The organism is Blautia sp. 1033sp1_1033st1_G9_1033SCRN_220408 (assembly GCF_040929965.1).
GTDB lineage: Bacteria > Bacillota > Clostridia > Lachnospirales > Lachnospiraceae > Blautia_A > Blautia_A ammoniilytica.
Genome location: NZ_JBFKZO010000024.1, coordinates 1 through 54,956 on the forward strand (window position 1 = coordinate 1; position 54,956 = coordinate 54,956).

Consider the following 54,956-nt stretch of genomic DNA (forward strand, 5'->3'; position numbering starts at 1 on the left):
TACAGCGAAAGAACAGCATGGATTTCGATATACACAGTATGTAGGAAAAGCACGGATGGAAATGAAAGCCGGGCTTACTTTTGCATGCATGAATTTGAAAAAATGGCAAAGATTCTGGAAAAACGAGGTTGGAACACAGCCAGATTTTTGTTGATTTTGAAGAAAATAAAAAGAAAAGAAGTTTTAAAAGAAAAATGGTGCTGGGCATAACACCCAACACCAAGTTTGTCTACAGTCTGTAAGCCCGTAAGGGCTTAGTAAGTAAATGATGTTGCGATTGGCGAACCTATTCGATGAGTCTTTAGACTCCAGTGCCGGTAACAGACCCTTATAGGGTCAAAGCAAACCACCGGCTAAGCCCAACATCATAAACTTAAGGAAAAAATGGAAAGGAATCTGTTCGCAGGTTCCTTTCATTGTGTTAAAATATAGGCAGGGGTGTATATGATTAAATCTTATAAAACAAGATTTTAAAAGTTTTCTGCATTATTATATGATCCGGAAATTGCAAAATATGCGAGACAGAATGGAAACCATGCTTTTTCGAGAAAGCGAAAAATGCCCCTAAAAGACATGTTGCTATGCTGTCTTTCAAAAAAGGAGACTTGTCTATGCAGTTATCTGTCCAGGGATATCTACAACAGAGAAAACGTCTAAATCCGGAAATTTTTCCCTATCTGAACTGTAAATATCTTATGGATTTTTATCGTTCTGACGAACCCAGACTGTGGAAAGGATATTTGCTAATCGCGATTGACGGGAGCAAGGCGAAAGTTCCAAACTCAAAGGATAACAGGGAAGCATTTGGAAACAGCGGCAACCAGCATTCCGGGAAAGGGCAGGTACGGGCACTGGTAAGCGGAATGTATGATGTTTTGAATCATTTTTACCTGGATATTGAAATTGAACATATTTGCATCAGTGAAAACGAACTGGCAAAAAGAAACTTAAAACAATTAAAAAAAATTGGAATCAGGAAGCCGGTTGTCGCAGTTTTTGACCGCGGTTATCCTTCCTTAGAGTTTATTGACTTTCTGGAAACAAGACATAAAAATCACCCTTTTTATCATCCACCGTTGGATCTCAATTTTGGAAAGAAGATGACTATCTTAAATCCCTTTCCCCACTGGGATGTTGCTTCCAGGTAAAGGTTTAAATCATCAGCCATCTTCTTAACCAGATAAAGCCCCATACCAGTAGCCTTCTTTCTGCTGTCAGTAGAATCCCCGGTAAAGCCCTTTTGAAAAATATACGGCAGATCATATTTTTTTACACCGATGCCGTTATCCTCAACTGAAAGGACATCTGCGGTCTCTGAATGTATCATAGAGATCGTTAGCATGGGACTATCGCTGCTATATTTTATGGCGTTGCTCACGATCTGTCCCAACATAAACTGAAGCCCTCTACGGTCTGTATAGACTGTTTCAGATTGCAGTTTATTGAGAATTACAAACTGTTTTTCTTCCAGAAGTGGAGCATAGTCCTCCAGAACTTCCCCCAAGCAGTCATTCAAATTGATATCCTCAAACTGATAATCCTTTGTACTGCTCTTTAACCGGGCATAGTATAACATTCGAGTGACATCCTCCTGAAGCTGACTGCGGACATAATCCAGCTTTGCTTGCAGGGGAGGAGATATTTCGTCGCTCCGATTATCCAGGAGCATGGTCAACAACGATAGGGGCGTTTTCGCTTCATGTGCCCAGCTCTCCACATATTCTTCATAGTCCTGTAGGGCATCTGCCATACTGTTACTCTCAGTTTTGTGTTCCTGTAAAACTGATGCCAGAAGCCGGATAGATTCTCCTTCTTCCCGGCTGATGGCACTGAGCAGCCGTTCCTCGTTGTAGATGGTAGGATCGCTGAGAAAATCCCGGAACAGCTCCCGGCGGGTGGTCTCCCGCTTATTTAGTACAAACAGAATCGCTGAAAACAAAAGGAGGCTTGTCAGAACTACTAACTCAATCAAGGTTTGAAATGCCCGAATGTCAGAAATCCAAAGAATGATAGCACAAAAGCAATCCACGCCCAGCAGCAACAGCAGCCAGGGGTAGTACCGTTCTATCATGCGCCAAAATCGTTTCATGGAGATACCTCCGCTTCCAAACGATAGCCCATCCCACGAACAGCAACGATTTGTTGCTTCATCTCAAGAGCGGACATTGTTTTTTTCAGCCGGGTCAGGTTAACCTGCAAGGCATTTTCTTCTATATATTCCGTGGTTCCCCATAGTGCCATGCAAAGCTGCTCCGTCGTGACCAGAGCATCACCGCCGGACAGAAGAGCAACCAACAGTTTTCCCTGATTTTTGGGAAGCACTACAGAGGTATTATGAATATAAAGCGTGTAGGTCTGCTGGTCTAACAGAAAATCTGGCCCCTCTATGAGATTGGTACGGCCTTCATACCTTTTGAGAATATTGGATACCCTGGCAAGTAGTCGGTCTTTTCTGCACGGCTTCGTCAAATATTCATCGGCACCCAACTGGAACGCTTGCAGTTCATCCTTTACCTGATCTCTGGAAGTCAGTACCAGGACGGGGATAGCGGTTTTATTCTTTAGTTCCTGGCAGATTTGAAAGCCACTGATCTCCGGCAAGTTCAAGTCTAAGATCACAAGGTCAGGGCGGAGGACTGCCAAGAGCCGAGCGGCATCTTCAAACTCGGTAATTGCCTCCACAAGATAGCCGTTCTTTTGGAGCATATCGCAGAGTTCTTCCTGCATATAGACTTCATCTTCCACAACAGCAATTCTTTTCACGACAGCACTCCCTTCCAAATTATTCTTCTCTCTGCGGCTGCATCAGTGTCAGCAAATATCGATCACTGGAGCGCTTGACCACTCTCATATAAATATATTCTATCATGCAAAGCAATAAAATCATAGCAGCAGATACAAGCAGCATTTCAGACACTGTTCCACGGGTTCGGGACGAGAGTATCCCTGTAAATAACGCCCTGACTCCAAACAGACTGCTGACAGCCGCAACCAATACAGGAAGTCCCATAAACCAGGTAATTTGCTTTCCAGCAGACTGGCAAAGGGTTTCGTAAGTAGCTCCCAGGCGGATCAGGGTCTGGTATCTGCGCCCGGTTTTCTGCTGACTCATCAGGAACTGAACACCCACGATGGTGTTGGCAACTACCAGGAAAACAATCGCAAGATAGAGGGTAATATAACTGGATGCTATGGTGTAGAAAAGCTGACGACCCACATTCTGAAGATAGCTTTCATATTCAATGCCAGTTTTGTACAGCGTCTCATTCAAATCCAAATATGTATTCATAAGGTTATTTCCATCCAGAGCCTGCTCACTGAGCACCGCATTGACATAGGTATCATACATTCCCTGGCTATAATATAGGAATGCCTCATCCGGAAGAATCAATGCAAAGGACAAGGTTATAGAACGGTCTGTGACCAAATTCACAGACTGAACCTCTCCTGTAAGATGAATCGGACTACCATCCAGTTCCACCTTGGGATGCCCGGCCAATACTTGGTTCAGCATTGCGGTACGGCTTACCGTAGTAAACTCTGTATCAATATAGACAGCGGCCTCCTTTTCACCTAATTGGAGAGCCGGATTGCCGGACAATTCCAACAAACGATTATAGTCCGATAAACAAATCAAATATGGGTATGTGGCATAACCAAGATTGTTCAAAAGGACATCCCGGTCTTCCGACTGGGACAGGCTCCTAAGAGAGTCCATAACAGCGTCCATACTGTAGGCATTATCATAATCTTCTGTGGTGCGAATACTCCCAACCTTCATTTCAAAAAGCTCTGAAAATTGATTTTCCAAACCGTTTTCTTTCAGGGCTGCCTTTATATTCGGAAGAACCTGCGATGAATCTTCTGCAGTATGATCTTCAAAAGTATAATCAATTACATGGCCAGAAGACAGGCTATTCGTTCCTACAATTCCTACGCCCGCACCAAAACAACACAGCGCCGCCAGAATCAGCAGGGAGCTGATGGCCATGGAGTTTGACTGATGAATGACATTCTCCTGAATCTGCCGGAAGGTAAATACATGAAGCTGCTTATTTCCTTTTCCTTTCTTAACAATCAAAGCAATCAGCGCACGCATCCCATAGAAAAGCAGCATCGTACCAACTATGCCCAACAGCATAGTCAGTCCCATCATACTTACCTTTGTCCATGCAATTCCCTGAATTGCCATGTAGTAAGCCGCTGCCAACATCACACTTCCACATATAGCAGCCAGTCCATAGATAACAGATGGCATTTGCTTCTTGGTGCGGTTCGTTGGCTGGGATAGCAAAGTACCGATGTCTTGGCGGCTGATTCGTCCACTCAAAATCAGAAGTGCCGTCAGCTTAATTGCCAGAAATCCTGCCAGCGTCCATTCAATCGCAGACCAGGATAAAGAAAACTGATGACCGATGATCCCCATGCCTACCAGCTTGGCAGTGACAAGACTGACAATTTCTGAAAGCACCACAGCCACAGGTAAGCCTATGAGCATGGCAAGAATACTGGTCAGGCAATCTTCCGCCAGAAGCATACCAAACAGTTTACTTCTACGCATCCCCAACATTAGATAAACACCAAACTCATGCCGTCTGCGCTCGAACTGATACTTGCAGGCGAAATAGATTAAAAAGAACAGAATACCGAGGGTCATTCCATAAAACGCAGGAATCAGAAGCAGGAGTTTGTCAACTGCGTCACTCTCCATTTTCTGCAAAAAGAGCATCACATCTTGAGTGGAGATGGATAGGATCATGTAAAAGGCAACAATAGAAATCACCAGGGAGCTGAAAAACAGACCGTTTTCCTTTCGGCTGCGGCGGCTGTTCCGAAGAATGAGATTAGAGAACATTTGCACTGCCCCCTCCCAGTTGCGCCATCACCTTCAGGATGCGCCTGTAGAACTCCTGCTGGCTTTCGTCTCCACGTCGCAGCTCATGAAAGATCACGCCATCCTGGATGAACAAGATGCGCTTACAGAAGCTGGCGGCATTGGAATCATGGGTTACCATCAGGATCGTAGCTTGTTCGTCACGATTCAGGCCGGACAGCTTCTCCATAAGACTTCTTGCGTTCTTAGAATCTAGAGCACCCGTCGGTTCATCGGCAAGGATCATTTGGGGATGCAAGATCAGAGCCCTTGCTGCCGCAACACGCTGCCGCTGGCCGCCGGACATCTTGGACGGAAACTTATCCAGAACATCAGTGATTTCCAGATAGTCAGCCAACTGCTTCAGCCGTTGGCTGCTTTCTGCTTCGGATACCCCATGCAAGGAAGTCGGAAGCAGGATGTTTTCCCTGCCAGTCAGGTTGTCCAGCAATTCAAAGTTCTGGAATAGATAACCAACTTTTTTGCCACGGTACTCTGCAAGAGCCTTTCCCTTGAGCGATTGCAGAGTATCGCCCTCCACCTGAATGCTTCCGCCTGTGGGCTGAATCACAGTTGCAATACAGTTGAGAAGCGTGGATTTACCGGAACCACTGCTTCCCATAATACCGAGAAATTCTCCCGACATGACCTGAAAAGTGATTCCGTTCAGGGCTCTCGTCTGGTTTGGCAAAGTCCCATAGACTTTGGTAAGATTTTCAATATTCAAAATTGGTTTCATGTGAATACCTCCCATCCATTTCTGGGTAAATGATAGCACAGAAACACAATAAATAACACTTACAGTCGCTGTAAGGATTCTGTTTCTGTTTTCAGAACAAGAATGACGCATCAAGCGGAATAAGTATATGTTTTGTATGAGCGTCGGGTGGCAATGAAAAAAATATGCCGGACTGCATGGATAGCACCCTCGGCAAGATCATAGTCCATCAGCTTTTGGAGGATTTTCTCCCGGCAGGACTGTTTTATATCTATAAATCGGTCGTGTCGTACAGATTGCCGCCATCCACGCTGAGAAAGTCTTTGATGCGCTTATTAAGCTGCGGCTCGTAGTGGTGCATTGAATCCTCGGCTATTGGTGGAAAAACGGAAAAGGGGATGTGAATGGATTTCTGCAAGCCGTCGGCGTGATCTGGTTACATGAAGATGGATGCTTTTGCAGAAAAATGCCGGAAATATAGATTCTTGATCAGAAGGAGTGCGTGGGATCCTGATGAACTGTGATCATCGGATTGTACTTTATTAAGAGCATGCATAGAATGGATTGACAGAAACGGAATATTCATATATCCTGAGTGTGTTAAATGAATAACAATCATTAAAGTATGTACGCGGAAAACAGAGGGATAGAATAAGAAAGAAAGAGGTACAAAAATGAAAGATTTTGCACAATGGGATGGGTTCAGCGGAAGCCGCTGGAAAGAAAAGATCAATGTTCGTGATTTTATCCGTCACAATTATACCCCGTATGATGGAGATGATTCCTTTCTGGAAGGTCCTACAGAAGCTACTGATAAATTATGGGAGAAACTGCAGGAACTTCAGAAAGCAGAGCGTGCCAATAATGGTGTGCTTGACATGGAAACAAAGGTTGTTACAGGACTTACTGCATATGGACCTGGGTACATTGATGAAAGCCTGAAAGATCTTGAAAAGGTAGTAGGACTTCAGACAGACAAGCCTCTGAAGCGTGCATTTATGCCTTATGGCGGAATCAAGATGGCTGAAAAGGCCTGTGAGATGTATGGATATAAGGTTGATCCGCAGATCCATGATATGTTTACAAAATATGAGTTTAAGACACATAATCAGGGTGTGTTTGATATTTACACTCCTGAAATGAAAATGGCCCGCCATAATAAGATCCTTACCGGACTTCCGGATACTTATGGACGCGGACGTATTGTAGGCGATTACAGACGTGTAGCTCTGTACGGAATTGATGCCCTGATTGCAGGGAAAGAGAAAGATTTTGCAGACAGCAACCGTCAGGGAATGCGCCGTTATGATTTCCAGCTGCGTGAGGAGATCGCAGACCAGATTCGCGCCCTGAAGGGAATGAAGGAGATGGCGAAGATCTATGGCTATGATATTTCACAGCCGGCAGCGAATGCACATGAGGCATTCCAGTGGCTGTACTTCGGATATCTGGCAGCCATCAAGACACAGAACGGTGCTGCAATGAGTGTTGGACGTATTTCCACATTCCTTGATATTTATATTGAAAGAGATCTTAAGAAAGGCATCCTGACTGAGAAAGAAGCACAGGAACTGGTTGACCATATGGTTATGAAATTCCGTATGGTGAAATTTGCAAGAATCGAGTCTTACAATCAGCTGTTTTCAGGAGATCCTGTTTGGGCAACTCTGGAAGTAGCAGGTATGGGAGTAGACGGACGCCATATGGTAACTAAGAACGATTACCGTTTCCTGCATACACTTGAGGATATGGGACCGGCTCCGGAGCCTAACCTGACAGTGCTTTATTCTTCCAAGCTGCCTGAGAACTTTAAGAAATATGCTGCAAATATTTCTGTTACAACAAGTTCTATCCAGTACGAGAATGATGACGTAATGCGTCCGGTATGGGGTGATGATTATTCAATCTGCTGCTGTGTATCTGCAACAGAAACTGGTAAGGAAATGCAGTTCTTCGGAGCTCGTGCAAACCTGGCAAAATGTTTGCTGTATGCCATCAACGGTGGTGTGGATGAGAAGACAAAGATGCAGGTAGGACCAGAATATAAGCCCATCACATCCGAGTACCTGGATTATGATGAGGTCATTGCAAAGTATGACCAGATGATGGACTGGCTGGCACATCTGTATGTAGGAACTCTGAATATGATCCACTACATGCATGATAAATATTACTATGAAGCCGCTGAGATGGCGCTGATCGATACAAAGGTGGACCGTTCTTTTGCAACCGGTATTGCAGGATTCTCCCATGTGGTTGATTCTTTGTCAGCCATTAAATATGCAAAGGTAAAAGCGATTCGTGATGAAGACGGTATCACTACAGATTTCCTGGTTGAGGGAGAGTTCCCACGTTATGGAAATGATGACGATCGTGCGGATGAGATTGCAAGAAACCTGCTTTCCACATTTATGGACAAGCTGAAACATATCCATACCTATCGTGATTCCAAGCCAACCACTTCCATTCTTACCATCACTTCCAATGTGGTTTATGGTAAGGCTACCGGTTCCCTTCCGGATGGAAGAAAAGCAGGCGAGCCACTGGCACCTGGTGCAAACCCGTCTTATGGCGCAGAGCAGAACGGACTTCTTGCTTCTTTGAACTCCGTTGCAAAACTGGAGTATGAGGATGCATTGGATGGAATTTCTAATACACAGACGATTAATCCAGATGCACTTGGACATACTGACAGTGAGCGTACAGATAACCTGGTTCATGTATTGGACGGTTACTTTGATCAGGGTGCACATCATCTGAACGTAAATGTATTTGGAAAAGAAAAACTGATCGATGCTATGGAGCATCCGGAAAAAGAAGAGTATGCAAACTTTACGATCCGTGTTTCCGGTTATGCTGTGAAGTTCATTGATCTGACAAGAGAGCAGCAGCTGGATGTGATTGCCAGAACCTGCCATGAGGTTATGTAATTACAAAGTGCTGTAATTGAAAAAACACGTAATATAAGTCCCGGGCAATGTTTGGTTGCCCGGGATACTGTTAAGTAAAGGAAAAATAATATGTTAAAAGGCTATGTTCATTCTTTGGAAAGTTTTGGATCCGTAGATGGCCCGGGAGTAAGGTATGTGATCTTTCTTTCAGGATGTGCCATGCGCTGTCAGTTCTGTCACAATCCGGATACCTGGAATATGAAGGATGGAAAAGAATATACAGCGGATCAGCTTTTGAAAATTGCATTGCGTTATAAATCTTACTGGGGCGAAAAAGGCGGTATCACGGTAAGTGGAGGGGAACCTCTTTTACAGATGGAGTTCCTTACGGAACTTTTCAAAAAAGCGAAGGAAGCAGGCATTCATACGACTCTGGATACCAGCGGCAATCCATATACTGCAAAAGAACCCTGGCATGCACAGTGGCTGGAACTGATGAAGTATACCGATCTTGTACTTCTGGATATTAAGCAGATTGATGAACAGGAGCACAGGAAGCTTACCGGACAGACAGGAGAGAATATTCTGGCAATGGCCAGGGAGCTTTCCGATATGGAAAAGCCTGTATGGATCCGCCATGTGCTGGTACCTGGCGGAAGTGATAAGGATGAGTATCTTTACCGGCTTGCAGATTTTATCCACACACTGAAAAATGTGCAGCGTGTGGAGGTCCTTCCATATCATACATTAGGCACTTTTAAATGGGAAAAGCTGGGCATCCCCTATCCTTTAGAGGGAGTAAAGCCTCCTACACAGGAAAGGATCGACAATGCCAGAAAGATCCTGGGTGCTATATAAAAGGTCAAATAAAGAAAAAACGGAAACAACAGGCATGAGCCTTTAAGGGCTGACAGTTTGACCATGCTGCTGTTCATGGGAAATAGATGCTTCTCAAAAAACAATAGACATTTATGCTAAAATAAAGTATAATGTTGCAAGATTGTTTTAGCATTAATGAACAAAAAGTGAGGTGTATCCATGAACGATCAAGTTAAAATGACGCATGACCGCCAGAGAGGAAGTTTTTCCGGAAGGATAGGTTATGTGCTTGCAGTAGCTGGGTCTGCGGTAGGATTGGGCAATATCTGGCGTTTTCCATATCTGGCGGCAAAATATGGCGGAGGGATCTTTCTGCTGATCTATATTCTTCTTACGGCTACCTTTGGTTATGTACTGATCATGTCAGAGACTTCTATTGGAAGGATGACCAGGAAAAGCCCGGTTGGTGCTTTTGAAGCCTTTGGGAAAGGGAAAGCAAATAAAGTAGGCGGCTGGCTGAATGCAGTGATTCCTATGCTGATCGTGCCTTATTACAGCACCATTGGCGGATGGGTAATGAAGTATCTTGTGGAGTACATCCGCGGAGATGTACAGGTACTTGCACAAGATGGGTATTTTGGTGATTTCATTTCTGATTCATGGCAGGCAGAGTTCTGGTTTATTATTTTTGCAATTCTGATTTTTGCCATTATTCTCGGTGGTGTTGAGAATGGCGTGGAACGTATGTCCAAGATCATGATGCCGGTTCTGGTTGTACTGGCAGTAGTCGTTACTGTTTATTCTGTGACCAGACCTGGAGCATTGGAAGGAGTGAAGTATTTCCTTATTCCTGATTTTAGCCATTTTTCATGGATGACTGTTGTGGCTGCTATGGGACAGATGTTTTATTCCCTGTCTATTGCAATGGGTATCCTGTACACATATGGTTCCTATACACGTAAAGAAATGGATCTTGAAAAATCCACCACCCAGGTGGAAATTTTTGATACTGCCATTGCTATCCTGGCAGGACTTATGATCATTCCGGCAGTATTTGCATTTTCCGGCGGAGATGCAAGTAATCTACAGGCAGGACCGTCCCTGATGTTTATCACATTGCCAAAGGTTTTTGCCAGCATGGGTATTGGCACAGTTGCAGGTATCCTGTTTTTTGTATTGGTGCTTCTGGCTGCGCTTACCAGTGCCGTTTCCCTGATGGAGACAAGCGTTTCCACATTTATGGATGAACTTCACTGGAGCCGCAGGAAAAGCTGTTTTTTGATGGCTGTGATCATGCTGGTACTTGGTACTGCTTCCTCTATGGGATACGGACTTTTGGATTTCATAAAGATTTTTGGAATGAGCTTCCTTGATTTCTTTGACTTTATGACCAATTCTGTAATGATGCCTCTGGCAGCACTGGCTACATGTATTCTTGTAACAAAGGTGATCGGTTTTGATAAGATCATTAAGGAGATTGAAAGCTCTTCCGCATTTAAAAGAAAGAAGCTTTATGTTTTCTGCATTAAATACCTTGCACCGGTATGCCTGATCATCATTTTGTTAAGCTCCATTGCAAATGTATTAGGAATTATTTCCATGTAATGATACAGGTAAGGATTGTGAGCATGTAAAGCATGAATCCATTGATTATTTCAGGAAGAAATGAATCAGTTTATTATTCAGTTTTTTATATGGCTGGTATCTCATTGGCAGATCCAGCCATGTTTTTTTATCTACAATGCTTTTGAAATGGGAGAAGGTACAAAAGCCTTCTTTGCCGTGATAACCACCCATACCGCTTTCCCCAAAGCCTCCGAAAGACATTTCGCTGGTTGCCAAATGGATGATGGTATCGTTAATACATCCGCCGCCAAAGCCGCAGCTGGCAGTGATCTTTTTTGCGGCTGCTTTGTTCTTTGTGAAAAAGTAAAGTGCAAGAGGATGAGGCATGGAATTTACTTTCTGGATCACATCATCCAGGTTTTGATAGGTAAGTACCGGCATAACAGGTCCGAAGATTTCTTCTTGCATTATCTTATCCTGGAATGTTACACCATCCATTACTGTAGGCGAAATCTGTAAGGTCTTAGGATCAGATGTACCGCCAAACACTACTTTACTTTCTTCTATCAGACTCAGGATACGGTTAAAATGCTTTTCGTTTATAATCTTTCCATAATCCGGGTTTGACAGAGGCCTTTCTCCAAACTGTGCAGTGATCTGTTTTTTTACTTCCTGAATAAATCTGTCTTTTACAGATTCTTGGCAGTAAATATAATCAGGAGCTACGCAGGTCTGTCCACAGTTCAGGTATTTTCCAAACACGATACGTTTTGCTGCAAGCTTCAGATCTGCAGTCTCATCTACAATGCAGGGGCTTTTGCCGCCTAGCTCCAGAGTCACTGGGGTAAGGTGTGCAGAGGCCTGGCGCATCACTTCACGTCCTACCGCCTGGCTTCCTGTAAAAAAGATATAGTCAAAGTGCTGCTGAAGAAGTGCTGTATTTTCTGCCCGGCCTCCATTAACAACTGCTACGTACTCCTCAGGGAAACATTGGGAAAGCAGTTTTTTAATCAGGGAACTGGTGGCAGGAGAGTAGGCACTTGGCTTTAAGATAACCGTATTTCCCGCTGCAATTGCATCTGCTAAAGGATCTATAGAAAGCAGGAATGGATAATTCCAGGGGCTCATCACTAATACCACACCGTAAGGGGAGGGCTTGGTATAGCTTCTGGAATGGAACTGGGCAAGAGGTGTATGTACCCGCTTTTCCCGGGAAAGGGAGCGGATGTGTTTTAGCATATAGGAAATTTCACTTAATACCAGCCCGGTCTCACACATATAGCTTTCAAAGCTGCTTTTTCCAAGGTCAGAAATGATTGCCTGAGAAATAGCTTTTTCATTTTGCAAAATACAGGCTTTTAATTTTTGAAGAGCCTGGATCCGGTAAGAAATATCTAAAGTTTTTCCTGTATAAAAAAAATCACGTTGTTTATTTACCAGTGTCTGGATCTGAGTCTGATTCACAGGGTGTCCTCCTTTTTTTTATCAGGTTTTTCCATAAGGTCATAATAGAATGTCTCAAGCTCATTTGCGTTCATAAGTACAGGAACCGGGTACAGAGGGTTTGCTTCCTTGTCAGCATAATGTGCCAGCTTTGGAATATCCTCCTCACGGATCTCTGGAATAGTGTCCCCGATGTCAAACCGCTTTTTCATGTCCTTGATGGCCTGTATGAAGGCAGTAGCAGCTTCTGCTTCCGGGGTGCTTTTGTCAGCGATACCGACAGCGATTGCCAGTCTTGCCAGTTTTTTGTTGATCACGCTGCCGTATGCTTCCAGGACAAATGGAAGCAGGATGGCGTTGGCAAGACCGTGAGGTACATTGTATTCACCGCCCAGGGAATGTGCAACTGCGTGCACATAGCCAACATAGGATTTTGTGAAAGCACAGCCTGCATAATAGGAGGCACGGAGCATATTTTTGCGGGCTTCCTTGTCAGAACCGTTTTCATAGGCCTGATCCAGATTCTCAAAGATCAGCTTTACTGCATCCAGCGCATTTTTCCTTGTGCCAGGAGTAGTGGAATTGCCGATGTACGCTTCCACAGCATGGGTAAGAGCATCCATTCCAGTTGTTGCGGTGATAAACGGAGGAAGGCTTAATGTAACCTTGGGATCCAGCACTGCGTATCTGGGGATCAGCGGAAAGTCATTGATGGCATATTTATGCCTTGTCTGTGCATCTGTGATTACGGCTGCCAATGTGGTTTCGCTTCCGGTTCCTGCTGTAGTAGGAATTGCAACCAGAAGCGGCAGCTTTTTGTGTATTTTCAGAATTCCCTTCATTTGGGCAAGGGATTGGTGAGGCTTGGCGATTCGTGCGCCTACTGCTTTGGCACAGTCCATACTGGAGCCACCGCCAAATCCGATAATGGCCTGGCATCCGGCTGCGTACCACAGGTTTTCTGCTTCTTCCACATTGTCAGTGGTAGGATTGGCTACGGTTTTGTCATAAATGGAATAAGCAATCCCATTTTGTTTCAGTGCTGTTTCAAGACGTACAGTAAGGCCGAGTTTCCTGATCCCCAGGTCTGTAATGATCAACACGTTGTCAATTCCTTTTTTCTGAAAAAGCTCAGGCAGAGCTTTTACACTTCCGATGATCTCCGGATTACGGTAAGGAAGGAATGGAAGGGCAAATTTAAATGCATTTTGAAAAATGCGGCAGTAGATTTTTCTTGCTTTATTCATGGATAGGTTAACCTTTCAATGTTAGTTTTGTGTTTAAAACATCTATATTATAGCATTGGATTTTATGTTGTAAAGAAAAATATTTGAAAATCAAACAATTTGACGCCGGGAGTAAGATCTGATTCCGCATGAGTTTGTTCATAAGACATGGAAAAAAGTATCTATTATGTGGTATGATAAAAAAAGCTGCCAGGGTATGGGACAATATCTGGCAAGGTATGGAATAAAGTCTGTCAGAGTATGGAATAAAAACTGGCAGGGTATGAAACAAAAACTGACAGCTTAAGGAATATAAAAGAGAGAAAGGGGCACATTCCTATGGGAGAGACCTCAGAAAATAATAAAAAGAAACATATTTGTATTGCCATGCTGGCTCATGTGGATGCAGGGAAAACCACGCTGTCTGAAAGCCTTTTATATCTGTGCGGGAAAATACGGAAAATGGGGCGGGTAGATCATGGAGATGCATACCTGGATACTTTTGATCTGGAAAGGGAGAGGGGCATTACCATTTTTTCCAAACAGGCTGTTTTTCCAATGGGCGATTTGGAAGTAACGCTTCTTGATACACCGGGACATGTGGATTTTTCGGCAGAGATGGAAAGAACTTTACAGGTACTGGATTATGCAGTTCTTGTGATCAGTGGCGCAGATGGAGTGCAGGGTCATACCCAGACATTGTGGCGGCTTCTGGAGCGTTATCAAATCCCTGTGTTTATATTTATCAATAAAATGGATCAGGAAGGAACAGACAAAGAAGCTCTCCTGGCTGATGTACGCAAAAGATTAAGCGAAAATTGCATTGATTTTACAAATGGGCAGGAAAACACGGATTTTATGGAAAATCTGGCAGTATGCGAGGAAAGCCTGTTGGAAAAATATCTGGAAGAAGGCAGCCTTTCCAGAGAAGAGATCTCAGGCCTGATCAGAAAAAGAAAGGTATTTCCCTGCTATTTTGGATCTGCGCTGAAGATGACCGGACTGGAGGATTTTGTATATGGATTACAGACCTATATGCAGCCGGAGGAATATGGTGATACTTTTGGGGCGAAGGTTTACAAGATCTCCAGGGATGATCAGGGAAACCGGCTTACTTACATGAAGATCACAGGAGGGAGCCTGAAAGTAAAAGAAAATCTTACCAATCAAAGAGCAGGCTTTAGACAGCCGGAAGATCAGATCTGGGAAGAAAAGGCTGATCAGATCCGGATCTATTCCGGAGCAAAGTATGAACTTGTAAAAGAAGCAGAGGCAGGTACAGTGTGCGCTGTGACAGGGCTGACAAGAACCTATCCGGGAGAAGGATTAGGATGTGAGACAGAGTCACAAATGCCGGTCCTTGAGCCTGTATTGAATTATCAGATCCGGCTTCCGGAGGGGACAGATGTTCATCTGATGCTGAAAAAGCTGAAAGAACTGGAAGAAGAAGAACCACAGCTTCATATTGTGTGGAATGAGCAGTTAGGTGAGATCCATGCCATGCTGATGGGAGAGGTACAGACAGAGATCCTGAAGAAGCTGATCTGGGATCGTTTTCATGTTGCTGTGGAATTCGGAACAGGGAATATTGTATATAAAGAAACCATCGCACAGCCTGTGGAAGGGGTGGGGCATTTTGAGCCTTTACGTCATTATGCAGAGGTGCATCTTCTGCTGGAACCTGGAGAGCGAGGCAGCGGCTTGCAGTTTTTCACTGCCTGCAGCGAGGATGTACTGGATAAGAACTGGCAGAGGCTGATCCTTACCCATCTTGAGGAACGGGAGCATCCTGGGGTACTTACCGGCGCACCTATTACAGATATGCAGATCACTTTGCTGACCGGCCGTGCACATCAGAAGCATACAGAAGGAGGAGATTTCCGCCAGGCAACTTACCGGGCTGTGCGTCAGGGACTTAAAAAGGCAAAAAGTATTTTGCTGGAGCCATATTATGAGGTACGCCTGGAGGTACCGGCAGAGAATATCGGCCGGGCCATGGCTGATTTCCAGAAAATGCAAGGTACTTTCGGAGCACCGGAAACAGAAGGTGACATGGCAGTACTGAAAGGCTATGCCCCTGTAAAGGCCATGCGGGATTATCAGAGAGAGGTGCTTTCTTATACAAGGGGGCGGGGCCGTCTGTTCTGTGCCTTAAAGGGCTATGAACCTTGCCAGGATCAGGAAAAGATCGTGGCAGAGACAGGATATGATTCTGAAAGGGATCTGGATAATCCTACAGGCTCTGTTTTCTGTGCACATGGTGCCGGTTTTCTGGTTCCCTGGTATCAGGTGGAAGAATACATGCATGTGGAAAGCCAGCTGTCAAAAGAAGCAGAAGAAAATGAGGAAAACATTTCTATTTCATCTTATCCGTCCGGGCATTCTTCAAAAAGTTATGTGGGAAGCTATGAGGATGAAAAGGAACTGCAGGCTATTTTTGAAAGAACCTTTGGTCCGGTAAAAAGGAACAAAGGTGCAGGCTTTCACTCGGTAGTCCGGGCAGATACGGATGGCACCGGTTATGTGCCAAAGAAGAAAAAAACACATCAGGAAGAGTATCTGCTGGTTGACGGTTATAACATTATTTTTGCCTGGGAAGACCTGAAGGAGCTGGCAGCAGTGAATATCCATGCAGCCCAGACCAGGTTAATGGATGTGCTCAGTAATTATCAGGGAATCAAGAACTGTAATCTGATCCTTGTGTTTGATGCTTACAAGGTGGAAGGCCATCGGGAAGAAACCCTGAAATATCACAATATTTATGTAGTTTATACAAAGGAAGCAGAAACAGCAGATCAGTATATTGAGAAGACGGTGCATAAGATCGGGCGACAGCATAAAGTAACAGTGGCTACTTCTGATGGTCTGGAGCAGATCATTATCCTGGGGCAGGGAGCCCAAAGGATGTCAGCAAAGGGCTTGCAAAAGGAAATTCAGGATTCAGAAGAACTTCTCCGGCAGGAGTGGCATCAGCACAGGCAGAGCAGCCGCAGTTATCTTTTTGATAATGTATCTCAGGAACTGGCAGATTATGTGGAGCAGGTACGCCTGGGAAATGATAAAGAAAAATAAAATCGGGAGGCAGTAACATGAGGGAAAAACTTACAAAGCAGGATGTGGAGAAGATACAGCAGGAGATTGAGCACAGGAAGCTGGTGATCCGTAAGGAAGCTATTGAGGCAGTAAAGGAAGCACGGGCCCAGGGCGATTTAAGTGAGAATTTTGAGTACTATGCGGCAAAGAAGCATAAGAATCAGAATGAAAGCCGTATCCGTTATCTGGAGAATATGCTGAAAACAGCTACCATTGTATCTGAAAGCTCCAAAGCTGATGAAGTTGGGATGGATGACATTGTGGAAGTATATTTTGAAGAAGAGGATGAAACAGAGAAATATAAACTGGTCACTTCTATTCGCGGCAATTCTATGGAGAACCGTATCAGTATTGAGTCGCCCATCGGTAAGGCATTAAAAGGGCATAAGGTAGGTGACCGGGTAGAAGTGAAGGTGAATGACAGCTACAGCTATTTTCTGGAGATCCGTTCCATAGATAAGACTCATACAGAGGATGAAGAAATACGGGGATTCTGATGTTTGGAATCCTTTGATGCGCTTTAAAATCCATTTTGACCCTGGCTATGATACTTACGGATTGTTTCGTGCTATGCACTCCCACAATCCTACTTTGGTATCATCTTATAAATAATTTTACAAAGATTTTACATATCCCTGAGGAGAAATTTACACGCTTTTCTTACAATCAATGACAGTGCCAGGGTACAAAAGGCACAAGGTTACATATATTTTACGACTATGGGGATAGGAGAAAAAAATGGACTTTTTCAGCGTATTAACTCTTTTAGGCGGTCTTGCCATGTTCCTTTATGGAATGAACGTAATGGGCGATGGACTTGAAAAGGTATCCGGAGGTAAGCTTGAGAAGATTCTGGAGAACCTTACATCAAGTCCTGTTAAAGCAGTGCTGCTTGGCGCAGCTGTTACAGGTGTGATACAGTCATCATCGGCAACAACGGTTATGGTTGTAGGATTTGTCAATTCCGGTATTATGCAGCTTTCTCAGGCTGTAGGCGTGATCATGGGAGCCAATATTGGTACCACTGTTACGTCCTGGATCTTAAGCCTTGCAGGCATTCAAAGCAGTAATTTCTTTATTCAGCTTTTGAAACCTACGTCTTTTGCACCGGTGCTTGCCCTTATAGGTGTGGTTTTCCTGATGTTTTTAAAGGATGCCAAGAAGAAGGATATCGGTACTATCCTGATTGGATTTTCCGTGCTGATGTTTGGAATGGAAACCATGAGCGGGGCTGTTAAGCCTCTGGCGGAAGTTCCTGAATTTACAGGGATCCTTCTGAAGTTTTCCATACCTGTTTTAGGTGTGCTGGCAGGTACAGTGCTTACTGCTGTTATCCAGTCATCTTCTGCATCAGTAGGTATTTTACAGGCTTTATGTATTACAGGAGCCGTACCTTACAGTGCAGCGATCCCGATCATTATGGGACAGAATATCGGTACCTGTATCACAGCTCTTTTATCTGCGATTGGTGCAAATAAGAATGCAAAACGTGCAGCTATGGTGCATCTGTATTTTAATATAATCGGTACCATTGTTTTTATGGTTGTATTCTATACCGTAAATACGGCTGTTCATTTTCCGTTTTTAACAGAAGCAGCAACCCCTGCAGGAATTGCTGTGATCCACAGTGCATTTAATATTTCAGTTACCATTCTTTTGCTTCCATTCTCCAAGCTTCTGGTGAAGCTTGCCTGTCTTACAGTACGGGACAAGGGAACAGAAGAAGTGATTTCTCCGGAGGATAAGGAGTTTAAGATCCTGGATACCCGTTTCCTGGAAACACCTGCCCTTGCTATTGAGCAGAGCCGTAATGCAGCCAGAAACATGGCCCAGGAGGCAAAACAGGCTCTGAGGATCGCATTAACATTGATTGATGATTACAGTGAAGAAAAGGCTTTACAGGTCCAGAAGATCGAGTCCAAGGTAGACCGGTATGAGGATGAACTTGGTACATACCTGGTAAATCTGAACCATAAAAATCTTACCTTGGAAGACAGCCAGAGTCTTTCTATCATGCTTCACTGCATCGGCGATTTTGAAAGAATTTCAGACCATGCAGTGGAGATCAAGGATGCGGCAGAGGAAATGCATCAGAAAAAATTGCATTTTTCACAGAAAGCCCTGGCAGAGCTGCATGTACTGGAAAAAGCTGTAAATGATATTGTGGAAATGGCTTATCAGGCTTTTGCACAGAGAAATATGGGGCTTGCAGCTGCTGTGGAACCTTTGGAAGAGGTGGTTGATGAGCTGTGCCGCGAACTGAAGAACCGGCATGTGGACAGGCTGCGTGCAGGGGAATGTACCATCGAGATGGGATTTATCCTGTCTGATATAAATACAGGACTGGAGCGTGTAGCAGATCATTGTTCCAATATTGGCGTGTGTGTGACCCAGGTAAGGGAGAATCTTTTTGATACCCACAGCCATCTTGATATGATCAAAAACAGTCCGGATGAGAAATTTTACAGGGAAGTTGAAACTGACAGGTCAAAGTATGTACTTCCGTAAAGAAGTGGAGCAAAATATATGGATAAGTGGATCTATTGCGTTGAAGATGAAAGTAATATCCGGGAGCTTCTTGTATATACGCTGGAAGCAACCGGCTTTAAGGCAAAAGGCTTTGCTGACGGGAAAGGTCTGTGGGCAGCATTAAAAGAACAGATACCGGACATGATCCTTTTGGATCTGATGCTTCCCGGAGAGGACGGGTATTCTATTCTTGAAAAGTTGAAAAAGGATGAAAACACCAGGGACATTCCCATCATCATGGTAACCGCTAAGGATGCTGAATATGATAAGGTAAAGGGGCTGGAAGCCGGCGCTGATGATTATATTACCAAGCCTTTTGGAATGATGGAGTTTGTAGCCAGGATCAAGGCTGTGCTTCGTCGTACCAACAGAAACAGCAATACAGACAAAGAACTGAAATGTGGAGATCTGCGTATTCTTGTGGGACGACATGAAGTATTCTGTAAGGATGAAAAGATCGAGCTTACCAGAAAAGAATTTGAACTGCTGGTATATCTTGTGGAAAACCGGGGACTTGTAATGTCCAGAAATCAGATTCTGTGTCAAGTTTGGGGATATGAATTTGAGGGAGAGACCAGGACTGTGGATGTACATGTGCGAAGCTTGCGGCAGAAACTGGGAGAAGCAGGAAATATGGTGGAAACCGTCAGAGGGGTAGGCTATAGGATCGACAAATAAAGAGCAAGCGAGGGGAAATGGGATGAAACAGAGGATTTTAAGTCATACCAGTTTTATTATAGTGCTCACAGTTCTTCTTACGTTTGGGGCAGCATGTGGTGTGATGTATAATAAAGTCAATTCAAACATGAAGGATGGGGTGCGCAATGAGGCTGAATACATCAAGTCCGGGATCGAAGCTTTTGGCAATGAGGATTTTACCGACAAAATTGAAAATATGACCACAAGCAGGATCACTTTGACAGATAAGGATGGCAATGTACTTCTGGATAATGAAGCAGATCCTGCGGAAATGAAAAATCACAGCAACCGTCCGGAATTTATCCAGGCAATGAAAGAAGGTTCTGGTGAGAGCGTCCGCTATTCAGAAACACTTTCCAAACAGACCTACTATTATGCGGTGCGGCTTTCTGATGGAAAGGTTCTGCGTATAGCAAGAACCACAGACAGTGTTTTCCATACCTTAATGTCCAGCTTTACTTTACTTGGACTTCTGATGGTATGTATTATCCTTGTTGAGTTTATATTAGTTCAGAAACAGACAGATAAGATGATCAAGCCTATCAATAATCTTGATCTGGAGCATCCGCTGAAGAATGTGTGTTATGAAGAACTGCGTCCTCTTCTGGTACGCGTGGATGAACAGAACAGGCAGCTGTCCAAACAGATGGAAGAACTGAAAAGTGCACAGGCTATGCGGCAGGAATTTTCTGCTAATGTATCTCATGAGCTGAAAACACCGCTGATGTCTATTTCCGGATATGCGGAGCTGATGATGAACGGAATGGTTCCGGCAGAGAAAGTAACTGATTTTTCCGGAAGGATTTATCATGAAGCCACCAGGCTAAGCAGTCTTGTGGCAGATATTATCCAGTTGTCCAGGCTGGATGAAGGAGAAAGCAGCATGGCATTTGAAAGGGTAGATCTGTATGAACTGGCCAAGGATGTGCAGTGCAATCTGCGTCAGCAGGCAGAGAAAAAACATATCCAGCTTACCTTTTCAGGAGAATCCTGCTATGTGCAGGGAGTTCGTCAGGTCCTGTATGAGATGTTGTATAATATTGCAGATAATGCAGTAAGATATACGCCAGACGGCGGACAGGTTCACATAAGCGCAGGCAAGAAAAAAGGCAGGACTTTTTACCGAGTAGAAGATAACGGGATAGGGATCCCTAAGGCAGAGCAGGGGCGGATCTTTGAAAGATTTTATCGGGTGGACAAAAGCCACTCCAGGGAAACCGGAGGCACAGGGCTTGGTCTTTCCATCGTAAAACACGGAGCATTGATCCATCATGCCAAGGTTACCGTGGACAGTGATCTGGGAAAAGGAACAACTATGGAAATCTTGTTTTCCCAGGATAAGTGATCAAATATGAGTGAAAGAGCAGCGGCGAAACACAGAATAATGTTTCACCGCTGTTTTGTATTTCACCGGGGATGACAGGCAATGGTGATTAGTGTCTTTAGAAGTTGATATCTGGCAGTTTTTTTTGCAATATGGTATAATCTAAATGTTGCATATCAGAGCAGCTATTTCAAAATGATTTCAAATGCAGGAGGTTGCATAAAATGAAAAAACCGGTATTAGTGGTAATGGCAGCAGGAATGGGAAGCAGATACGGCGGATTGAAGCAGATCGATCCGGTAGATAAGGAAGGACATATTATTATGGACTTTTCTATTTTTGATGCTGTAAAAGCTGGCTTTGAAAAAGTGGTTTTTATTATAAAAAAAGAAAATGAACAGGATTTCAGAGCTGCCATTGGAGACAGACTCAGTGAAAAAATCAAGGTTTCTTATGTTTTTCAGGAACTGACGAATCTGCCGGAGGGGTATGTGGTTCCAGAGGGGAGAGTAAAGCCCTGGGGAACTGGACATGCGATCATGAGCTGTATGGGTGAGATTGATGGCCCCTTTGTAGTGATCAATGCTGATGATTTTTATGGAAGCCATGCGTTCCAGGTGGCATATGACTATCTTACAACACATCAGGATGAAGAGGGTATATACAGGTATATGATGGTTGGCTATAGACTGGAAAATACACTGACGGATAATGGACACGTGGCAAGAGGTGTATGCGAGATGGATGCACAGGGTTATCTGGCAGATATTCATGAGCGTACCCATATTGAAAAAAGAGGGAATGGGGCCGCATATACAGAGGATGAAGGGAAGACCTGGATCCCTATTTTGGGTGATGCCACTGTATCCATGAATATGTGGGGATTTTCGGAGAGCATTCTTGGGGAATTACAAAGCCGATTTTCAGCTTTTCTTGAAGAAAATCTGGAGAAAAATCCTTTGAAGTGCGAATACTTCCTGCCATTTGTGGTAGATGAGCTTTTAAAAGAAGGACGTGCTACTGTTGCAGTAGAAAAGTCTCAGGACAAATGGTTTGGTGTGACTTACAAAGAGGATAAGCCTATGGTAATGGCTGCGATACAGAACTTGAAAGACCAGGGTGTATATCCGGCACATTTGTGGAAATGATCTTTTGGTACGGTTATTATGTAATATTCATGTAAAAAACATTGTAGATACATATAAATAGTGGTATGATGTGTCAGGAATATACAAAAGGACAGTTAATTGGGGCATTTGGTATATTCTGTGTGGCATGTCCACACCAGATACATAATGCAAAAGAGGTAGTATAATAAAGGAGGTAATTATGGCTATTTTAGTTACAGGTGGTGCAGGTTACATTGGAAGTCATACAGTTGTTGAACTGCAGAATGCAGGATATGATGTAGTTGTACTTGATAATTTAAGCAATGCCAGTGAGAAATCTCTGAAACGTGTAGAGAAGATTACCGGTAAGCCGGTGAAATTTTATGAGGCAGATATTCGTGACAGGAATGCTCTGGAGGAGATTTTTAACAAAGAGGATATTGATTCCTGTATCCATTTTGCCGGACTGAAAGCTGTTGGAGAGTCAGTTGCTAAGCCGTGGGAGTATTATGAGAATAATATTTCAGGGACTCTCACACTTCTGGATGTGATGAGAAAGCATGATGCAAAGAATATCATCTTTTCCTCCTCTGCAACTGTTTATGGAGATCCAGCTCAGATCCCCATCACTGAGGAATGCCCAAAAGGACAGTGCACCAATCCATATGGCTGGACAAAGTCAATGCTGGAGCAGATCCTGACAGATATCCAGAAAGCAGATCCACAGTGGAATGTAGTTCTTCTCCGGTACTTTAATCCTATCGGAGCCCATAAGAGCGGCACCATCGGTGAGAATCCGAATGGTATCCCCAACAATCTGATGCCTTACATTACACAGGTTGCTGTTGGAAAATTGAAAGAACTGAGAGTATTCGGAAACGATTATGATACTCCAGATGGAACTGGAGTGAGAGATTATATTCATGTAGTAGATCTTGCAAAGGGTCATGTGAAAGCACTGAAGAAGCTGGAAGACAATTCCGGTCTGAGTATTTATAATCTTGGTACAGGAAAAGGCTACAGCGTTCTTGACATTGTAAAGAACTTTGAGGCTGCTACAGGCGTAAAGATCCCATATGTGATCACTCCAAGACGTCCTGGAGATATTGCAACATGTTATTCAGATGCAACCAAGGCAAAGGAAGAACTTGGCTGGGAAGCTGAAAATGGAATCAGGGAGATGTGTGAAGACTCCTGGAGATGGCAGTCCAATAATCCTAACGGATACGAAGATTAAGATATTGACATAAAAAGCACCGGTCAGAAATTGACCGGTGTTTTTTTGCAAAAACCAGAAAACCGCTTACTGGTATTTCTTTTCTTTCTCAAATTTGGGTTCACAGGTAAGTGCAATGCCCAGCTTGCGGAAAGCTTCAATATCTACAGAAGACAGCATTACAGAAGTATGCGCCTGGCATCCGGAAAGCTTGGGAAGCTGTTCAAGGGCAAGCCTGGCATCCGGATTGGTAGCAGCACTGATGGATAATGCAATCATAGTCTCGTCCATATGCAGACGGGGATTCTTGCTGCCAAGATAATTTGTTTTTAATACCTGAATGGGGCGGATGGCATCTGGGGAGATCACATGCTTTTCGTGATCAATGCCAGCCAGCTCTTTTAGTACATTTAAAAGCAGAGCAGAAGAAGCACCAAGCAGGTCGGAAGTCTTGCCTGTAATGATCCTGCCGTCTTCCAGCTCCATGGCAGCAGCCGGACCACCAGTCTCCTGTTCGCGTTTCAGGCTGGCAGGTACTACCTTGCGGTCTTCAAGGGAAGCGTGCGCCTGTTTCAGGAGAAGTTCAATCTTATAAACTTCATCCTCCTTACCAGTGCCGGAAACTAGGGCCTGCATGCTCTTATAGTAACGACGGATGATTTCTTGTCTGGAGGCCTCTTGGCAGACTTCGTCGTCAATAATACAGTTGCCTGCCATATTTACTCCCATATCCGTAGGGGATTTGTAAGGGCATTTGCCAATGATCTTCTCGAACATAGCCTGAAGAACCGGAAAGATCTCCACATCACGATTATAGTTGACTGTAGTCTGTCCATAAGCTTCCAGGTGGAATGGGTCGATCATATTTACATCATTTAAGTCAGCAGTAGCTGCTTCATAGGCTAAGTTAACCGGATGCTTCAAAGGAATATTCCAGATTGGGAAAGTCTCGAACTTTGCGTAACCGGCAGCAACACCCCGTTTGTATTCATGGTAAAGCTGAGAAAGGCAGGTAGCCATTTTACCGCTTCCGGGTCCGGGAGCAGTGATCACCACCAGTGGTCTGCTTGTCTTGATATAATCGTTCTTGCCATAACCGTCATCGCTGACGATCAATGCTGTATTACTTGGGTAGCCTGGGATTGAATAATGAAGATAAACAGGGATCCCCATTTTCTCCAGACGTTTTTTGAATGCGTTTGCACTCTCCTGTCCTGCGTAGCGGGTAATGCATACACTTCCTACATACAGGCCTCTGCTTGTGAATGCGTCGATTAGACGGAGAACATCCACATCATAAGTGATGCCAAGATCACCACGGACTTTATTCTTGTCAATATCGGCAGCACTGATGACGATAACGATCTCTGCCTGATCAGAGAGCTGCATCAGCATCCTGAGCTTGCTGTCAGGCTCGAATCCTGGAAGAACTCTGGAAGCATGATAATCATCAAAAAGCTTACCACCGAATTCAAGGTATAGTTTGTTTCCGAATTTGCCAATACGTTCCCGGATATGTTCGGACTGCATTGTAAGATATTTTTCATTATCAAAGCCGATTTTCATTTGTCATTTCCTCTCCATCATCTATAAGAATCATTCTATCAGTATACTACAGAATTTCCTGCTTGTGTGAAAGTATTTTTAGTTTTTTGTGAAAAAAGATGAGAGAAAAAATCAGAGTATTTTCATAATCTGGCAGTTGATTTATCCTGGATTTCTCTTTATAATAAAAAGGATACAAGAGGAGGAACAAAATGAATAATAATTTGGACAATAACCCCAATGGCAAGCGTCCTGATAACAGGGATCCCAGGAAGCAGGGACCCAATAAAAATCATCAGTCAATTCTGGCTTTTCTGATCTGTCTTTTAGTTACATTTGTATGCTTAAGTCTTTTTACCAATATGCTTCAGGATCATTCCAGCGAGATCACATATGACAAATTTATTGATATGGTGGAAAAGGATCAGGTTAAGGAAGTTACCCTTCAGTCTGATACATTGACGATTGTGCCGAAGAAGCAGACAAGTCCCTATTCAGAGATCACCTATTATACGAATCAGGTAGAGGATGAGACAGCTCTTACTAAGCGCCTGGAGGGTACAGGTATTATTTTCAAGTCTGAACCGCCGGATGCATTTGGCGAATTTATGTCTATGATGCTTTCTGTGCTTCTTCCTACACTGCTTTTATTTGTGCTTTTGATGTTCTTTATGCGCCGTATGAATAAAGGCGGCGGTATGATGGGAGTGGGCAAAAGCAGAGCCAAGGCTTATGTACAGAAAGAAACAGGGATTACTTTTAAAGATGTTGCTGGACAGGATGAGGCAAAGGAATCCCTTCAGGAAGTAGTTGATTTTCTTCATAATCCCGGGAAATATACAGAGATTGGCGCTAAGCTTCCCAAAGGAGCACTCCTTGTAGGACCTCCCGGAACAGGAAAGACACTTCTGGCAAAAGCTGTTGCAGGAGAGGCGCATGTACCGTTTTTCTCATTGTCAGGATCAGAGTTTGTGGAAATGTTTGTTGGTGTAGGTGCTTCCCGTGTAAGGGATCTTTTCGAAGAAGCGAAGAAGAATGCACCATGTATTGTATTTATCGATGAGATTGATGCCATCGGAAAAAGCAGGGATTCCCATTATGGCGGAGGCAATGATGAGCGTGAGCAGACACTGAATCAGCTGTTGGCTGAGATGGATGGCTTTGATACATCTAAAGGGCTGCTGATCCTGGCGGCTACTAACCGTCCGGAAGTTTTGGATCCTGCACTGCTTCGTCCTGGCAGGTTTGACCGCCGAGTGATTGTAGACCGGCCGGATCTGAAGGGCCGTGTAGATATTCTGAAGGTACATGCAAAGAATGTACTGCTGGATGATACGGTTGATTTTGATGCTATTGCACTGGCTACTTCAGGAGCTGTTGGATCCGACCTTGCCAATATGGTAAATGAAGCTGCGATCCTTGCAGTTAAGAATGGCCGAAAAGCTGTATCCCAGAAGGATCTGCTGGAGTCTGTAGAAGTGGTTCTTGTGGGAAAAGAAAAGAAAGACCGCATTTTGAGCCCGCAGGAGCGCAAGATCGTATCTTATCATGAAGTAGGGCATGCTCTTGTAAGTGCTCTGCAAAAAGACGCAGAGCCTGTGCAGAAGATCACCATTGTGCCGCGTACAATGGGAGCACTTGGATATGTTATGCAGGTGCCTGAAGAAGAGAAATACCTGAATACTAAGAAAGAACTGGAAGCTATGCTGGTAGGCTATCTTGGCGGCCGTGCCGCTGAGGAGATTGTCTTTGATACTGTGACTACAGGAGCATCTAATGATATTGAACAGGCGACTAAGGTTGCAAGAGCAATGATCACCCAGTATGGTATGTCCGAGAAGTTTGGTCTGATGGGACTTGCCACACAGGAGGACAGGTACCTTACCGGTCGTGCTGTGCTGAATTGCGGAGATGACACTGCTACAGAAGTGGACCATGAGGTGATGGCATTGATGCATCGCTCTTATGAAGAGGCAAAGACATTGCTGAGCGGACACAGAAAAGCATTGGACAAGATCGCTGATTATCTGATCCGCAAAGAAACGATTACCGGTAAGGAATTTATGAAGATCTTCCGGGCTGTAGAAAAGGGAATGGATGTGCCGGAGAATCTGGATGAGCTGGATCTTAACCAACTGGAGGACAAAGAGCCTGCTCAGGCAGAGCCAACAGAAGAATAACAGATGTGAAATGGAGCCGGGAATACAGCTTGAAGCAGGTATCCCGGCTCTTATATCAGCTGGGAGTCAATCCCCCAGCTGATATAGCCTCTGGCAGGATTGCAGAGGTGCGCAGGAGAAGTATGTCATGCAATTGCATGACGCGCACCTCGCAGCAAGAATGCCGAGGCATTCTTGATATGACGGCGAAAGGATCCATAATATGTTTTTGATCGAAGAGGAACTGAAAAAATTGCCTGGAAAGCCTGGCGTCTATATTATGCATGGGGAAAAGGATGAGATCATTTATGTTGGAAAGGCGGTCAGCCTGAAAAACAGAGTGCGCCAGTATTTTCAGAGCAGCAGGAATAAAGGGGCAAAGATCGAGCAGATGGTGACACACATTACCAGGTTTGAGTATATTATCACAGACTCAGAGCTGGAAGCCCTTGTACTGGAATGTAATCTGATCAAGGAACACAGACCTAAATATAATACAATGCTGAAGGATGATAAAACATATCCTTTTATTAAAGTAACCGTTCAGGAACCCTATCCGAGAGTTCTGTTTTCCAGAACCATGAAAAAGGATAAGGCAAGATATTTTGGCCCCTATACAAGTGCAGGGGCTGTAAAAGATGTGATCGAGCTTGTAAGAAAGCTGTATAAGGTGCGTTCCTGTAACAGAAACATTCCTAAAGAAAACTATAATGATCGTCCCTGCCTGTATTATCATATGGAGCAATGTATGGCACCCTGTCAGGGCAATGTAAGCCAGCAGGAGTATAAAAAGAATATTGATCAGGTACTGAAGTTTCTGAATGGGGATTTTCAGGAAACAATCCATCAGCTTACCCATAAAATGGAGACGGCATCAGAAGAAATGCGGTTTGAGGATGCGGCAGGATACAGAGATCTGATACAGAGCATACGTAAGATTGGTGAACGCCAGAAGATTACAACTTACGGAGAAGAGGACAAAGATATTATTGCAGTTTCTATGGATGAAAGCCTTGATCTGAGAGAACAGGATGCAGTAGTGCAGGTGTTTTTCATGCGAAGCGGCAAGCTGATCGGAAGGGATCACTTCTTTCTGCGGGTGGCAAGAGGAGATAATGCAGAGCAGGTATTGTCCAGCTTTCTGAAGCAGTTTTATGCAGGAACGCCTTTTATTCCAAAGGAGATCATGCTGCAGAAAGACATTGAGGACAGGCAGGTGATCGAAGAGTGGCTGTCCGGGCGCAGAGGTCAGAAGGTGCATATCCGTGTACCTGTAAAAGGAACGAAAGAAAAGCTGGTGGAATTGGCACTGGAAAATGCAAGAATGGTTCTGGCAAAGGACAGAGAACGAATAAAAAGGGAAGAGGGCAGAACCATTGGAGCTGTAAAGGAAGTAGAGAACTGGCTGAACCTGAAAGATCTTGTGCGTATGGAGGCTTATGATATTTCCAATATCAGTGGCTTTGAGTCGGTTGGTTCCATGGTGGTCTATGAGAAGGGACGACCAAAACGGTCAGATTACCGTAAATTTAAGATTAAATGGGTGCAGGGTCCTAATGACTATGCCAGCATGGAAGAAGTGCTTACAAGGCGTTTTACTCATGAAAGCAAGGGAGAATTTGACAGCTTTTCCAGACTTCCGGATCTGATTCTGATGGACGGCGGAAGAGGACAGGTAAATATCGCTTTGAAGGTGTTGGAAAATCTGGGAATGGATATTCCGGTATGCGGTATGGTAAAAGATGATAACCACAGGACCAGGGGACTGTATTACAATAATGTGGAGATCCCCATCGACACCAGCAGCGAAGGCTTTCATCTGATCACCAGGATCCAGGATGAAGCACACAGATTTGCCATCGAATTTCATCGTTCCCTGCGAAGCAAGGAGCAGGTACATTCTGTGTTGGATGATATTCCGGGGATCGGAGATGCCAGAAGAAAAGCCCTGATGCGTAAATTTAAGTCCCTAGAGAAGATCCAGGAAGCTTCAGTGGAAGAATTGGCATCTACGGAAACCATGAATATGAAAAGTGCCAGCCAGGTTTATGATTTTTTTCACAAAAAAGGAAAAAATATATAAATTATTTTCAACGCGTGTTATAATAAGAACGAATATTTCTAAAAGCGAGGAGATAGACCATGAAAGGTGTGCAGTTGACAAAAATGGCTCAGGAGCTGAATCTGACAAATCTGACGCCAGATATTGATTTTACAGATATTTATATTAAAACAGCTGAGATTAACCGTCCTGCTCTTCAGCTTACAGGATACCTGGAGCATTTTGCAAATGAGCGGGTGCAGATTATCGGATATGTAGAGTATACCTATTTGATGCAGCTGAATGATGAAGAGAGACAGTTCAAGTATGAGCGCTTTATTTCCAGCAAGATTCCCTGTGTTGTATTTAGTACCATGACAAGACCGTCTCAGGATATGATCGACCTGGCATATAAGTATAATGTGCCTACTTTTGTAACAGAGAGAAGTACCTCCAGCTTTATGGCTGAGATCATCCGCTGGCTTGGTGTACAGCTTGCTCCCTGCATTTCTATTCACGGAGTGTTGGTGGATGTATATGGTGAGGGTGTTCTGATCACAGGCGAAAGCGGGATCGGCAAGAGTGAGGCTGCACTGGAATTGATCAAGCGAGGTCATCGTCTTGTAAGTGATGATGTAGTAGAACTGCGTAAGGTCAGCGATGTAACCTTGGTAGGCTCTGCACCGGATATTACCAGGCATTTTATTGAGCTTCGAGGGATCGGTATCATTGATGTAAAGACCCTTTTTGGTGTGGAAAGTGTTAAGAATACACAGTCTGTAGACCTGGTGATCCGTCTGGAAGAGTGGGATAAGGACAAAGAATATGACCGACTGGGACTTCATGAGGAATATACAGAATATTTGGGGAATAAGATTGTATGCCATTCTCTGCCCATACGTCCGGGCCGTAATCTGGCAGTGATCGTTGAAGCAGCTGCAGTCAACCACAGACAGAAGAAGATGGGCTACAATGCTGCGGAAGAGCTGTATAAGCGTGTGCAGGCCAATATAGCGAAGAAAAGGGATGTCTGATAAAAAGTGTTAAATAATAAAAAGGTAATGGAAAGGAAAAGGTTATGGGAGTTTATTGTTTTGGTATTGATGTGGGAGGAACATCTGTCAAATGTGGATTGTTTCTTACTGATGGAACACTGGTAGAAAAATGGGAGATTCCTACCCGTACGGAAAATGAAGGAGCTGCGATCCTTCCAGATATAGCAAAGACTATTGAGGATAAGATCAAAGAACGTGGAATTGAAAAAGGCGATATTGATGGTGTTGGTATCGGAATCCCGGGACCTGTGAATGAGAACGGCGAGGTTCCCCTTGCGGTAAACCTTCACTGGGGATTTAAGGCTGTTGCAGCAGAAATCAGTGCATTGACCGGACTTCCTGCAAAGGCTGCCAATGATGCCAATGTAGCTGCTTTGGGAGAGGCTTGGAAAGGTGCTGCAGAGGGTGCTAAGAGTGTAGTACTCCTTACACTTGGTACAGGCGTTGGCGGTGGTATTATAGTTGATGGTAAGATCGTACCTGGTTTCCACGGCGCCGGCGGTGAAGTGGGACATGCCAATATGAACAGCGAGGAAGCAGAAAGCTGTAACTGTGGTAATCATGGATGTCTGGAGCAGTATGCTTCAGCAACCGGTATTGTCCGTGTTGCAAAGAGGGTACTTGATTCCACTCAGGCTCCGAGCGTTCTCAGAAAGAATATGGACAAGCTGAGCGCAAAGCAGGTTCTGGATGCATACAAGGACGGAGATGTACTGGCTGTACAGATCATGGAAAAAGTAGGAGATATACTGGGCAGGGCGCTTGGTATTTTCTGCTGTGTGATCGATCCACAGACCATCGTGATCGGCGGAGGAGTTTCCAGGGCAGGACAGCCGCTGATAGACTGTATCCAGAAATATTACAGGAAGTATGCGTTCCCAACATGTAAGGATACACCGATCGTACTTGCTACGCTGGGAAATGATGCCGGGATTTACGGAACTGCACGAATGGTGATCAAGGACTAAAAAAGACTTTCAGGAAATTGATATGCTCCCTTCTAGGTGGACAAGTGAAATAATAACAACTTGTCACTTAGGAGGGAGCATATTTTATCTGTGTCCCAGCTCCCAGAAGGCTACCGCACTTGCGGCAGCTACATTCAGGGAATCTACTCCGTGGGACATTGGTATCTTCACGGTATAATCACTGTTTGCAATCGTCTGTGATGTAAGGCCGTCGCCCTCAGTTCCGAGAATGACTGCCAATTTTTTTTCTGATCGGAGTGCTTTGTCATCAATTCCTACAGAATCGTCACGCAGAGCCATTGCGGCTGTTTTGAATCCCAACTTTTGTAGGATCTGCATTCCATCCTGCGGCCATATATTTTTTTTATCAAAGTATGTCCAGGGGATCTGGAATACGGTGCCCATGCTCACTCTGGCTGCACGCCGGTAAAGCGGATCACTGCATCCACCAGTCAAGAGTACTGCATCCATATGGAGTGCTGCTGCTGAGCGAAAAATAGCTCCGATATTTGTAGGATTTACAACATTTTCAAGAACTGCTATGCGGTTGGCGTTTCTGCAGACTTCCTCTACGGATGGCAGTGGATTTCTGTGCATTGCGCAGAGCATTCCGCGCGTAAGAGCAAATCCGGTCAGCCTAACCAATAGTTCATATTTCGCAGTATAGACAGGCACATTTGTATACTGTTCCAGAATTTCCCTCGCCTCTCCTATCAGATCTTTGTGCTCTACCAGAAAAGAAATCGGCTGATATCCTGCATTTAAGGCACGTTCAATCACTTTCGGACTTTCTGCAATAAAAATTCCAGATTCTGGTTCATAGTATCGTAAAAGCTGTACTTCCGATGTTCTGGCATAAACATCCAGTTCCGGCGCAGTGAAATCTTTTATTTCATTCCACATAAAAATCAGACCTCCAAACTGAGTAATCTTATTTTACATCAGTTTGGAGATTTGCACAAGAAATCCTTTTTCAATCAAAGCCTCAATCAAAACAAATGGGTTCCAGAGTCATAAATATTATATTTTATTTTCACATTAATGATGTTAAAATTATCACTGTAAATATCAGAGTGTATTTGAAAAAAATTCTTAATCTTTTTTAACTATGCTCCGGAAAGGAAATTTTATACTAATGAAAACCAAGATCCAGGATATGACCTCCGGTTCGCCGGGACGGTTGCTCATTTTTTTTGCAATTCCCCTGATGCTGGGGAATATCTGTCAGCAGCTTTATACAATGGTGGATACCATGATCGTTGGTCAGGTTGCAGGCGTGGAGGCTCTTGCCGCGTTGGGTGCTGTTGACTTTTTGATGTGGGTTGTCACAGGTGTATCTACCGGACTCACCCAGGGATTTTCCATTCAACTCTCGCAGTATTACGGGGCAAAGGATTATGAAAATCTGCGCAAATCTTTGGCACACAGTTATCGACTGACTGCATTCAGCGCAGTGGGAGTATTCATTTTCAGCCAGTCCTTTGCTTCACTGGTATTAACAGGGCTGCATACACCTTCCAATATTATGGGAATGTCATTATTATATCTGCGCATTATTTTCTGTGGAATTCCGGCTGCTTCAGCCTATAATATGTTTGCCTCTGCTTTAAGGGCTATGGGAAACAGTAAAACACCACTGACTGCAATGATCATTGCATCTGTACTGAATGTCGTACTGGACATCCTGTTTGTGGCAGGCTTTGGATGGGGTGTTGCAGGAGCAGCAATCGCAACTGTGATCGCACAAAGTTTTTCTGCGGTTTATTGTTTTTTGATTTTACGCAAAATTGATATTGTCCATCTGTCCAGAGCAGATTTTATGCCTGCCTCCGGTATGAACGCATGTCTGATGAAGCTTGGTATTCCTGTTGTATTCCAGAATGTTATCATCGGCATAGGCGGTCTGGCAGTCCAGTATGTGATCAATAGTTATGGCTTTCTTTTTGTGGCTGGATTTACAGCTACAAACAAGCTTTATGGCTTGTTGGAAATGGCAGCTATTTCCTATGGATATGCCATTGTTACTTATGTGGGTCAGAATCTGGGAGCCGGAAGGATCGACAGGATCCGGAAAGGTGTCCGCTGCAGTATGCTGCTTTCCCTGCTTACATCACTGATCATTTCCACTGCCATGTTTTTCTTTGGAAAAAGTATTCTTTCACTTTTCATCTCAGGTGAACCACAGCAGACACAGGAAGTATTGGCAATTGCTTTTAAATACCTTTCTATTATGGCTACCATGCTTTGGGTTTTGTACTTCCTGTATGTATACAGATCTGCGCTTCAGGGACTAGGAGATACGTTAATGCCTATGGTAAGTGGTATGACTGAATTTGCAATGCGTATCAGTGCTGCACTGATTCTTCCTCATTTTATTGGAAGGGACGGTGTTTTCTTTGCGGAAGTTACAGCATGGAGCGGAGCCACTGTGATCCTATGCATCAGCTATTATGTACGGATGCATAAATATCATTAAGGCAATACAATTTCTTATAAAAAAAGATCCCATGCAAGGAAAAAGGCTAAAAAGTTTTGTCCTTGCAGGGATCTTTTTATTTATCACTGAGGATGTGGAAAGCTGGTATTCACCCACAGTCCCTCTTATGGTGAAAGTTAGTAGTAAACAATATCATCCGTACCTTCGCCACCGGTATTATCGCCACCGGTGTAATCGCCTCCGGTACCATCACCACCAGTGCCATCGCCGCCGGTATTATCACCACCGGTATTATCGCCGCCGGTACCATCACCACCGGTACCATCACCGCCGGTACCATCGCCACCGGTATTATCCGGATTGTCCGGAATCACAGGCTCTTCCGGAGTGCCAGGATTGTTGGGATCATCCGGAGTCTGTGTAAGATCCGGATCCAGAACCAGTTCTCCCTCTGTTTCTTCATCAGGAACTTCATAGAAGTGCTGGTCGCAATATTCTGTAGGCACAGTGCCAACGTCAAAATACTCTTCAATAACCGGGCATCCTGTACGCGGCAGAAGACCTGTCTCAGAACAAATGCTGATTTTCTCAACGCTTGATGGCTGCTGGAAGTCACGGTACTCCAATCCTTCATGGATCCTGGACATAACCTTTCTCCATAAGTTCTTGTGGAAGTTACGGGCATCATCCGGGATCTTCTGATTATCATCGTAGCCGGACCATACAACACATGTATAATATGGCGTAAATCCTGCAAACCAAAGGTCATTGTACTGGTCGGTAGTACCAGTCTTACCTGCAACTGCCATATTATCCAGCTGACATGCAGTACCTGTACCTTGCTGCACTACATCCTCCATAGCACTTGTAAGAAGGAAAGCGGTGCTTTCTTTGATCACAGACTTCTCAGCAGATGTATTCTCAATCAGTACATTGCCATTGTGATCAAGGATCTTGGTGTAATAAACAGGTTTGATATAATTGCCGCTGTTGGCAATGGTAGCGTATGCTGCACACAGGTCGATGTTGGTAATACCATAGGTAAGTCCTCCAAGTGCCATTGGGAGATTGGCATCTGTGTAAACATTGCCATTGGCATCTGTGTCTGCTTCTGTTCCATGAGCCAGAGTGGAGAATCCAAAGTTGTCCAGGTATTGCAGGCCAAGTTCTGGAGTTACCTGCTCCAGGCATTTGACAGCCACAACATTGATGGAGTTACGGATCGCAGTACGGATAGTAGTTGTACCGCTGTAGGAACCACTTGCATTCTTTACCGGTTGTCCGCTTGGGTAATTGTAAGGCTCATCCTCAAAGGTAGTTGCCAGGGACATGCCAAGCTCATTCAAGGCTGGGGCATAAGTGGAAACAATCTTAAAGGTAGAACCAGGCTGACGGGTAGAATCTGTGGCACGGTTCATGGTCAGGCTGGCTGTCTTCTCACCACGGCCTCCGATCATAGCCTTTACATAGCCGGTATGCTGGTCGATAACGGTCATGGAGGACTGGGGCTGTGGTGCGAAATTCACACGCTCTGCTACTACCTGGCTGCCATCGGAAAGGATGTCTGCCTTATAGCGATCCACATAGGTCTGTCCTTCTTCCTGTGAATCAAACAGCAGGTCAAAGGAAGGATCCTCGTTCTGGAAATAAAGCTTCATCATCTCTTTGCTGTAGTTTACCTGCTCACCGGCAGGAGTCTTCACAGTAAGTGCATAGTCAAGTGCATACTGGACATAATCCGGATAATTACTAGGGCCAGCATATTCTTCATCAAGGATCTTCTGGATGGAAGGACTCTGTGTGGTCATAACCTTCAGACCACCGCTGTACAGCATATTCTGTGCCTGAGTCTTGGTATATCCTTTGATATTCATCAAGTCATTGATGATCTGCTGGTTCAGGGCATCCTCAAAGTAAGAATAAATATTACTGTCTGTCTGGGTCTGCTCAGCTTGTGCAGCCTGGATCCTGGAATACACATCATCATTCAGTGCTTCGTCATACTGTGCCTGGTCGATATATTCCTGATCCAGCATATGCTGAAGGACTTCCTTACGCCTTTTGGCATTTTCCTTGGGGTTGCTGATAGGATTGTATTTGGTAGGAGCCTGGGTAATACCTGCCAAAGTAGCACATTCTGAAAGATTCAGATCCCATACATCTTTGTTAAAATACTGACGGGATGCTGCCTGTACTCCATAAGCACCTGCACCAAGGTTGATGGTGTTCAGATAGTTCTCAAGGATCACATTCTTATCACCGATCTTTTCCTCAATCTGAACTGCCAGGTACTGCTCCTGAAGCTTACGGGTAATACGCTCGATTTGGGTAGACTCATTTGTCCAGTTGGTAAATACGTTATTCTTAAGAAGCTGCTGGGTAATGGTACTGGCACCCTCTGAAAAATGACCGCCGGATGTAAGACCCTTTACGGCTGCACGCAGGATGCCTCGCACATCAATACCATTATGCTCGTAAAAACGCTCATCCTCTATGGCTACAACTGCATGCTGCAGATCCAGGGGAATCTGGTCGATGGAAACAGGAAGTCTGTTGGCATCCGGAGCAGCCAGCTTACGGATCTGATTCCCTTCATCATCATACAGGAATGTGGCATAGCCAAGGGGCATGATATCTACATTCTCTACATCGGGGGCATTTGCGATCACTCCACGGACAGAGCCGATCCCCACACAGGTAACTACTACACAGAGTGTGATCAGACCCATAAACAGAAGCCGGATCAGTGAAACATGTGCTCTTTGTCCCATCATGGAAGAACGGGAGATGAGAGCATTACGTTTCCGTGCAGTGGATTTTTTTCCGTAGTTCATGATATTCCTCCTTTATAATCCGTTCTATTATATCAAATAAGTATAAGTAATTAAAGCATGAAATGAAAAATTCACATTTTTCATAAATTTATAAGAAATAGAAATCATACTCTAACCATAACCGTATTTGACAGAAGGTATTCAGAAGGAAAAGAAAATGTGCTTTTACAGGAATGGCATTTGTTTCCAGGCTTCCAGGCCAGCAGAAACTGTGCGAAGACCGCTGAGAGTAAGGGAATCTTGTCCTGGAATATCTGTATCAAAATAAAAACCATAACTTCCGTAAACGAGAACTTTTCCGGTCTGCATGACAGTTTGTATATTATCCATTACAGTGAACACGGAAGGTCCTCCGTCAGCGGCACAGGCAGCATTTGGAGCATAGGGCCGTGCCAGAATATCACCATCAATATGAAGATACAGGGCATCTACTTTATCGGCCAGGGCAAAGACTGCATGTTTCCATTTTTCAGGATCATTAAATTCATCTGTCTTCAGCCAGCAAAGCTTTGAAGACTGTACAAGAGGAAGGGCCCCGTCGTCATTTACTATGGATTCACGAAAATCGCTTAAAAGAACCAATTCATCATCATAAGGCTTGGACAGACCGGCAGCATTGCACCATTGGGGAAGTGTTTTACCAAGGATAGCTGCAACGTCCATGCCGCCCAAAATGCCGGTAGTAGTTACTTCTGGTGTGGACATGTCACTGTGTGCATCCAAATATATGATCCCCACCTTTTTGTCTGGTCCCAGATATCTCTGAATGCCGCCGCAGACGGCAACTGCGTCTTTACAATATCCGCCTGTAAGAAGCAGAGCAGAATTGTCGGATAGAGACTGGTATACTGCGTCTGACAGCTGACGGGTCAATGTAAGGTATATTTCTTCTTTCTCAACTGGCTGATAAGTGATTCTTTGTGTTTGGACTGGAACATTTGCTTTGTTATAAACGCTACAAAGATGGTAATCATCCAACTCTCTGTATTTATCCCATAACTGAATATCTGAATAGATTCCTTGGCGGATATGTCTTGGGTCAGGTCCCCAGTTCAGATCTCCATAAGGCATTTCAATAACGGAAAGCTGAGTAAGATTTTTGATATGCATGGTATGCGTGCCTCCTTTTTAATCTTTAATATTGATCAGGTCGCAGTCGATAAAAGCCTGGATGGGTACATATTGTTTGCCTTTTTGGATGTTTTCCAGCAAGGCATTTACTGCTAACCGTCCGATTTCTTGTGGACGTTGTGAGACTATATTTGAGATTCTTTGATAGGTTTTTCTGTGGATTCCTTTTGCCTGATCCAGGAAGGAAATATTAAAATCATCGAACACACCAATCTCAAAATCTGTTTGTTTGTAATACTCTGTGGTGAGAATCAAATCGCAGAAGTGCTGCATATCTGATCCTGTATGGATAATAAACGCATTGAATTTCTGGGATGTGTTTAAAAGAGAATATATAGGCTGCTGCGTATAATCCCGGTTGGGATAAATGATCTGGTTAAAACCAGGAAGTCCGTATTTATCCATAGCTGCGTAATAGCCGTTGATACGGCACATGGAAACATTGGTCAAGGTGGATTTGTCCTGTATAATGCTAAGGATCTTCTTATGTCCTCGTTTGATCAGGCTTTCGGTAAGCTTGAACATGCCTTCTTCATTCTTGGTGGAAACAATGGAATAATTAGGCGTTTCTGTGTAGCTGGGATAACAGTCCACGAAAACAAAAGGAATGTCCCATTCTGTAAGCTTGTCAATATATTTGCGGTTGTTTGCACTGGAAAAGGAATCAATGATAATACCGGAAACTTTTACAGAATTGCATATTTCCAGGTATTTCATTTCAAGAGTATTGTTTTCCTGAGTATCAAAAGCAATGACTGTGTATCCGTTTTCATAAGCGACATGGGTAATGGTTTCTGTCAGGTCTGCCATAAATTTGTACTGCATATGAGGCAGCAAAAGAGCAATAGTCTTATTAAGTTTTGGAATGCCGGAGGAATAATTCATGATCTTCCCTGTGGGAATATAATCAGCTTCATTGGCAATGCGGAGGATCTGCTCTCTTTTCTGATCAGAAACACGAACCGGACGGTTGTTGATGACTCGTGAGACAAGGGCTTTGGAAACATGAGCCTGATCAGCAATGTCCTGTAAGGTAATTTTTTTTGATTTCATATGATTGTCTCCATATAGGTTTGGTAAAAGTTTATCATATGATGAAAATATCATAATAAAAATAATAAGTCAATTATAAAAACAAAAAAACAGAAAAGAAAATCTGAATAAATAAGGAAAATACATAAAATAATCTGGAATTGTGAATCTATTACAAATAAACATCTTCTTTTTTGTGAAAAAAGCAAACGAAAAAGTTCTTGTGATAAACAATGTATCAATGATAAACTTTGAGTAAATCAAACAGGAGGGACAACAATGAGTGAGTATATACTGGAAATGAAAAATATCAGTAAGCGCTTTGGCGGGATTCATGCATTGAATGATGTTAGCCTTCATCTCAGGCGAGGAGAGGTCCTTTGCCTGTGTGGTGAAAATGGAGCAGGGAAATCTACCTTGATGAAGATCCTTGCAGGGATTCAGCAGCCGTCTGAAGGTCAGATTTATATTGATGGTCAGCCGGTGCGTATCAGAAAGCCTATAGATTCCATTTATTACGGAGTGAGTATGGTGCAGCAGGAATTGATCCAGATTGAAGAGATGACGGTTGCAGAAAATATCTTTGTTGGACGATACAAAACCAAAGGAGGTTTTGTAGAAGAAGGACGGATCAACCGGGAGGCCAAAGCACTGATGGATGAATTGGGGATCTATTTTGATCCCAAGTCTTTGCTGAAACATTACAGCATTGCACAAAGGCAGCTGATCGAAATCTTGAAAGCACTTTCCTATCATGCATCCATTATTGTTTTTGATGAGCCTACAGCAGCACTTACTATAGAAGAAACAGAGAAGCTGTATAAGATTATCCGCAAATTAAAGGAAGATAAGATGGCTATTATTATGATCTCTCACAGAATGGAAGACATTTATGCAGTAGGAGATCGAATCCAGGTTTTGAAGGATGGCTGTGATTCCGGCGGCGGACTGGTGTCAGAAATGACGGTAGACGATATTGTCCAGCTGATGGTCGGACGAAAAATGACTCAGCAGTTCCCGGAAAAAACAAATCACTCAGGAGAAGTGATACTTAAAGCAGAGAATTTAAGTAATGAGCGGGTACATAAAGTTTCCTTTGAACTTCATAAAGGAGAGATTTTAGGTATTGGAGGTCTGGTAGGCGCAGGCAGGACGGAATTGTTAAGACTTTTGCTCGGCATTGATCCTGGAGAAGGAAGCCTTCAGATGAATGGAAAGCCTGTGGAGATCAATTCGCCAAGAGATGGTGTGCATAAAGGGATTGCTTTTCTCCCTGAGGACAGGAAGGATCAGGGACTGATCCTGGAACAGTCTATTTTGCAGAATACTATTTTAAGTATTCTGGAAAGATTGTCCAAGTGGGGATTTATGAATACCAGGAAAGAAAAAAACGTCTGTAAGGAATACATAGAAAAATTGAGAATCCGATGTGCTGGCAGTCAGATGGCGGTCAAAATGCTAAGTGGTGGCAATCAGCAGAAAGTGGTTCTTGGAAGATGCCTTGCATCACATCCGGATATCCTGCTTCTGGATGAGCCTACAAGAGGTGTGGATGTAGGTGCGAAAGCTGAAATATATAAAATCATCAACGATCTGGCAACAGCAGGGCTGTCCATTATCGTAGTATCCTCTGAAATGACGGAACTTCTGGGAATTTCCGACAGGATACTTGTTATGCATGAAGGATATCTGTCTGGTGAACTTATGAGAGGCGAAGCAACAGAAGAAAACATCATGCATATGGCAATTTCACACGATCAGACTGCAAAAGCGTAATACGCATTGTTATACGGATGGAGAGAAAAAATGGATAAAAAGAACAGTATAAAACACAAAATTATTACTTCAAAATATTTTGAACTGTCAGGACTGATCCTTTTGATCATTCTGTATTCCTGCATCGTGCAGGCAAAAAGTGGGAATTTTCTTACAACAGGAAATATCCATAATGTACTGAAAGAGATCGTTGTTTACGGTATTCTGTCATGTGCTCTGGCATTTCCGCTGATCAATGGAACTTTTGATCTTTCAATTGAGTCCATTGCAGCTCTGGGTGGTACATGCTGTGGACTTTTGGTAAAGGATGGGTTATATGGACTGAAAACAAACCTTCCAGTGGCAATCCTTATTTCTGTGATCATTTGTTGCGTAGTAGGCGCGGTAAACGGACTTTTGGTAGCGTTTACATCTATCGATCCGTTTATTGTCACGCTGGGTTCGCAGGTGGCGGTACGAGGCTTGGTATATATTGTGGGTAACAATACAGCGGTTACAGGTCTTCCGGATTCCTTTAAAGCGTTAAGTAATAAACCGATTCTGGGTGTGTCCATGTCTATTTGGATTATGATCCTTGTATTTGTATTTATGGCAATTGTTCTTGGGAAAACTGCATACGGAAGGAAGGTATATGCTATTGGTGGTAATTATCAGGCTGCTTTCATTTCCGGTATTAATGTAAAAGGCGTTCGCTTCTCCACATATATTATTTCTGGTGGTTTGTCTGCTATTGCAGGTATTCTGTCCACAGCAAGAGTGGCATCTGCAACACCAAATGCAGCAAGCGGATATGCAACCATTGCCATTTCAGCCTGTGCAATGGGTGGCGTTGCTTTAAGTGGAGGAAAAGGTCTGACCATCGGCGTTTTCCTTGGATCACTTCTGATGGGAATGATTACCAATGGAATGAATCTTATGTATATTGGTTCTAACTGGCAGTATGTGGTTCGTGGAGCACTGATGGTAGTTGCAGTATTCTATTCACAGTGGTTTAACAGCTTTTCTTATAAGTTGGCAAATAAAAAATAAGCGAAATCTATAATTTATTATGTAAATATCCTGCTGTCATATTTTTACGGCCGAAAATTATGACAACAGGGAAAATAAAATATTTAAAAGAAAGGTAGAAAATATTATGAAGAAAAAAATGGTATGTACAATGCTGACAGCTACAATGGCAATGGCAACAATCGGTGCACCTTTATCTGCATCAGCAGCAGATGAGGAAAAGATCATTGGTGTAGTTGTATGGGATATGGCACAGTCATTTGAGGCATCTCTGGCAGAAATCGCTGAGAAAGAGATTGAAGCAAGAGGCTGGAAATGTGTACTCATGGACCCGAGCGGGGATTGGGCAAAAATGTACACAGATATCAATGACCTTGTAACTCAGGGAGTTGACGGAATTATTTATACTGCCATTGATACAGAAGGCGCAAATGATGCAGTAGACCTGGCTCATGAAGCAGGAATTCCTATTATCGACTTTGACTGTCTGGCATCCAAAGGAGGTGCTGATGCATCTGTAAGATATGATGATTATGCAGGTGGCCAGATGGCAGCAGAGCAGTGTATGGAAGCGCTTGATGGAAAGGAAGATGCACAGGTTGTTGTGTTTGAAGAGGAGCCGTCCATTGCATCCAGTGGGCTTCGTGTGAATGGTTTTGTGGACTGGATGAATGAGAATTATCCGAATGTGGAGATCATCAAGAATCGATCCACAGATAGAACAACTGATGGATGTTATGCATGGGCAACCGATATGATTACTGCTTATCCGGATGCAGATGCGTTCTTCCTGTACTGGAATGAGTGTACAATGGGAACCTATCATGCTCTTCAGGATGCAGGTAAAACAGATGTTTATGTTATTGGATACGATGCTACAGATGAGCAGAAACAGGTTATGATTGATGGCGGTGAGGACAGCAAGCTGTATGCAAGTCCTGGAATGTCTCCTGTAAAAATGGGTGTAAAATGCGTAGAGTTTATGGAGCAGATTTTTGATGGAAGCTATACAAGAAGCGGCCCGGATGATATCTATGAAATGATACCAGAGCTTCTTACCGTTCATAATGCAGAAACCTTTGATATCAATGCTATGGATGAGGAAACAGAAGATACAGAAGATACAGAGGCTGCAGAAGATACAGAAACGGAAGAAGCAGCAGAGGATGGACAGGAATAATTAATAAAAATCCGGCGGATAGTTATTTATAAAAACTACCGCCGGTGTAAACAAGAAACAGGAGGATGATAATATGTTCATAGATTCTCATATGCACTTAATCAATACAAAATGTTTTGACAGACCAACTTATGATCGGCTTGGTCAGTCAATTCCAAAAGATACGGATATTAATCAGTTGGTAGAATGGATGAAGGCGGCTGGAATCGAACACTGCGTATGCATGGGACAGGACATGCATAAAGTATGGAATTCCGAATTTGGAGAAATTGCGGTGGAGGATGCTTTCGCAAAATATCCAGATTTCTTTGTTCCGTTTTGCAGTGTGGAACCCATTGATGAGGCTGGAAGATTTAACCAGAAGAACTTCGATTACATGGTAGATAAGCTGAATAATAAAGGATACAGGGGCGTACTTTTTACTCCACCTTATGGACAGTTCAGTTCCAATGATCCGGTTATGTTCCCATTCTATGAAGCTATTGACAAGGCTGGGGCAGTATGCCAGTATCACCATTCTGCAGCTGGTGGACCTACTGTTCTTGCGCATACAAAATATGCCAAAATGGAAAATCTGAACGATGTAACCTTCCATTTTCCGCATATGAAAAAAGTGGTAGAACATATCGGATATCCATTTAGCGAATATCTTTTTACAATGATGGTAAATGATGAAAACCTGTGGACTGATCTGGCTATGCTTTATAAGAGACCTTTATGGATGACCTGGAATATGGTACTTGCAAAAGAAATAGGTGTGCTTGATAGAGTGATGTTTGCAACAGACTTTGTAGCAGCAAATAATGATCTGTTCGGACCGGATCCTACAAAGGATATCCTTGGATGGATTGACCTGGTGCAGAACGGAATGAACAAGATCTGCAAGCAGTCTGGCTGGCCTACATTTACAGAAAAAGAGATCATGGGTATTCTCCATGACAATGCAGCCAGACTTTATAACCTGTAAAGGAAGTTAAAAACGTGAAAATATTATTTGGAGTTGATGTTGGCGGAACAGATATTAAGCTGGGTGCATTTGACTGGAAAAGTCAGGAGCTTTTAAAAAAATGGAATATAAAAACGAATCTTTCCGATGAAGGAAAGAGAATCATTCCAGATGTGGCGAAAGAAATACAGGGGTATCTCAGTGTGCATGGGCTGGATGAATCAGATGTATATGGCATAGGAATGGGAATCCCGGGACCTGTAGACAAAGACGGAAATGTGGAAGTGTGTGTGAATCTGTTCTGGAGAAACTTTAATCCTGCAGAAGAAATGAAAAAGTTTTTTCCAAAAGCTTACATCCAAGCTGGAAATGATGCCAATGTGGCAGCACTTGGAGAATTTGTGCAGGGAGCAGGCAGAAAATATAAGACGATGATGCTGATCACTTTGGGAACAGGAGTGGGCGGTGGAATCATACTGAATGGCAACATTGTGCTAGGGTCTTCGGGACTTGCCGGGGAAATCGGACATATTGCTGTGGGACCGAAGGATTCAGGGAACTGCAATTGCGGAAATTGCGGGTGTGTGGATCAATTTGCACCGGCTACCGGGATCGTACGGAGAATGAAGAAAATACTGGCTGAAAATGAAGGCGTATCCCAACTGCGGGAAATGCAGGATTTTACTGCAAAAGATGTGTGTGACCAGGCAAAAAAAGGAGATCCGCTTGCTATTGAGTGTGTGGAGTTTTGTATGGGTGTGCTGGGTCGGGCTATGGCTATGTTTGCCCATGCTTTTGATCCGGAAGTGTTTGTGATCGGTGGAGGTGTGTCTAATGCAGGAAGCTTGATCACGGATGCAATTTACAAAGAATATAAAAAGAACTTTTTCCTGACAGACAAAAAGAACAATATTATTCTGGCAGAGTTGGGAAACGATGCCGGGATAATCGGAGCGTCAGCATTGGTGTCAGAGGAGGGAAAATTTGGATATATTATATGATAAAGTAGAAAAGCCTAGGATTCATCAGGATTACAGGCCTGTGAATCTTACTAGGGAGACTATGGAGGAGCATTACCGGAATGTTCTTGCTGGTATGAAAGAGCAGAATTTAGATGTGCTTATGATTTATGCTGATCGTGAGCATGGGGCTAATTTTGCATATCTGACAGGTTTTGAACCAAGGTTTGAAGAAGCTGTACTGGTTTTACACGCAGATGGAAGAGTGTATTTTCTGCTGGGAAATGAAAATCTGAAAATGAGCCAATATAGTTTTATACAGGGAACGGTTCTTCATACACCTTATTTTTCTCTGCCTTATCAGCCTATGAATCCTCAGAACCGGATCCGTGACATCCTGAATGAAGCAGGTTTGGAAGATGGAATGAAGGTCGGTTGTGTTGGATGGAAGCTGTTTACAAGTGCAGTTGAGGACAACCGGTGTCTGATTGATATTCCGGAATTTATAGCTGCTGCCATTAAAGATATCAATAAGAATGGACAGACAATCAATGCATCCGGTATTTTTTTAGATTCAGAAAAAGGCTTGAGACACATAAAAAATGCCAATGAGATTGCACATTATGAAGCGGCATCAGGGCTTGCATCTGCCTGCGTGTATAAGGCACTGGAAGCATTAAAGCCTGGTAAAACTGAAATGGAACTTGCAGGGGAGATGAATCCTATGGGACAGCCTACATCAGTTACAACCATTGTTGCTACAGGTGATCGTTTTACAGATGCAATTGTATTTCCGAGAAATAAGGAAGTACAAGTGGGGGATCGTTTTTCTGCTACTTTGGGACTTCGTGGAGGTTTAACATCCAGGGCTGCTTATGTGGTAGAGGAGGAATCTCAGCTTCCGGAAGCGGAGAGAGATTATCTGAAAAAAATTGCTGTTCCTTACTATAAAGCAGCTGTGACATGGTATGAAACCGTGGGCGAGGGTGTCAGATGCGAAGATATCTATCAGGCTGTTGATGAAGTTCTTCCAAAGGAGATATTTCACTGGACACTGAACCCGGGTCATTTTACAGATAACGAGGAATGGTCGGCATCACCGATTTATCCAGGAAGTCCGGTAATCCTGAAAAGTGGGATGATGCTTCAGATGGATATTATTCCTGCTGTTCCGGGATATGCAGGCATTGGTGCAGAAGATGGGGTTGTACTGATTGATGAAAAAATGGCAGGACAGCTTCAAAGTGAATATCCTCGTACATGGGAACGGATGCAGGAAAGACGGGATTATATGATCTGTGTATTAGGAATACACCTGAAAGATGGAGTGTATCCTATGAGTGATCTTTGCGGGTATTTGAGGCCTTTCCTTTTGGAAAAAGACAAAGCGTTTACTGTATTAAAAGAAGAAGCATGAATATAGCGAAAAGAAGGGGACTTTGCAGGTCCTCTTCTTTTTTTACAAAATGATTGACGGAGAAACATATTTTCATTATCATTAAGGAAGATTCATATGAAAGACGATTTGTGAAAAAATATATCATAAAAGGGTACCAAAGACCATGGAGGCTGTGTGAAATGCAAAAAGAGTATAAGACCGTATATGCTGGCGGTGAAGGAGAGATTATCGAAAAGAAATCCAGGTTTATTGCGACTGTGCGGCCGGTGGAAAGCGAAGAAGAGGCACTTGCCTTCATAGAGGAAATGCGTAAGAAATACTGGGATGCAAGACATAACTGCTATGTGTATTCTGTTGGGATGAACCGGGAAGCTACCAGATGCAGTGATGATGGGGAACCATCCGGTACAGCCGGAAGACCTATGTTGGATGTGATCCTTGGACAAGATATTTATAATGTGGCAGTGGTTGTTACCAGATACTTTGGAGGTGTGCTTCTTGGAACAGGCGGACTGGTGAGAGCCTACTCTTTGGCAGTGCAGACAGGGCTTGCGGCTAGTACGGTGATCACGAAAAAACTGGGGATTTCCCTGAAAGTAGAAACGGATTATTCTGGGATCGGCAAGATCCAGTATATTGCAGGGGAAAACGGTCTGCCCATCCTGGATTCAGAATATACGGATAAAGTAATTCTCCACCTGCTGGTACCGGAAGAACAGGTACAGCAAGTGAAGAAGCATATTACGGAAGGCACAAGCGGACGTGCTTCCATGGAAAAGATAAAAGATGTTTATTTTGCTGATGTAAATGGAGAAACAAAAATCTGGGAATGCTGATCATCTGATCAGCATTTTTCTGGCTCCGGATATTCCACACCAAAGGTTTCTACAGTTATGGAATGGATCTGCTGTTCATCCAGCGGTCTGTCGCTGTAATCAGTTTCTTCTTCAGCGATACGGTTTACTACTTCCATGCCTTCTATTACTTTGCCGAAAGCTGCATAGCTGCCATCAAGATGTGGGGCGTTCTTATGCATGATGAAGAACTGGCTGCCTGCAGAATCAGGATGCATGGCGCGAGCCATGGAAAGAACACCGGCAGTATGCTTAAGATCATTGGCAAAGCCATTCTGTGCAAATTCTCCTTTGATGCTGTAGCCGGGGCCGCCCATACCGGTTCCATCCGGGCATCCTCCCTGGATCATGAAGCCATAGATCACACGATGGAAGATCAGGCCGTCATAGAAGCCTTTTTTGACAAGGCTGATAAAGTTATTCACTGTATTGGGGGCAATTTCCGGATAAAGCTCTGCTTTTATCACATCTTGGTTTTCCATAGTAATGGTTATGATTGGGTTTGTCATATTGAAATCTCCTTTATAAGTATTGTAAATCCTTAATTGTTTTATTATAATATTCAGAGAATGAATGTGCAAGAAAAAGAAAAGGTGGTTACTAAAAGAAATGATTATAGAGACCAATTCAGCCGAAGAAACCTTTGCATTGGGAAAAGCTCTTGGTGAAAAGGCATCCCCAGGTCAGATTTATACCCTGGATGGTGATCTGGGCACAGGAAAGACCGTGTTTACCCAGGGGGTTGCAGCAGGACTTGGGATCACAGAAGCGATCAGCAGTCCCACATTTACCATTATACAGGAATATGATACAGGCAGGCTTCCGTTATACCATTTTGATGTATATCGTATCGGAGATATTGAAGAAATGGAAGAAATCGGATATGATGATTACTTTTTCGGAGAAGGGATCTGCCTCATCGAGTGGGCAGATTTGATCCGTGAGATCCTTCCGGAACATGTGATACGAATCACCATAGAAAAAGACCTGGAGAAAGGTTTTGATTACCGGAAGATTACGATAGGAGAATAAAAATGAGAATTTTAGCATTAGACAGTTCAGGAATAGTAGCAACTGTAGCAATTGTGGAGGATGATAATCTTCTGGCAGAATATACAGTGAATTATAAAAAAACCCATTCCCAGACTTTACTTCCCATGTTGGATGAGATCGTAAAGATGACAGAGTTTGATCTGAATACGTTAGATGCAGTGGCAGTGGCAGCAGGCCCTGGCTCTTTTACAGGACTTCGTATCGGGTCAGCTACAGCAAAGGGGCTTGGGCTTGCTCTTGACAAGCCGCTGATCCCGGTTCCTACAGTGGAAGCACTGGCATATAATCTTTATGATGTGTCCGGGCTTGTCTGCCCTATTATGGATGCCAGGAGGGGACAGGTGTATACAGGGATTTACAGATTTAAGGACCACAGGCTGGTTCAGGTAGAAGAGCAGATGGCTGTGCCCATCCAGGAGCTGATTGGCATTTTGAACCGGCTGGAAGAACCAGTGACTTTCCTGGGAGATGGAGTGCCAGTGTTTAGGGAAACGATCCAAGCTGAGCTGAAGATGCCATTTTCTTTCGCACCTGCACATGTGAATAAACAAAGAGCGGCTGCGGTAGCTGCTCTGGGAGAGGTTTATTACAAAGATGGCAGGATCCAGACTGCAATGGAGCATATTCCGGAATACCTTAGGCTTTCCCAGGCTGAGAGGGAACGGGCCCAGAGGGAGGGAAAAGCATGATCCTCAGGGAAATGCTGGTAGAAGACCTGGATCAGGTCATGGAGATAGAGAAAGACCTTTTTTCTGTTCCCTGGACAAAGGAAGGTTTCCTTACTTTTGTGCTTAAGGACAATGCTATGTTTCTGGTAGTAGAGGATAAGGGAGAGATTATTGGGTACTGTGGGCTTCTGATGGTTCTTGACGAAGGTGACATTACGAATGTTGCAATCAAAAGAACCCGCCAGAAAGAGGGAGTTGGCGGGTTCCTTATGCAAAGTTTAATCAGACTTGCCGGTGAGAGAGGGATTACCACCATTCATCTTGAAGTCCGCGCGGGAAATTCTGGGGCTATTCGTCTTTATGAACGCTCTGGATTTACCAGAGATGGGATCCGTAAAGGTTACTACTCTGATCCTGTGGAGGATGCGCTTCTTATGACGTATCGCCAGAATTGAATATGCAAGGCTTTCAAAGAGCAGGCCGCAGGATGCGATCAGGCTGATCAGTAAGCCAGCTCTTTTACCGGGTGCATGGAATTTTAATTGGATTTCATGTGCCCCTTTTTTTAACGGAAATCCTGCAAATGCTTTGTTTACAGTCTGTACTGGAATTTCTTTACCATCTATAAATGCCTGATATCCTTTGGCATAGGCAAAGGATGTGACAAAATATCCATCCTGATCCATGGAAATGGTGCCTTTCAATAATTCACTGCCTTTGGTGCCTTGATTGTGGAAAGTGACGATCCCTGGATGATGAAATGTGGATAATGGCAAAGTATAGGCAGTAATATTGGTTATTTTATAATTTCCTTTTGAAAATACCAGATCCAGATTGGAAAGTCCTTTTTCGGAAGAAAGCATATAGGTAAAGGTATTGTTTTGGTTGGGGTAGGGTGCATTGCTTCCGGAAAGACAGTTCTTAATTCCGTTTATGGAAACAGAAATATCTGAAGCTCCATCGTAAACTACATCAAAGGAAACCAACAACAGTTGTGATGCGGAGATATTTTTTGGGAGATTTCGGGTGATGGATATCTGTTTCTTTGTGCTTTTTCTGGCAAAAAAGTTTTCTGGCAGAGCGTAAGGCTTCATCTGGGACTGATAGGCAGAACTATTTGATGCCACTGAATCAGGTACAATCGTACGGTTGACAAGAGTATCCAGGTTCTGGGGATAGGTCAGTCGGTCAAAGGAAGCTTCACTTATAAGCGAAGTACTTCCATAAGCCAAAGGAAGTACCTGATCATTTTCAGCCAGAACATGGCCATTTTTCTCGGCCTTTATCCGGTATCCGGCAGGCAGCTGTTCTTTGGTTGTCTGGATATAACGGACGCCCATCAGATATTCTTGGAAAGGATTGCTGTGCATGGTGACTGCAACCCGGTTGCGGTTACTGATGGAGTTACGGAGAGTATCATAATAAAATTGATTGTAGGTACTGTTAGATACGGAAGAGTAGATGCTGCTTCTGTTCTGGGTACCCCATACCATATAATTGCTGTTGGTGTACGGACGCTCCAGAGTATCCATCCTTGCTTGTGAGTCCTTGCAAAGCTTCAAGATCTGGCTGTCGGAAAAAGTACTTCTGGAGTCATCTGTGGCAGAAACATATTCTTCCCTTCCGGATTTATTCAGATAAATCTTGGCAGGCAGCACCAGGATCAGGAGAAAAGCCAGTCCCTGTGCCAGAAGCTTTCTTTTTTTACAAATTGATCCGGAAGCAGAAAATAAGACCAGACATAACCCATCTAATGCCATCAGAATCTTGAACTGGTTATCATGGGAAACAAAAAGAATCTGTATGATAACCGGAATCAGACAGCATAGTGCAAGGGGAAGGCTGTGACGGATTCGCCTGGCTTTTAATTCTTCCAGTGTAAGTGCTGTCAGGTAAAGGATCAGCGGCATGAATGGGATCAGGCTTTTGGGACGCACATATAAGGTTCCGTTCAGGATCCAGTAAAAAATATTAAAAAATAAAAAACACAGTAAAATGCAGGCAAAGGATCGGGTTGATTTTCGACGGATGCTTAATAAAATTGCGTAAAGGCAGATCAGGGTAAGCCCGCATCCATAAACACTGTAAAGAAGACTGTCCATTGTTGGGTTGACAGTAAGGATCTTGTACAAAGGAGTAGGAGCTACATCTTTTTTATTTTCCAGGATGGCAAGTCCGGTGGGCAGCAGAACTGCCATGGACAGGCAGACTGCAGCAGCAGTACTGAGAATGTAGCCGGACCACAGCTTTATAAAACGTCTGGGAACTTTGCTGTAAACCTTGCACAGGCTTTGGGTAGAGAACCAGTAATACAGAGTACAGGATGCAAAGCAGGCAGGGAAAAAGTAAAAGCTATGGAATAAAATCATCAGGTAAGAAAAAACGATGCCCATATTTGTCCGTGTTTTTTGAGGAAAACTATTAATCATGGATTCCGCCTGCTGATCAATGGCAATCAGCGTCAGGATCACAAAAGGCAGGTAGTTTACAAACATGATCTGTCTGTGAGCCTGAAACAGACAGTTTGCACAAAGGTAAAGGAAGCCTGCACAAAAACAAGATGTGTCTGTAAGCCCCTTTTTGTAAAGCCAGTAATATAGGAGAAAAATCCCGAGGAAAATCTCAAAAACTGCATATCCCTGGATGATGGCAGCAACGGATATATCAGGTAGAAAATACGATAAAAGTACATCCGGCCGGAGCATCCCGTAGTAGGACAAGGCAAAAAAGTTGGTACCTCCTCCAAGACCAGAGAAATCGGGAAGAAGCTGCCCGGTGGCATAAAAGTGCTTACGCATATAATCTGCAAGAGTAACATGCTGGCAATACCAGTCTGTCTGGGAGCCGTACATGCTGCCGGATGGAAGTGTAAGTAGAATCAGCAGTGAAGCTGCACCAAAAAGAAAGAGAATGCACAGCAGACTGCGTCTGGTAAGTTTTGGTTTTTGATTCAAATTCATAATGTTCCTTTCCTGTCTGACGAATCTTATATCGACCGTGCAGATTTTACATCAAAAACAGAAGTAAGGCAATCACTTTTGAAATTTCTTTTTTGACTTGCATTCTATAATAAACATAAGAGATGAAAATATACATTAAAAAAATATAAAAAATTCTTAAGAATATGAAAAGAAAAGCGGAAGGTATTCCAAACAGGTTTTTACTTGTTTTAGAATCTGGATTGTGATACACTTTTTCACAGAAAAAAGTAAAGAGGAATAAGAAATATATGTTAGATATTTGTCTTGTTGGAACTGGCGGCATGATGCCTTTGCCCAGAAGATGGCTTACAGCACTTATGACCCGGTATAATGGCAGCAGCCTTTTGATTGACTGCGGCGAAGGTACACAGGTGGCTATCAAGGAAAAAGGATGGAGCTTTAAGCCTATAGATGTGATTTGTTTTACCCATTACCACGGAGATCATATCAGTGGTCTTCCGGGACTGCTTCTTACCATGGGAAATGCAGACCGTACAGAGCCATTGACCCTGATTGGGCCAAGAGGGCTGGAACGAGTGGTAAATGCCCTGCGTGTGATTGCACCGGAATTGCCTTTTGAAATTCGATTTATGGAGATCACAGGCGCAGAGCAGACTTTTGAAATAAATGGATATCGTATCACTGCATTTAAGGTAAATCACAATGTACTTTGTTATGGATATACCCTGGAAATTTTAAGACAGGGCAGATTTTCGCCGGAAAGAGCCAGAAGCCAGGGGATTCCCCTGAAATTCTGGAATCCATTACAAAAAGGTATGACAATGGAAGAAGACGGAGTAGTATATACTCCAGATATGGTTTTAGGACCGGACAGAAAAGGATTAAAAGTTACTTATACAACAGACACCCGGCCTACAGAGTCAATTTTGAAAAATGCAAAAGGTTCTGATCTTTTTATCTGTGAAGGAATGTATGGTGAAGAAGATAAGGTGGAAAAGGCAAAAGGGTATAAGCACATGACTTTTAAGGAAGCGGCTTTCCTTGCCAGGGATGCAAAAGTAGAGCAGATGTGGCTCACTCATTACAGTCCTTCCTTGATCCGTCCGGATGATTACATGGATAAAGTCAGAGAAATATTCCCAAATGCCTGGCCTGGCAAAGATGGGAAGAGTTTGGAATTAAAATTTGAAGAGGAAGACGAAAAAAATGAAAGATAATTTGATCCTAGCGATAGAAAGCTCCTGCGATGAGACAGCGGCATCGGTTGTAAAAAACGGCAGAACCATTTTGTCAAATGTTATCTCATCACAGATCGAGCTTCACAAATTATATGGTGGTGTTGTACCGGAGATTGCATCCAGAAAGCATATTGAGAAGATTAATCAGGTTGTGGAACAGGCACTTTCGGATGCAGGAGTAACATTAGACGATCTGGATGCTATAGGTGTTACCTATGGTCCTGGCTTAGTGGGGGCACTTCTGGTGGGCGTTGCAGAGGCAAAGGCCATTGCTTATGCCAAAAAGCTCCCATTGGTAGGCGTGCATCATATTGAAGGGCACGTGTCTGCGAATTATATTGAACATCCGGATCTTGAGCCGCCGTTTTTATGTCTGATCGTTTCCGGAGGGCATACCCATCTGGTGATCGTAGAAGATTACGGGAAATTCCGCATTCTGGGAAGGACAAGGGATGATGCGGCAGGAGAAGCTTTTGATAAGGTTGCAAGGGCGATTGGACTTGGATATCCGGGAGGGCCAAAGATCGATAAGCTTTCGGATGAAGGTAATCCGGATGCTATTGTATTTCCAAAAGCCAAAATCGAAGATTGTCCATATGATTTCAGTTTCAGTGGTGTGAAGTCAGCGGTGCTAAATTATCTAAATGGTGCAAAAATGAAAGGGGAAGAAGTAAACCGTGCAGACATTGCTGCTTCTTTCCAGAAAGCAGTGGTGGATGTACTGGTAGAACATACTATGCAGGCGGCAAAGGATTTCCATATGGATAAAGTGGCTATTGCAGGAGGAGTTGCTTCCAATAAACATCTTCGTGAGGCTATGGAAAAGGCATGCAAAGAGAATGGCTTCCGTTTTTACCGTCCGTCTCCTATTTTTTGTACAGACAATGGAGCAATGATCGGGGTGGCTGCTTATTATGAATTTATGAAGGGAACGAGACATGGGTGGGATCTGAATGCAGTTCCTAACCTGAAATTGGGAGAGCGTTGAAATGAGTGAGAAATGTACTGCAATTGTTCTGGCGGCAGGAAAAGGAAAGAGAATGCACAGCAAAATACAGAAACAGTTTCTGGAAATACAGGGATATCCGGTGCTATATTATTCCCTGCATTGTTTTCAGGAAAGCAGTATGATTCAGGATATTATTCTGGTAACAAGTGAGGATGTTATTTCCTATTGTAAAGAGCAGATTGTGGATAAGTACGCATTTTCAAAAGTTACCAGGGTTATTCCTGGTGGGAAAGAACGGTATGATTCTGTATATGCGGGGTTACTGGCTTGTGATAATCCAGATTATGTATTTATACATGATGGTGCCAGGCCGTTTATTAATGAAGAGATTCTAAGAAGAGGGCTTTCGGCTGTACAACAGACAGGAGCTTGTGTAATTGGTATGCCTTCCAAAGATACCATAAAGATTGCGGATACCCAGGGAAATGTACTGGAGACACCAGATAGAAATTGTGTATGGACGATCCAAACACCGCAGATTTTTTCTTACGCTTTGATCTGCAGGGCACATGAAAGCATCCGAAAGAAGGATATGAGCAAGGTGACAGATGATGCTATGGTTGTGGAGCAGGAAACAGGAGTGAAAGTGCGGTTGGCACAGGGCTCATATAGGAATATAAAGATCACAACGCCAGAGGATCTGAAAGTAGCACAGGCCTTTTTTCAGGAGAACTAAAAAAGATTTGAAAAACTAAAAAATTGTGTTGACACAAGGCATGATTGGTGATAAGATAATCAGGCACTGACAGAGAAAAGGTTGGTGTATGTATTTACAAACATCTGGAGAGATATCGAAGTGGTCATAACGAGGCGGTCTTGAAAACCGTTTGTCCGCAAGGGCGCGTGGGTTCGAATCCCACTCTCTCCGCTTCTTGCAGGAAAATAAAAAAGTGCTTGACAAAGCATGACCTGTGAGTTACAATAAATAACGCTTCATTTGTGAAATGAAGAGTTGTAGGGCGATTTGGAGAAGTACCCAAGCTGGCCGAAGGGGCTCCCCTGGAAAGGGAGTAGGTCGTTAATAGCGGCGCGAGGGTTCAAATCCCTCCTTCTCCGCTTGAATCTGAAAAGATTCAAAAAGTTGTTGACAATGGCAGGAGATTATGATATAGTAATCAAGTTGCTAACAGACAACATGGACATTGATAACTAAACAGTGAAACACATACGATTCTCGAAAATTCTTTTACACTACGATCACTTGACGAAGCGAAGC

41 protein-coding genes, 2 tRNA genes and 1 pseudogene are annotated in these 54,956 nt (G+C 43.6%); 31 read left to right on the forward strand and 13 right to left on the reverse strand.

Annotated features, from left to right (window positions below; translation table 11 throughout):
* Window positions 1–611 precede the first annotated feature (611 nt).
* On the forward strand, window positions 612–1,148 hold the full coding sequence (locus AB5916_RS14590; protein WP_262583053.1) for a transposase: 537 nt from the start codon (window positions 612–614) through the stop codon (window positions 1,146–1,148).
* On the opposite strand, the gene AB5916_RS14595 is transcribed toward AB5916_RS14590, so the two are convergent.
* Genes AB5916_RS14595 through AB5916_RS14610 form a run of 4 tightly spaced genes read right to left on the reverse strand, consistent with a single transcriptional unit; the run spans window position 1,067 to window position 5,612 of the window.
* The gene (locus tag AB5916_RS14595; protein WP_158422341.1) at window positions 1,067–2,089 is read right to left on the reverse strand and encodes a HAMP domain-containing sensor histidine kinase; all 1,023 of its coding nucleotides are present in this window, start codon (window positions 2,087–2,089) and stop codon (window positions 1,067–1,069) included. The two genes, AB5916_RS14590 and AB5916_RS14595, sit on opposite strands and share 82 nt — an antisense overlap.
* Window positions 2,086–2,763 carry a response regulator transcription factor gene (locus tag AB5916_RS14600; RefSeq protein WP_368191562.1) on the reverse strand — a complete coding sequence of 226 codons (678 nt, stop codon included), beginning with the start codon at window positions 2,761–2,763 and terminating at the stop codon, window positions 2,086–2,088. Before AB5916_RS14600 ends, AB5916_RS14595 begins: the two co-directional genes overlap by 4 nt.
* A gap of 19 nt (window positions 2,764–2,782) precedes the next feature.
* Window positions 2,783–4,855, reverse strand: coding sequence for an FtsX-like permease family protein (locus AB5916_RS14605; protein ID WP_368191563.1), 2,073 nt, complete (start codon window positions 4,853–4,855; stop codon window positions 2,783–2,785).
* Window positions 4,845–5,612, reverse strand: coding sequence for an ABC transporter ATP-binding protein (locus AB5916_RS14610; protein ID WP_173728883.1), 768 nt, complete (start codon window positions 5,610–5,612; stop codon window positions 4,845–4,847). The genes AB5916_RS14605 and AB5916_RS14610 overlap by 11 nt, the downstream gene beginning before the upstream one ends.
* A 653-nt stretch (window positions 5,613–6,265) precedes the next feature.
* Here AB5916_RS14610 and pflB point away from each other — a divergent pair.
* The 3 genes from pflB to AB5916_RS14625 all read left to right on the forward strand — a co-directional run bounded on the left by pflB (window position 6,266) and on the right by AB5916_RS14625 (window position 10,906).
* Window positions 6,266–8,521, forward strand: a complete 2,256-nt coding sequence (pflB, locus tag AB5916_RS14615; RefSeq protein WP_173728875.1) for a formate C-acetyltransferase — start codon at window positions 6,266–6,268, stop codon at window positions 8,519–8,521.
* Window positions 8,522–8,611: 90 nt separating this feature from the next.
* Window positions 8,612–9,340: a pyruvate formate-lyase-activating protein gene (gene pflA, locus AB5916_RS14620; RefSeq protein WP_158422336.1), complete on the forward strand. Its 729-nt coding sequence runs from the start codon at window positions 8,612–8,614 to the stop codon at window positions 9,338–9,340.
* Between the two features lie 180 nt (window positions 9,341–9,520).
* The gene (locus AB5916_RS14625; RefSeq protein ID WP_368191564.1) at window positions 9,521–10,906 is read left to right on the forward strand and encodes a sodium-dependent transporter; all 1,386 of its coding nucleotides are present in this window, start codon (window positions 9,521–9,523) and stop codon (window positions 10,904–10,906) included.
* Between the two features lie 45 nt (window positions 10,907–10,951).
* On the opposite strand, the gene AB5916_RS14630 is transcribed toward AB5916_RS14625, so the two are convergent.
* Together AB5916_RS14630 and AB5916_RS14635 are read right to left on the reverse strand one after the other, a co-directional pair.
* Entirely contained in the window at window positions 10,952–12,331 is a 1,380-nt protein-coding gene (locus AB5916_RS14630) for an aldehyde dehydrogenase (protein WP_368191565.1), read from the reverse strand.
* Window positions 12,328–13,557: an iron-containing alcohol dehydrogenase gene (locus AB5916_RS14635; protein ID WP_158422333.1), complete on the reverse strand. Its 1,230-nt coding sequence runs from the start codon at window positions 13,555–13,557 to the stop codon at window positions 12,328–12,330. Before AB5916_RS14635 ends, AB5916_RS14630 begins: the two co-directional genes overlap by 4 nt.
* A gap of 318 nt (window positions 13,558–13,875) precedes the next feature.
* On the opposite strand from AB5916_RS14635, the gene AB5916_RS14640 reads away from it, so the two are divergent.
* From AB5916_RS14640 to galE, 7 genes are all read left to right on the forward strand, one after another.
* Window positions 13,876–16,608: an NYN domain-containing protein gene (locus AB5916_RS14640; protein ID WP_368191566.1), complete on the forward strand. Its 2,733-nt coding sequence runs from the start codon at window positions 13,876–13,878 to the stop codon at window positions 16,606–16,608.
* Between the two features lie 17 nt (window positions 16,609–16,625).
* Window positions 16,626–17,126: a transcription elongation factor GreA gene (greA, locus tag AB5916_RS14645; RefSeq protein ID WP_173728871.1), complete on the forward strand. Its 501-nt coding sequence runs from the start codon at window positions 16,626–16,628 to the stop codon at window positions 17,124–17,126.
* 241 nt (window positions 17,127–17,367) lie between these two features.
* Window positions 17,368–19,137, forward strand: a complete 1,770-nt coding sequence (locus AB5916_RS14650; RefSeq protein WP_368191567.1) for a Na/Pi cotransporter family protein — start codon at window positions 17,368–17,370, stop codon at window positions 19,135–19,137.
* A gap of 18 nt (window positions 19,138–19,155) precedes the next feature.
* Window positions 19,156–19,836: a winged helix-turn-helix domain-containing protein gene (locus AB5916_RS14655; protein WP_368191568.1), complete on the forward strand. Its 681-nt coding sequence runs from the start codon at window positions 19,156–19,158 to the stop codon at window positions 19,834–19,836.
* A 22-nt stretch (window positions 19,837–19,858) separates the two neighbouring features.
* Complete coding sequence (locus AB5916_RS14660) at window positions 19,859–21,202, forward strand: ATP-binding protein (RefSeq protein WP_368191569.1); 1,344 nt, start codon at window positions 19,859–19,861, stop codon at window positions 21,200–21,202.
* 203 nt (window positions 21,203–21,405) lie between these two features.
* Window positions 21,406–22,329, forward strand: a complete 924-nt coding sequence (locus tag AB5916_RS14665) for a sugar phosphate nucleotidyltransferase (RefSeq protein WP_368191570.1) — start codon at window positions 21,406–21,408, stop codon at window positions 22,327–22,329.
* A gap of 181 nt (window positions 22,330–22,510) precedes the next feature.
* A complete protein-coding gene (galE, locus tag AB5916_RS14670; RefSeq protein ID WP_158422326.1) occupies window positions 22,511–23,527 on the forward strand; it encodes a UDP-glucose 4-epimerase GalE in 1,017 nt (338 codons plus the stop codon).
* Window positions 23,528–23,593: 66 nt separating this feature from the next.
* On the opposite strand, the gene AB5916_RS14675 is transcribed toward galE, so the two are convergent.
* The gene (locus AB5916_RS14675; protein WP_173729081.1) at window positions 23,594–25,072 is read right to left on the reverse strand and encodes a DUF1846 domain-containing protein; all 1,479 of its coding nucleotides are present in this window, start codon (window positions 25,070–25,072) and stop codon (window positions 23,594–23,596) included.
* A gap of 191 nt (window positions 25,073–25,263) precedes the next feature.
* Here AB5916_RS14675 and ftsH point away from each other — a divergent pair, with 191 nt between their 5' ends.
* The 4 genes from ftsH to AB5916_RS14695 all read left to right on the forward strand — a co-directional run bounded on the left by ftsH (window position 25,264) and on the right by AB5916_RS14695 (window position 31,274).
* The gene (gene ftsH, locus AB5916_RS14680) at window positions 25,264–27,231 is read left to right on the forward strand and encodes an ATP-dependent zinc metalloprotease FtsH (protein ID WP_368191571.1); all 1,968 of its coding nucleotides are present in this window, start codon (window positions 25,264–25,266) and stop codon (window positions 27,229–27,231) included.
* Window positions 27,232–27,433: 202 nt separating this feature from the next.
* Window positions 27,434–29,293 carry an excinuclease ABC subunit UvrC gene (gene uvrC / locus AB5916_RS14685; RefSeq protein WP_368191572.1) on the forward strand — a complete coding sequence of 620 codons (1,860 nt, stop codon included), beginning with the start codon at window positions 27,434–27,436 and terminating at the stop codon, window positions 29,291–29,293.
* A 59-nt stretch (window positions 29,294–29,352) separates the two neighbouring features.
* The gene (gene hprK, locus AB5916_RS14690; RefSeq protein WP_173729078.1) at window positions 29,353–30,285 is read left to right on the forward strand and encodes an HPr(Ser) kinase/phosphatase; all 933 of its coding nucleotides are present in this window, start codon (window positions 29,353–29,355) and stop codon (window positions 30,283–30,285) included.
* A 44-nt stretch (window positions 30,286–30,329) separates the two neighbouring features.
* Window positions 30,330–31,274: an ROK family glucokinase gene (locus AB5916_RS14695; RefSeq protein WP_173729077.1), complete on the forward strand. Its 945-nt coding sequence runs from the start codon at window positions 30,330–30,332 to the stop codon at window positions 31,272–31,274.
* A gap of 84 nt (window positions 31,275–31,358) precedes the next feature.
* Here AB5916_RS14695 and AB5916_RS14700 read toward each other — a convergent pair whose 3' ends face one another.
* Entirely contained in the window at window positions 31,359–32,177 is an 819-nt protein-coding gene (locus AB5916_RS14700; RefSeq protein ID WP_173729076.1) for an RNA methyltransferase, read from the reverse strand.
* Between the two features lie 232 nt (window positions 32,178–32,409).
* Between AB5916_RS14700 and AB5916_RS14705 the strand changes: the two genes are divergently transcribed.
* Window positions 32,410–33,750 carry an MATE family efflux transporter gene (locus AB5916_RS14705; RefSeq protein ID WP_368191573.1) on the forward strand — a complete coding sequence of 447 codons (1,341 nt, stop codon included), beginning with the start codon at window positions 32,410–32,412 and terminating at the stop codon, window positions 33,748–33,750.
* 137 nt (window positions 33,751–33,887) lie between these two features.
* Here the strand turns inward: AB5916_RS14705 and AB5916_RS14710 are convergent, their stop codons facing one another.
* The 3 genes from AB5916_RS14710 to AB5916_RS14720 all read right to left on the reverse strand — a co-directional run bounded on the left by AB5916_RS14710 (window position 33,888) and on the right by AB5916_RS14720 (window position 38,729).
* Entirely contained in the window at window positions 33,888–36,545 is a 2,658-nt protein-coding gene (locus AB5916_RS14710; protein ID WP_368191574.1) for a transglycosylase domain-containing protein, read from the reverse strand.
* 165 nt (window positions 36,546–36,710) lie between these two features.
* Window positions 36,711–37,655, reverse strand: coding sequence for an arginase family protein (locus AB5916_RS14715; RefSeq protein WP_368191575.1), 945 nt, complete (start codon window positions 37,653–37,655; stop codon window positions 36,711–36,713).
* Between the two features lie 18 nt (window positions 37,656–37,673).
* The gene (locus AB5916_RS14720; RefSeq protein WP_368191576.1) at window positions 37,674–38,729 is read right to left on the reverse strand and encodes a LacI family DNA-binding transcriptional regulator; all 1,056 of its coding nucleotides are present in this window, start codon (window positions 38,727–38,729) and stop codon (window positions 37,674–37,676) included.
* Window positions 38,730–38,987: 258 nt separating this feature from the next.
* Here AB5916_RS14720 and AB5916_RS14725 point away from each other — a divergent pair, with 258 nt between their 5' ends.
* The 7 genes from AB5916_RS14725 (at window position 38,988) to AB5916_RS14755 (ending at window position 46,812) form a co-directional block, all read left to right on the forward strand.
* The gene (locus AB5916_RS14725) at window positions 38,988–40,484 is read left to right on the forward strand and encodes a sugar ABC transporter ATP-binding protein (protein ID WP_368191577.1); all 1,497 of its coding nucleotides are present in this window, start codon (window positions 38,988–38,990) and stop codon (window positions 40,482–40,484) included.
* 30 nt (window positions 40,485–40,514) lie between these two features.
* Window positions 40,515–41,513, forward strand: a complete 999-nt coding sequence (locus tag AB5916_RS14730; RefSeq protein ID WP_368191578.1) for an ABC transporter permease — start codon at window positions 40,515–40,517, stop codon at window positions 41,511–41,513.
* Window positions 41,514–41,619: 106 nt separating this feature from the next.
* On the forward strand, window positions 41,620–42,672 hold the full coding sequence (locus tag AB5916_RS14735; RefSeq protein WP_368191579.1) for a sugar ABC transporter substrate-binding protein: 1,053 nt from the start codon (window positions 41,620–41,622) through the stop codon (window positions 42,670–42,672).
* Window positions 42,673–42,745: 73 nt separating this feature from the next.
* Window positions 42,746–43,639, forward strand: coding sequence for an amidohydrolase family protein (locus AB5916_RS14740; RefSeq protein WP_368191580.1), 894 nt, complete (start codon window positions 42,746–42,748; stop codon window positions 43,637–43,639).
* 14 nt (window positions 43,640–43,653) lie between these two features.
* Window positions 43,654–44,619: an ROK family glucokinase gene (locus tag AB5916_RS14745; RefSeq protein ID WP_368191581.1), complete on the forward strand. Its 966-nt coding sequence runs from the start codon at window positions 43,654–43,656 to the stop codon at window positions 44,617–44,619.
* Window positions 44,603–45,994: a M24 family metallopeptidase gene (locus AB5916_RS14750; RefSeq protein ID WP_368191582.1), complete on the forward strand. Its 1,392-nt coding sequence runs from the start codon at window positions 44,603–44,605 to the stop codon at window positions 45,992–45,994. The genes AB5916_RS14745 and AB5916_RS14750 overlap by 17 nt, the downstream gene beginning before the upstream one ends.
* A 161-nt stretch (window positions 45,995–46,155) precedes the next feature.
* A complete protein-coding gene (locus tag AB5916_RS14755) occupies window positions 46,156–46,812 on the forward strand; it encodes a YigZ family protein (protein WP_368191583.1) in 657 nt (218 codons plus the stop codon).
* Between the two features lie 8 nt (window positions 46,813–46,820).
* On the opposite strand, the gene AB5916_RS14760 is transcribed toward AB5916_RS14755, so the two are convergent.
* Window positions 46,821–47,339 (reverse strand): peptidylprolyl isomerase, encoded by a 519-nt coding sequence (locus AB5916_RS14760; protein WP_158422317.1) that lies wholly within the window; start codon window positions 47,337–47,339, stop codon window positions 46,821–46,823.
* 100 nt (window positions 47,340–47,439) lie between these two features.
* Here AB5916_RS14760 and tsaE point away from each other — a divergent pair, with 100 nt between their 5' ends.
* The 3 genes and pseudogenes from tsaE to rimI form a co-directional block, all read left to right on the forward strand.
* Complete coding sequence (gene tsaE / locus AB5916_RS14765) at window positions 47,440–47,862, forward strand: tRNA (adenosine(37)-N6)-threonylcarbamoyltransferase complex ATPase subunit type 1 TsaE (protein ID WP_158422316.1); 423 nt, start codon at window positions 47,440–47,442, stop codon at window positions 47,860–47,862.
* A 2-nt stretch (window positions 47,863–47,864) separates the two neighbouring features.
* A complete protein-coding gene (gene tsaB, locus AB5916_RS14770) occupies window positions 47,865–48,572 on the forward strand; it encodes a tRNA (adenosine(37)-N6)-threonylcarbamoyltransferase complex dimerization subunit type 1 TsaB (RefSeq protein ID WP_368191584.1) in 708 nt (235 codons plus the stop codon).
* Between the two features lie 38 nt (window positions 48,573–48,610).
* A pseudogene (gene rimI, locus AB5916_RS14775) lies at window positions 48,611–48,928 on the forward strand (ribosomal protein S18-alanine N-acetyltransferase); the annotation flags it as partial.
* On the opposite strand, the gene AB5916_RS14780 reads toward rimI, so the two are convergent.
* Window positions 48,830–51,511 carry a YfhO family protein gene (locus tag AB5916_RS14780; RefSeq protein ID WP_368191585.1) on the reverse strand — a complete coding sequence of 894 codons (2,682 nt, stop codon included), beginning with the start codon at window positions 51,509–51,511 and terminating at the stop codon, window positions 48,830–48,832. The pseudogene rimI and the gene AB5916_RS14780 overlap by 99 nt on opposite strands.
* 269 nt (window positions 51,512–51,780) lie before the next feature.
* Between AB5916_RS14780 and AB5916_RS14785 the strand changes: the two genes are divergently transcribed.
* The 5 genes from AB5916_RS14785 to AB5916_RS14805 all read left to right on the forward strand — a co-directional run bounded on the left by AB5916_RS14785 (window position 51,781) and on the right by AB5916_RS14805 (window position 54,796).
* A complete protein-coding gene (locus AB5916_RS14785; protein ID WP_158422312.1) occupies window positions 51,781–52,710 on the forward strand; it encodes a ribonuclease Z in 930 nt (309 codons plus the stop codon).
* Window positions 52,700–53,719 carry a tRNA (adenosine(37)-N6)-threonylcarbamoyltransferase complex transferase subunit TsaD gene (gene tsaD, locus AB5916_RS14790; protein WP_158422311.1) on the forward strand — a complete coding sequence of 340 codons (1,020 nt, stop codon included), beginning with the start codon at window positions 52,700–52,702 and terminating at the stop codon, window positions 53,717–53,719. The genes AB5916_RS14785 and tsaD overlap by 11 nt, the downstream gene beginning before the upstream one ends.
* 1 nt (window position 53,720) lies before the next feature.
* Complete coding sequence (gene ispD / locus AB5916_RS14795) at window positions 53,721–54,416, forward strand: 2-C-methyl-D-erythritol 4-phosphate cytidylyltransferase (protein ID WP_173729069.1); 696 nt, start codon at window positions 53,721–53,723, stop codon at window positions 54,414–54,416.
* A 106-nt stretch (window positions 54,417–54,522) separates the two neighbouring features.
* A tRNA-Ser gene (locus AB5916_RS14800) sits at window positions 54,523–54,608 on the forward strand.
* 98 nt (window positions 54,609–54,706) lie between these two features.
* A tRNA-Ser gene (locus tag AB5916_RS14805) sits at window positions 54,707–54,796 on the forward strand.
* Window positions 54,797–54,956: the final 160 nt, after the last annotated feature.

Coding starts and splice junctions, on each gene's coding strand:
- AB5916_RS14590 (WP_262583053.1), top strand. CDS start 612: ATGCAGTTATCTGTCCAGGGATATCTACAACAGAGAAAACGTCTAAAT.
- AB5916_RS14595 (WP_158422341.1), bottom strand. CDS start 2,089: ATGAAACGATTTTGGCGCATGATAGAACGGTACTACCCCTGGCTGCTG.
- AB5916_RS14605 (WP_368191563.1), bottom strand. CDS start 4,855: ATGTTCTCTAATCTCATTCTTCGGAACAGCCGCCGCAGCCGAAAGGAA.
- AB5916_RS14610 (WP_173728883.1), bottom strand. CDS start 5,612: ATGAAACCAATTTTGAATATTGAAAATCTTACCAAAGTCTATGGGACT.
- pflB (WP_173728875.1), top strand. CDS start 6,266: ATGAAAGATTTTGCACAATGGGATGGGTTCAGCGGAAGCCGCTGGAAA.
- pflA (WP_158422336.1), top strand. CDS start 8,612: ATGTTAAAAGGCTATGTTCATTCTTTGGAAAGTTTTGGATCCGTAGAT.
- AB5916_RS14625 (WP_368191564.1), top strand. CDS start 9,521: ATGAACGATCAAGTTAAAATGACGCATGACCGCCAGAGAGGAAGTTTT.
- AB5916_RS14635 (WP_158422333.1), bottom strand. CDS start 13,557: ATGAATAAAGCAAGAAAAATCTACTGCCGCATTTTTCAAAATGCATTT.
- AB5916_RS14640 (WP_368191566.1), top strand. CDS start 13,876: ATGGGAGAGACCTCAGAAAATAATAAAAAGAAACATATTTGTATTGCC.
- greA (WP_173728871.1), top strand. CDS start 16,626: ATGAGGGAAAAACTTACAAAGCAGGATGTGGAGAAGATACAGCAGGAG.
- AB5916_RS14650 (WP_368191567.1), top strand. CDS start 17,368: ATGGACTTTTTCAGCGTATTAACTCTTTTAGGCGGTCTTGCCATGTTC.
- AB5916_RS14655 (WP_368191568.1), top strand. CDS start 19,156: ATGGATAAGTGGATCTATTGCGTTGAAGATGAAAGTAATATCCGGGAG.
- AB5916_RS14660 (WP_368191569.1), top strand. CDS start 19,859: ATGAAACAGAGGATTTTAAGTCATACCAGTTTTATTATAGTGCTCACA.
- AB5916_RS14665 (WP_368191570.1), top strand. CDS start 21,406: ATGAAAAAACCGGTATTAGTGGTAATGGCAGCAGGAATGGGAAGCAGA.
- galE (WP_158422326.1), top strand. CDS start 22,511: ATGGCTATTTTAGTTACAGGTGGTGCAGGTTACATTGGAAGTCATACA.
- AB5916_RS14675 (WP_173729081.1), bottom strand. CDS start 25,072: ATGAAAATCGGCTTTGATAATGAAAAATATCTTACAATGCAGTCCGAA.
- ftsH (WP_368191571.1), top strand. CDS start 25,264: ATGAATAATAATTTGGACAATAACCCCAATGGCAAGCGTCCTGATAAC.
- uvrC (WP_368191572.1), top strand. CDS start 27,434: ATGTTTTTGATCGAAGAGGAACTGAAAAAATTGCCTGGAAAGCCTGGC.
- hprK (WP_173729078.1), top strand. CDS start 29,353: ATGAAAGGTGTGCAGTTGACAAAAATGGCTCAGGAGCTGAATCTGACA.
- AB5916_RS14695 (WP_173729077.1), top strand. CDS start 30,330: ATGGGAGTTTATTGTTTTGGTATTGATGTGGGAGGAACATCTGTCAAA.
- AB5916_RS14700 (WP_173729076.1), bottom strand. CDS start 32,177: ATGTGGAATGAAATAAAAGATTTCACTGCGCCGGAACTGGATGTTTAT.
- AB5916_RS14705 (WP_368191573.1), top strand. CDS start 32,410: ATGAAAACCAAGATCCAGGATATGACCTCCGGTTCGCCGGGACGGTTG.
- AB5916_RS14710 (WP_368191574.1), bottom strand. CDS start 36,545: ATGAACTACGGAAAAAAATCCACTGCACGGAAACGTAATGCTCTCATC.
- AB5916_RS14715 (WP_368191575.1), bottom strand. CDS start 37,655: ATGCATATCAAAAATCTTACTCAGCTTTCCGTTATTGAAATGCCTTAT.
- AB5916_RS14720 (WP_368191576.1), bottom strand. CDS start 38,729: ATGAAATCAAAAAAAATTACCTTACAGGACATTGCTGATCAGGCTCAT.
- AB5916_RS14725 (WP_368191577.1), top strand. CDS start 38,988: ATGAGTGAGTATATACTGGAAATGAAAAATATCAGTAAGCGCTTTGGC.
- AB5916_RS14730 (WP_368191578.1), top strand. CDS start 40,515: ATGGATAAAAAGAACAGTATAAAACACAAAATTATTACTTCAAAATAT.
- AB5916_RS14735 (WP_368191579.1), top strand. CDS start 41,620: ATGAAGAAAAAAATGGTATGTACAATGCTGACAGCTACAATGGCAATG.
- AB5916_RS14740 (WP_368191580.1), top strand. CDS start 42,746: ATGTTCATAGATTCTCATATGCACTTAATCAATACAAAATGTTTTGAC.
- AB5916_RS14755 (WP_368191583.1), top strand. CDS start 46,156: ATGCAAAAAGAGTATAAGACCGTATATGCTGGCGGTGAAGGAGAGATT.
- AB5916_RS14760 (WP_158422317.1), bottom strand. CDS start 47,339: ATGACAAACCCAATCATAACCATTACTATGGAAAACCAAGATGTGATA.
- tsaE (WP_158422316.1), top strand. CDS start 47,440: ATGATTATAGAGACCAATTCAGCCGAAGAAACCTTTGCATTGGGAAAA.
- tsaB (WP_368191584.1), top strand. CDS start 47,865: ATGAGAATTTTAGCATTAGACAGTTCAGGAATAGTAGCAACTGTAGCA.
- AB5916_RS14780 (WP_368191585.1), bottom strand. CDS start 51,511: ATGAATTTGAATCAAAAACCAAAACTTACCAGACGCAGTCTGCTGTGC.
- AB5916_RS14785 (WP_158422312.1), top strand. CDS start 51,781: ATGTTAGATATTTGTCTTGTTGGAACTGGCGGCATGATGCCTTTGCCC.
- tsaD (WP_158422311.1), top strand. CDS start 52,700: ATGAAAGATAATTTGATCCTAGCGATAGAAAGCTCCTGCGATGAGACA.
- ispD (WP_173729069.1), top strand. CDS start 53,721: ATGAGTGAGAAATGTACTGCAATTGTTCTGGCGGCAGGAAAAGGAAAG.